Annotated in this window: 53 protein-coding genes and 3 tRNA genes (2 of these 56 running past the window's edge); 28 read left to right on the top strand and 28 right to left on the bottom strand. The window is 70.1% G+C overall.

What is annotated here, in order from left to right:
* The 4 genes from gyrA to FLP10_RS08835 form a co-directional block, all read left to right on the top strand.
* Window positions 1–1298 carry the 3' end of a DNA gyrase subunit A gene (gene gyrA, locus FLP10_RS08850; protein WP_149160532.1) on the top strand. Its footprint begins 1330 nt before the window's first position, so only the last 1298 of its 2628 coding nucleotides appear in the window; its start codon lies off the left edge, out of view; the stop codon is at window positions 1296–1298.
* Between the two features lie 5 nt (window positions 1299–1303).
* Window positions 1304–1708, top strand: coding sequence for a DUF3566 domain-containing protein (locus FLP10_RS08845; protein ID WP_149160531.1), 405 nt, complete (start codon window positions 1304–1306; stop codon window positions 1706–1708).
* 78 nt (window positions 1709–1786) lie between these two features.
* Window positions 1787–1863 (top strand) — tRNA-Ile (locus FLP10_RS08840).
* Between the two features lie 33 nt (window positions 1864–1896).
* Window positions 1897–1969 (top strand) — tRNA-Ala (locus tag FLP10_RS08835).
* 59 nt (window positions 1970–2028) lie between these two features.
* Here the strand turns inward: FLP10_RS08835 and FLP10_RS08830 are convergent.
* From FLP10_RS08830 to FLP10_RS08815, 4 genes are all read right to left on the bottom strand, one after another.
* A complete protein-coding gene (locus FLP10_RS08830; protein WP_149160530.1) occupies window positions 2029–3144 on the bottom strand; it encodes a fatty acid desaturase family protein in 1116 nt (371 codons plus the stop codon).
* Window positions 3145–3311: 167 nt separating this feature from the next.
* Window positions 3312–4175 (bottom strand): SDR family oxidoreductase, encoded by an 864-nt coding sequence (locus FLP10_RS08825; RefSeq protein ID WP_149160529.1) that lies wholly within the window; start codon window positions 4173–4175, stop codon window positions 3312–3314.
* Window positions 4175–4627, bottom strand: a complete 453-nt coding sequence (locus FLP10_RS08820; RefSeq protein ID WP_149160528.1) for a MarR family winged helix-turn-helix transcriptional regulator — start codon at window positions 4625–4627, stop codon at window positions 4175–4177. Before FLP10_RS08820 ends, FLP10_RS08825 begins: the two co-directional genes overlap by 1 nt.
* A complete protein-coding gene (locus FLP10_RS08815) occupies window positions 4624–5256 on the bottom strand; it encodes an NAD(P)-dependent oxidoreductase (RefSeq protein WP_149160527.1) in 633 nt (210 codons plus the stop codon). The genes FLP10_RS08820 and FLP10_RS08815 overlap by 4 nt, the downstream gene beginning before the upstream one ends.
* Window positions 5257–5370: 114 nt before the next feature.
* Here FLP10_RS08815 and FLP10_RS08810 point away from each other — a divergent pair, with 114 nt between their 5' ends.
* Window positions 5371–5814: an NUDIX hydrolase gene (locus tag FLP10_RS08810; RefSeq protein ID WP_149160526.1), complete on the top strand. Its 444-nt coding sequence runs from the start codon at window positions 5371–5373 to the stop codon at window positions 5812–5814.
* A gap of 79 nt (window positions 5815–5893) precedes the next feature.
* Here the strand turns inward: FLP10_RS08810 and FLP10_RS08805 are convergent, their stop codons facing one another.
* The gene (locus tag FLP10_RS08805) at window positions 5894–6136 is read right to left on the bottom strand and encodes a hypothetical protein (protein ID WP_149160525.1); all 243 of its coding nucleotides are present in this window, start codon (window positions 6134–6136) and stop codon (window positions 5894–5896) included.
* Window positions 6137–6691: 555 nt separating this feature from the next.
* A complete protein-coding gene (locus tag FLP10_RS08800) occupies window positions 6692–7222 on the bottom strand; it encodes a hypothetical protein (RefSeq protein WP_149160524.1) in 531 nt (176 codons plus the stop codon).
* 120 nt (window positions 7223–7342) lie between these two features.
* On the opposite strand from FLP10_RS08800, the gene FLP10_RS08795 reads away from it, so the two are divergent.
* Window positions 7343–7888, top strand: coding sequence for a peptidylprolyl isomerase (locus FLP10_RS08795; RefSeq protein WP_149160523.1), 546 nt, complete (start codon window positions 7343–7345; stop codon window positions 7886–7888).
* 10 nt (window positions 7889–7898) lie between these two features.
* The gene (locus FLP10_RS08790) at window positions 7899–8759 is read left to right on the top strand and encodes a rhomboid family intramembrane serine protease (protein ID WP_149160522.1); all 861 of its coding nucleotides are present in this window, start codon (window positions 7899–7901) and stop codon (window positions 8757–8759) included.
* 208 nt (window positions 8760–8967) lie between these two features.
* On the opposite strand, the gene FLP10_RS08785 is transcribed toward FLP10_RS08790, so the two are convergent.
* Window positions 8968–9207 (bottom strand): cell division protein CrgA, encoded by a 240-nt coding sequence (locus FLP10_RS08785; RefSeq protein WP_149160521.1) that lies wholly within the window; start codon window positions 9205–9207, stop codon window positions 8968–8970.
* A 72-nt stretch (window positions 9208–9279) separates the two neighbouring features.
* Between FLP10_RS08785 and FLP10_RS08780 the strand changes: the two genes are divergently transcribed.
* The 3 genes from FLP10_RS08780 to FLP10_RS08775 are packed head-to-tail and all read left to right on the top strand — an operon-like array spanning window position 9280 to window position 10877.
* A complete protein-coding gene (locus tag FLP10_RS08780) occupies window positions 9280–10077 on the top strand; it encodes a class E sortase (RefSeq protein WP_149160520.1) in 798 nt (265 codons plus the stop codon).
* A 3-nt stretch (window positions 10078–10080) separates the two neighbouring features.
* Complete coding sequence (locus FLP10_RS17400; RefSeq protein WP_168209143.1) at window positions 10081–10239, top strand: hypothetical protein; 159 nt, start codon at window positions 10081–10083, stop codon at window positions 10237–10239.
* A complete protein-coding gene (locus FLP10_RS08775) occupies window positions 10236–10877 on the top strand; it encodes an anthranilate synthase component II (RefSeq protein WP_149160519.1) in 642 nt (213 codons plus the stop codon). Before FLP10_RS17400 ends, FLP10_RS08775 begins: the two co-directional genes overlap by 4 nt.
* 58 nt (window positions 10878–10935) lie before the next feature.
* On the opposite strand, the gene pknB is transcribed toward FLP10_RS08775, so the two are convergent.
* The 9 genes from pknB to FLP10_RS08730 all read right to left on the bottom strand — a co-directional run bounded on the left by pknB (window position 10936) and on the right by FLP10_RS08730 (window position 23281).
* Window positions 10936–12693: a Stk1 family PASTA domain-containing Ser/Thr kinase gene (pknB, locus tag FLP10_RS08770; protein WP_246150366.1), complete on the bottom strand. Its 1758-nt coding sequence runs from the start codon at window positions 12691–12693 to the stop codon at window positions 10936–10938.
* A gap of 125 nt (window positions 12694–12818) precedes the next feature.
* Window positions 12819–14543 (bottom strand): protein kinase domain-containing protein, encoded by a 1725-nt coding sequence (locus tag FLP10_RS08765; RefSeq protein ID WP_149160517.1) that lies wholly within the window; start codon window positions 14541–14543, stop codon window positions 12819–12821.
* Window positions 14540–15994, bottom strand: a complete 1455-nt coding sequence (locus FLP10_RS08760) for a peptidoglycan D,D-transpeptidase FtsI family protein (protein ID WP_149160516.1) — start codon at window positions 15992–15994, stop codon at window positions 14540–14542. Before FLP10_RS08760 ends, FLP10_RS08765 begins: the two co-directional genes overlap by 4 nt.
* A complete protein-coding gene (locus tag FLP10_RS08755) occupies window positions 15991–17340 on the bottom strand; it encodes an FtsW/RodA/SpoVE family cell cycle protein (protein ID WP_149162175.1) in 1350 nt (449 codons plus the stop codon). Before FLP10_RS08755 ends, FLP10_RS08760 begins: the two co-directional genes overlap by 4 nt.
* 67 nt (window positions 17341–17407) lie before the next feature.
* A complete protein-coding gene (locus FLP10_RS08750; protein ID WP_149160515.1) occupies window positions 17408–18640 on the bottom strand; it encodes a Stp1/IreP family PP2C-type Ser/Thr phosphatase in 1233 nt (410 codons plus the stop codon).
* A 3-nt stretch (window positions 18641–18643) separates the two neighbouring features.
* Window positions 18644–19201 carry an FHA domain-containing protein FhaB/FipA gene (locus tag FLP10_RS08745; RefSeq protein WP_149160514.1) on the bottom strand — a complete coding sequence of 186 codons (558 nt, stop codon included), beginning with the start codon at window positions 19199–19201 and terminating at the stop codon, window positions 18644–18646.
* The gene (locus FLP10_RS08740; RefSeq protein WP_149160513.1) at window positions 19198–19932 is read right to left on the bottom strand and encodes an FHA domain-containing protein; all 735 of its coding nucleotides are present in this window, start codon (window positions 19930–19932) and stop codon (window positions 19198–19200) included. Before FLP10_RS08740 ends, FLP10_RS08745 begins: the two co-directional genes overlap by 4 nt.
* Before the next feature lie 65 nt (window positions 19933–19997).
* On the bottom strand, window positions 19998–22508 hold the full coding sequence (locus tag FLP10_RS08735; protein WP_149160512.1) for a glycoside hydrolase family 65 protein: 2511 nt from the start codon (window positions 22506–22508) through the stop codon (window positions 19998–20000).
* Window positions 22505–23281, bottom strand: a complete 777-nt coding sequence (locus tag FLP10_RS08730) for an HAD family hydrolase (RefSeq protein WP_281286408.1) — start codon at window positions 23279–23281, stop codon at window positions 22505–22507. The genes FLP10_RS08735 and FLP10_RS08730 overlap by 4 nt, the downstream gene beginning before the upstream one ends.
* Window positions 23282–23652: 371 nt before the next feature.
* Between FLP10_RS08730 and FLP10_RS08725 the strand changes: the two genes are divergently transcribed.
* Window positions 23653–23736: transfer RNA gene (locus FLP10_RS08725), tRNA-Leu, on the top strand.
* Between the two features lie 94 nt (window positions 23737–23830).
* Here FLP10_RS08725 and FLP10_RS08720 read toward each other — a convergent pair.
* From FLP10_RS08720 to FLP10_RS08705, 4 genes are all read right to left on the bottom strand, one after another.
* Window positions 23831–24358: a GNAT family N-acetyltransferase gene (locus FLP10_RS08720; RefSeq protein WP_149160511.1), complete on the bottom strand. Its 528-nt coding sequence runs from the start codon at window positions 24356–24358 to the stop codon at window positions 23831–23833.
* Between the two features lie 30 nt (window positions 24359–24388).
* Window positions 24389–25903, bottom strand: a complete 1515-nt coding sequence (locus FLP10_RS08715; protein ID WP_149160510.1) for an NAD(P)/FAD-dependent oxidoreductase — start codon at window positions 25901–25903, stop codon at window positions 24389–24391.
* A 202-nt stretch (window positions 25904–26105) separates the two neighbouring features.
* On the bottom strand, window positions 26106–28025 hold the full coding sequence (locus FLP10_RS08710) for a CHAT domain-containing protein (RefSeq protein ID WP_149160509.1): 1920 nt from the start codon (window positions 28023–28025) through the stop codon (window positions 26106–26108).
* Window positions 28026–28041: 16 nt separating this feature from the next.
* The gene (locus FLP10_RS08705; RefSeq protein ID WP_149160508.1) at window positions 28042–28419 is read right to left on the bottom strand and encodes a CU044_2847 family protein; all 378 of its coding nucleotides are present in this window, start codon (window positions 28417–28419) and stop codon (window positions 28042–28044) included.
* Window positions 28420–28546: 127 nt separating this feature from the next.
* Here FLP10_RS08705 and FLP10_RS08700 point away from each other — a divergent pair, with 127 nt between their 5' ends.
* The 5 genes from FLP10_RS08700 (at window position 28547) to paaZ (ending at window position 35563) form a co-directional block, all read left to right on the top strand.
* A complete protein-coding gene (locus FLP10_RS08700) occupies window positions 28547–30109 on the top strand; it encodes an MFS transporter (RefSeq protein ID WP_246149963.1) in 1563 nt (520 codons plus the stop codon).
* A gap of 284 nt (window positions 30110–30393) precedes the next feature.
* Complete coding sequence (locus FLP10_RS08695; RefSeq protein ID WP_149160507.1) at window positions 30394–31602, top strand: acetyl-CoA C-acyltransferase; 1209 nt, start codon at window positions 30394–30396, stop codon at window positions 31600–31602.
* On the top strand, window positions 31599–32387 hold the full coding sequence (locus tag FLP10_RS08690; RefSeq protein ID WP_425457638.1) for an enoyl-CoA hydratase/isomerase family protein: 789 nt from the start codon (window positions 31599–31601) through the stop codon (window positions 32385–32387). Before FLP10_RS08695 ends, FLP10_RS08690 begins: the two co-directional genes overlap by 4 nt.
* On the top strand, window positions 32384–33301 hold the full coding sequence (locus FLP10_RS08685; RefSeq protein WP_149160506.1) for a 3-hydroxyacyl-CoA dehydrogenase family protein: 918 nt from the start codon (window positions 32384–32386) through the stop codon (window positions 33299–33301). The genes FLP10_RS08690 and FLP10_RS08685 overlap by 4 nt, the downstream gene beginning before the upstream one ends.
* A 177-nt stretch (window positions 33302–33478) precedes the next feature.
* On the top strand, window positions 33479–35563 hold the full coding sequence (gene paaZ / locus FLP10_RS08680; protein WP_149160505.1) for a phenylacetic acid degradation bifunctional protein PaaZ: 2085 nt from the start codon (window positions 33479–33481) through the stop codon (window positions 35561–35563).
* A gap of 32 nt (window positions 35564–35595) precedes the next feature.
* Here the strand turns inward: paaZ and FLP10_RS08675 are convergent, their stop codons facing one another.
* From FLP10_RS08675 to FLP10_RS08660, 4 genes are all read right to left on the bottom strand, one after another.
* Window positions 35596–36072 (bottom strand): hypothetical protein, encoded by a 477-nt coding sequence (locus FLP10_RS08675; protein WP_149160504.1) that lies wholly within the window; start codon window positions 36070–36072, stop codon window positions 35596–35598.
* Between the two features lie 49 nt (window positions 36073–36121).
* Window positions 36122–36490 (bottom strand): hypothetical protein, encoded by a 369-nt coding sequence (locus FLP10_RS08670; protein ID WP_149160503.1) that lies wholly within the window; start codon window positions 36488–36490, stop codon window positions 36122–36124.
* Window positions 36491–36589: 99 nt separating this feature from the next.
* Window positions 36590–38683, bottom strand: a complete 2094-nt coding sequence (locus FLP10_RS08665) for a RecQ family ATP-dependent DNA helicase (RefSeq protein ID WP_149160502.1) — start codon at window positions 38681–38683, stop codon at window positions 36590–36592.
* A gap of 139 nt (window positions 38684–38822) precedes the next feature.
* A complete protein-coding gene (locus FLP10_RS08660; protein WP_149160501.1) occupies window positions 38823–39452 on the bottom strand; it encodes a TetR/AcrR family transcriptional regulator in 630 nt (209 codons plus the stop codon).
* A gap of 223 nt (window positions 39453–39675) precedes the next feature.
* Between FLP10_RS08660 and FLP10_RS08655 the strand changes: the two genes are divergently transcribed.
* From FLP10_RS08655 to FLP10_RS08645, 3 genes are all read left to right on the top strand, one after another.
* Entirely contained in the window at window positions 39676–40350 is a 675-nt protein-coding gene (locus FLP10_RS08655; RefSeq protein ID WP_149160500.1) for a YdeI/OmpD-associated family protein, read from the top strand.
* A gap of 75 nt (window positions 40351–40425) precedes the next feature.
* Complete coding sequence (locus FLP10_RS08650; protein WP_149160499.1) at window positions 40426–41013, top strand: PadR family transcriptional regulator; 588 nt, start codon at window positions 40426–40428, stop codon at window positions 41011–41013.
* A gap of 43 nt (window positions 41014–41056) precedes the next feature.
* Entirely contained in the window at window positions 41057–42772 is a 1716-nt protein-coding gene (locus FLP10_RS08645; protein ID WP_149160498.1) for an ABC1 kinase family protein, read from the top strand.
* A gap of 155 nt (window positions 42773–42927) precedes the next feature.
* Here FLP10_RS08645 and paaK read toward each other — a convergent pair whose 3' ends face one another.
* The gene (gene paaK / locus FLP10_RS08640) at window positions 42928–44262 is read right to left on the bottom strand and encodes a phenylacetate--CoA ligase PaaK (protein WP_149162171.1); all 1335 of its coding nucleotides are present in this window, start codon (window positions 44260–44262) and stop codon (window positions 42928–42930) included.
* 79 nt (window positions 44263–44341) lie between these two features.
* Window positions 44342–44770, bottom strand: coding sequence for a hydroxyphenylacetyl-CoA thioesterase PaaI (gene paaI / locus FLP10_RS08635; protein WP_149160497.1), 429 nt, complete (start codon window positions 44768–44770; stop codon window positions 44342–44344).
* A gap of 118 nt (window positions 44771–44888) precedes the next feature.
* On the opposite strand from paaI, the gene paaA reads away from it, so the two are divergent.
* The 5 genes from paaA to paaE are packed head-to-tail and all read left to right on the top strand — an operon-like array spanning window position 44889 to window position 48583.
* A complete protein-coding gene (paaA, locus tag FLP10_RS08630; RefSeq protein WP_149160496.1) occupies window positions 44889–45833 on the top strand; it encodes a 1,2-phenylacetyl-CoA epoxidase subunit PaaA in 945 nt (314 codons plus the stop codon).
* Window positions 45830–46132, top strand: coding sequence for a 1,2-phenylacetyl-CoA epoxidase subunit PaaB (gene paaB, locus FLP10_RS08625; RefSeq protein ID WP_149160495.1), 303 nt, complete (start codon window positions 45830–45832; stop codon window positions 46130–46132). Before paaA ends, paaB begins: the two co-directional genes overlap by 4 nt.
* On the top strand, window positions 46129–46956 hold the full coding sequence (gene paaC, locus FLP10_RS17565; RefSeq protein WP_342780562.1) for a 1,2-phenylacetyl-CoA epoxidase subunit PaaC: 828 nt from the start codon (window positions 46129–46131) through the stop codon (window positions 46954–46956). The genes paaB and paaC overlap by 4 nt, the downstream gene beginning before the upstream one ends.
* Window positions 46953–47444: a 1,2-phenylacetyl-CoA epoxidase subunit PaaD gene (paaD, locus tag FLP10_RS08615; RefSeq protein ID WP_246150312.1), complete on the top strand. Its 492-nt coding sequence runs from the start codon at window positions 46953–46955 to the stop codon at window positions 47442–47444. Before paaC ends, paaD begins: the two co-directional genes overlap by 4 nt.
* A complete protein-coding gene (gene paaE / locus FLP10_RS08610; RefSeq protein ID WP_149160494.1) occupies window positions 47444–48583 on the top strand; it encodes a 1,2-phenylacetyl-CoA epoxidase subunit PaaE in 1140 nt (379 codons plus the stop codon). Before paaD ends, paaE begins: the two co-directional genes overlap by 1 nt.
* Window positions 48584–48616: 33 nt before the next feature.
* Here paaE and FLP10_RS08605 read toward each other — a convergent pair whose 3' ends face one another.
* Together FLP10_RS08605 and FLP10_RS08600 are read right to left on the bottom strand one after the other, a co-directional pair.
* Window positions 48617–49837: a mannitol dehydrogenase family protein gene (locus tag FLP10_RS08605; protein WP_149160493.1), complete on the bottom strand. Its 1221-nt coding sequence runs from the start codon at window positions 49835–49837 to the stop codon at window positions 48617–48619.
* Window positions 49834–50847: an acetylxylan esterase gene (locus FLP10_RS08600; protein ID WP_149160492.1), complete on the bottom strand. Its 1014-nt coding sequence runs from the start codon at window positions 50845–50847 to the stop codon at window positions 49834–49836. Before FLP10_RS08600 ends, FLP10_RS08605 begins: the two co-directional genes overlap by 4 nt.
* Before the next feature lie 174 nt (window positions 50848–51021).
* Between FLP10_RS08600 and FLP10_RS08595 the strand changes: the two genes are divergently transcribed.
* The 4 genes from FLP10_RS08595 to FLP10_RS08580 form a co-directional block, all read left to right on the top strand.
* Window positions 51022–52047: an ABC transporter permease gene (locus tag FLP10_RS08595; RefSeq protein WP_149160491.1), complete on the top strand. Its 1026-nt coding sequence runs from the start codon at window positions 51022–51024 to the stop codon at window positions 52045–52047.
* 98 nt (window positions 52048–52145) lie between these two features.
* The gene (locus tag FLP10_RS08590; RefSeq protein ID WP_149162168.1) at window positions 52146–53003 is read left to right on the top strand and encodes a carbohydrate ABC transporter permease; all 858 of its coding nucleotides are present in this window, start codon (window positions 52146–52148) and stop codon (window positions 53001–53003) included.
* Between the two features lie 104 nt (window positions 53004–53107).
* On the top strand, window positions 53108–54820 hold the full coding sequence (locus tag FLP10_RS08585; protein WP_246150310.1) for an ABC transporter substrate-binding protein: 1713 nt from the start codon (window positions 53108–53110) through the stop codon (window positions 54818–54820).
* Between the two features lie 97 nt (window positions 54821–54917).
* Window positions 54918–55286: the 5' portion of a DUF624 domain-containing protein gene (locus FLP10_RS08580; protein ID WP_149160490.1), read on the top strand. The gene runs 321 nt beyond the window's last position; the window shows 369 of its 690 coding nt (coding positions 1–369); it begins with the start codon at window positions 54918–54920; its stop codon lies off the right edge, out of view.

The raw sequence follows: 55286 nt of genomic DNA, 5'->3' as shown, positions 1-55286 counted from the left end.
TGCGCCGGCTCGCCGCCCTCGAGCGCCAGAAGATCCACGAAGAGGCCGACCGCCTCGAGCTCGAGATCGCCGACTACCGCGACATCCTCGCGACCCCGCTGCGCCAGCGCAGCATCATCGCCGACGAGTTGCGCGAGATCGTCGACAAGTTCGGCGACGAGCGCCGCACCCACATCGTTCCCGGCTTCGACGGGGACATGAGCGTCGAAGACCTCATCCCCGAAGAGGAGATGGTCGTCACCGTCACTCGCGGCGGATACGTCAAGCGCACCCGAAGCGACAACTACCGCTCGCAGCACCGCGGCGGCAAGGGCGTGAAGGGCGCGCAGCTGCGCGCCGACGACGTCGTCGAGCACTTCTTCGTCACCACCACGCACCACTGGCTGCTGTTCTTCACCGACAAGGGCCGGGTGTACCGGGCGAAGACGTACGAGCTTCAAGAGGGCGGTCGCGACGCGAAGGGCCAGCATCTCGCGAACCTGCTCGAGCTGCAGCCCGACGAGCAGATCGCCGAGATCCTCGATATCCGCGACTACGAGGTGGCCGACCACCTCGTGCTCGCCACGCGCGCCGGCCTGGTGAAGAAGACACCGCTGAAGGCCTACGACACCAACCGTTCGCGCGGAGTCATCGCGATCAACCTCAATGAGGGCGATGAGCTCGTCTCGGCGATGCTCGTCAGCGAGCACGACGAGATCCTGCTCGTCTCGCGCAAGGGCATGTCGCTGCGATTCGAGGCGACCGACGAGGCGCTGCGGCCGATGGGCCGGGCGACCGCCGGTGTGAAGGGCATGTCGTTCCGTGCGGGCGACGCGCTGCTCGAGGCATCCGTCGTGCCCTCGTCGGAGGCCGCCGCAAGCGAGGCGTACCGCGACGACGCGACCGGCGAGCTCGTGAGCCCGACCGACGCGTACACGTTCGTGGTCACCGAGGGCGGCTACGCCAAGCGCACCGCGATCGAGGAGTACCGCAAGCAGCAGCGCGGCGGCCTCGGCATCAAGGTGGCCAAGCTGAGCGACGAGCGCGGCGATCTCGCGGGCTCGCTCATCGTCTCGCGCGACGACGAGGTTCTCGTGGTTCTTGCCAGCGGCAAGGTGGTACGCTCTGACGTCGCCGAGGTGCCGGCCAAGGGACGCGACACCATGGGCGTCGTGTTCGCGAAGTTCGCGGCCGACGACCGGATCATCGCCGTCGCGAAGAACTCCGAGCGTAACCTCGATGCAGAACCGGCCGACTCCGAACCGGCCGACGCTGAGGTGACAGAGTCTGAAGCGGCCCGACCCGCGGAACAGGAGTAATCCCCATGAGTAGCGTCGCCGACAAGCTCGCGCGCAAGTCGACCCGCAAGCCTCCGGCCAAGCAGGTGCGCCTGCGCCTCGTGTACATCGACTTCTGGTCGGCCGTGAAGCTGTCGTTCCTGGTGGCGGTGTGCCTCGCGGTCATCAACATCGTGGCGACCTTCCTCGTCTACACGGTGCTGAACTCGACGCAGATCTTCGACCAGGTCAACTCGATCGTGAAGGACGTCGCCGGGTCCGGCACCGACCTCACCGCGATCTTCTCGATGGGCAACGTGATGGGTTTCGCGATCGTCACCTCGCTCATCAACCTGGTCGTGACCACGGCCGTCGGCGCGATCGTGGCGGTGCTCTACAACCTCAGTGTGAAGATCACCGGCGGACTGCTGGTCGGGTTCACGAACAACTGACGGGCTCGGCTCTGGGGCGGTCGGCCTCGATTCGGACTTTCGCTCCGGGTCAGGTAGGCTTTCCTTCGGCCGAAATCCGGGGATATAGCTCAGGCGGTTAGAGCGCTTCGCTGATAACGAAGAGGTCCGAGGTTCAAGTCCTCGTATCCCCACCACATAACTCCAGACCCGGATGCATCGCATCCCACGGGGCCTTAGCTCAGTTGGTAGAGCGCCTGCTTTGCAAGCAGGATGTCAGGAGTTCGATTCTCCTAGGCTCCACCCGACAAGCCCGGTCAGACGCCGCGTCCGACCGGGCTTTCGCGTTGCCCGAACCCGACCTACCCGCCGCCGATGCTCGACCTCGCGCCGGTCTTCACGGCTCCGGTGCTCGCGACGCCGGTCGCCATGACGATTCCCGTCGCGCGCTGCTCGAGCAGCGGGCAGGCGAACGGGTCGCGGTCGCCGAGACCGGCGCGGTTGATGGTGCGCAGCACGATCGCGTACGAGTTCCAGAGCGTCGTGCGCGTGTAGGGCACGCCCACTTCGGCGCAGTACCGCTCGATCATGGGGGAGGCCTCTCGCAGATGGGGCCTCGGCATCGACGGGAACAGGTGGTGCTCGATCTGGTAGTTGAGCCCGCCCATGAACGTGTCGAGTGCGCGCCCGCCGGCGATGTTCCGGCTCATCAGCACCTGCCGGCTCAGGAAGTCGAGCTTGAGCTCGTGCGGCACGATCGGCATGCCCTTGTGGTTCGGTGCGAACGACAGGCCCATGTACAGTCCGAACACGCCGAGCTGGATCGCGAGGAACACCGCGGCCTTCTCAGGCGCGAGGATCAGCACGACGAGGGTCACGAACCCGATGAGCCGGACGCCGAGGAATGTGAGCTCAACGGGACGCCGTGCGACGTGTTCACGGGCGAGCAGCCGGTGCACGCTCGCCACGTGCAGCGAGATTCCCTCGAACAGCAGCAGCGGGAAGAAGAACACGCCCTGGTGCGAGATGATCCACCGGGGGATGGGCGCGTGCGGCCTGGCTGCCTGCTCGGGTGTGACCGCGATGACGGGCAGGTCGATGTCCGGGTCGCGCCCGATCTGGTTCGGGTTCGCGTGATGCCGGGTGTGCTTGTGCTGCCACCAGCCGTAGCTCATGCCGATGAAGAGGTCGCCGAGGATCAGGCTGATCCAGTCGTTCCAGCGGCCCGACCGGAAGATCTGCCGGTGCGCGGCGTCGTGGCCGAGGAACGCGGTCTGCGTGAACAGCACCCCGAATGCGGCCGCGGTGAACATCTGCCACCAGGTGTCGCCGATGAGGATGAACGCGAGTATCGCGGCCGCGAAGGCCAGGGGAACGCCGATGAGCCTCGTCCAGTAGTAGCCGTATCGGCGGCGCATGAGCCCGGCATCTCGGACGCGGCTCGCGAGTTCGGTGAAGGGATTCGTCGGCGAGGTCATGGTGTCCGCCAGGTGTTCTGGGCGCCGTCTTCGCTTCGTCGCGATGCTCACGCACGAACATGCTGAATGCTCGTGTTATGGACGGTACGCCGTGCACCTGTGAGCGCGCACAGGTTGGGGCAGCGGGGCGCGATGCGCGACGGCGGCCCCGTGCCGCCAGTGGCCCGCTACTCCCAGGCCGCGCGCGCGTCCTGTACGAACTGCCGGAACGTCGTTGCGGGCTCGCCCGTGAGTTTTCGCACCGCCCGGTTCGGGAACGCCGACACGTTCATGCGCACGACCCGGTAGATCATCTTCTGCACGGCGATGTAGTCGGCGGGCCATCCGTCGGCTTCGAGTTTCGCGAGGTACTCGCGTTCGCTCGGCCGCGCGTAGGTGATCTCGCGACCGAGTTCCTCGGTCATGATGCGCGCGACCTGCGCGTACGTGAGGCTCTGCTCGCCCGACAGCGTGTACGCCTTCTCGGTATGCCCCGGCGCGGTGAAGACCGCGGCGGCCACCCGCCCGATGTCGCGCGCGTCGATGAACGCGGTGTGCGAGCGACCGGCGGGCACGACGATGCGGCCCCGCTCGCGGATCTCGGCCGAGTAGGTCGTCGACAGGTTCTGCATGAAGAAGTTCGGCCGCAGGAACGTGTACGGCGCCCGCGTCTCGCGCAGGTACTGCTCGACGGCGTGATGCGGGGTGCGACGGTTGGCCTGCACGCCCTGCAGCGAGAGGAACACGATCTGCCGGATGCCTCGCTCGCGCGCCGCATCGATGACGGGGAAGAGGGCGGTGCGCACGTCTTCGATCGCAGGCGGCCGCATGAGGAACAGCCGGTCGGCGCCCTCGAGCGCGGCGTGCAGTTCGGCGGGTGGTGCGCCGAACTCGAACGGTCGCGCTTCGGCGGCGGCGGGCAGGGTGGATGCCTCGCCCGACCTGCGGCCCGGTCGCACTGCGGCGATCACCCGCTCGCCGCGCGCGAGCAGGTGATCGACGACGGCCGAGCCGACGATGCCGGTGGCTCCGGTGACGAAGACGGCGGACATCAGTCCTCCTGGATCTTGGCGAGCAGCCGCCCGAGGCGGTCGAGTTCAGTGTCGCTGAGTCGATCGAATCGCGGCGCCAGCCGCGCGGTGACTGCGGCTTCGAACGCGGCGACACGGGCCCGGGCGGGGTCGGTGAGCCGCAGCAGTCGGGAGCGGGCGTCGGCCGGGTTCGCGGTCTGCTCGACGAGCCCCTGCTCGCGCAGTCCGTCGACGAGCTGAGTCACGGCGCCGGCGGTCACGCCGAGCGAAGCGGCGAGCGAACTCGGGGTGAGGCCTGCGGCGGAGCGGGTGAGGATGAACAGCGCGTCGAGCTGACTGCGACTGAGGCGCACGCCGCCGAACGGCGTGTCGCGGGTCGCGCTCAGTTCACGACCGATCACGGCGACGGCATCGAGCACGACACTGATGCGGCGCATCCGCTCGTCGTCGTGCTCGGCCGCATCGGTGCTCATGCGCTGACGAACGGCAATCGCCGCACGTAGGTGCGATCGTCGACCTGGGTGAGGATGAAGTCGGCGAGGTCGTCGCGACTGATCTGCATGCCGGTGTCGACGCCGACCCGGCCGACCCGGTACGCGCCGGTGCCGGGCGTTTCGAGCAGGCGCGGGCCACGCACCACGGTCCAGTCGAGGTCGGAAGCCTCGAGCACGGCGAGGTGGCCCTCGGCGTCGGCGAGCACGTGGCCGGCGAGCAGCTTCAGCAGCCCGCGCATGATGCGGTCGGGTGCTTTCGGCCGGTCGCCGTCGGCGTGCAGGCCGCCGCCCGAGAGCGTGACGAGCCGGCGCACGCCGTGGCGCTGCATCGCCGCGACGATGACGCGCGTGCCGTCGGTCTGCAGCGTTCTGGGCGAGCCCTTCACCTGGCCGAACAGGCTCAGCACCGCGTCACTGCCGGCGATGGTGCGCTCGACCGCGTCGGTGTCGGTGACGTCGCCCTGGATGACGGTCAGTCGGTCGTTCGTCACGTCGAGCTTCGCAGGGGTGCGCACGAGGGCGCGCACGTCGTAGCCCGCGGCGAGAGCGCGGTCGAGCACGCGGCGGCCGGTCTTGCCGGTCGCGCCGAACAGGGCGATGGTCGTCATGCGAGATAGTTTAGCAACTAAAGTGAGCTGGGATCCGGATCGCACGGTGCGGGCCGGCTCGCGTCGGCCGATCCATGGCCGACGTCGGGGCGGTGCCCGCGTTACGCTGACCGAATGGACATCCGCATCGCCGCGTACGCCGTGATCATCCGCGACGACGAAATCCTGCTGTCGCACTGGAACGAGCACGGGCGATCGGGCTGGACACTGCCCGGCGGCGGCATCGAGGGCGCGGAGCATCCGATCGAAGCGGTGCGACGCGAGGTGCGGGAAGAGACCGGCTACGAGTCATCCGTCGACCGTCAGCTCGGCATCGATACCATGGTGATCCCGGCCGCCCGGCGCAACACCGGAACCGTGCCTTTGTACGCGATGCGCGTGATCTATCGGTCGCACGTGGTGAGTGGCGAACTGCGCAACGAGGTCGACGGTTCGAGCGACGAGGCGCGCTGGGTGCCGCTTGCCGAGGTGCCGCGGCTGAAGCGCGTGAGCCTCGTCGATATCGCGCTGCGGCTGAACGCGGCCGAACCCGCCGACGGCGTGCCGCCGGCCGCCTGAGTCCGGGCCGAACGCGGAACGGCCCCGCCCGGAACCGGACGGGGCCGCTCGATCGGCGTTGCGTGGGCGGACATGGCGATCAGGCCGCCTTGGATCGCAGTGCGAGGTCGGCATAGGTGCCGTTGCGCAGCTGCGCGGCCTCGAGCTCGACCCGGCGGCGCAGGGCCACCTCATCGTGCGTCGGGGCGGTGTCGGTGGGCCGGCTCCAGGAGAGGAGTGCGAGCCCGACACGGGCGGCGAGCCGCTCGTGCAGGCGCCGGGCGCGGTAGCGCATGGCACCGTGGTTCGAGGTCGAACCGAGTGCGGTCGTGAGCGTATTCACGGTGATTCCTTCTTCATCGAGGGGTGCGCGCACCGGAATGGTGGGCGCGGAAGGCGCGCACGAAGGTGCGCGCGCCGTGCGGTGCGTTGCGGTGAACGGATGCCTCGTGCCGAAGCCGAGCCGGCGGCGGAGGCCGCGCGTGAGCCGGTGCGTGCGCTGGCTGAGGCGGGGCGACGCCGCCGGAAGCGGCAGGTCGCGGTGGGCCCGGGAACGGGCGGCGGGCACCGGGGCGCGCGTGACGTTCGCGGTCAGGCGTTCGTCGGGGCGCAGGCCCCGGCCTGGCGCTCCGCTAGCAGGCGGTGGCGCCGAACGGGGCGAAGCCCGGCATCGTGATGTTGAAGTGCATCGTGCTCATGGGTCTTCACTCCCTTCAGAGACTCGGCGTTCGCAGTGACGGTTCGAAGCGAACCGAGTGACGACGTTAGCGCAGCTTCGCGCGGGTGCGCAAGCGTTTCATTCGGATGAATCGGAATCCAGTGCTGGCACTGACCGTGACATCCGTTCACGCACGAAGGCCCCCGCCGGCGCACCGGCGAGGGCCTTCGAACGGAAGACTCAGATCGAGGGATCGGTGTCGGTGGTGGCACCACCGGGCTCGTCCTCGGCGACCCAGAGCTCGTCGTCGGCGCGGAACGTCTGCCACACCGCGTACGCGACGCCGGCGGCTACGACCACGGCGGCGCCGATCGCGAGCGCACCGCCAATGCCGAGGCCGCCGCGCTTCTTCTCGACCACCGCGGCCGCGCGCGGCGAGACCCGCGCCACGGCGCGGCGAACTCGCACGTCGTTGGCGAGGTCGCCGATCGACAGCACCGAGCCCAGCGCCGTACCGAGCGTGCGCTCGGCGGTGTCACCGGCCTGGCGTGCGAAGCCCTTCGCCTGTTCGACGCCGGGGCGGACATAGCTCTCGTACCCGGTGCGCACGCGCGGAACGACCTCTTCGCGGGTGAGGTGGCCGAGCTGCCGGCTCGCCTCCTGTGCGACCGAGTTGGCGTGCGCGAGCACGACCTGCTGGTTCCCCCAGAGTTCTTCCGCACTACTGCGCAGCCGCTTGAGTTCCTTCTTGCGCTTGCGTGACAGGCTCATTCCGACCTCCATCATCGGTGCAGCGAACTCCTCCATCTTGCCACCGTGCAGGCTGAAAGCGGGGTGCGAGTCCGAACTGGTCGTGCGGGTTGACGAATCGGGGCGTGACAGAATAGGCGAATGCCGACTCCTACCGCGATCGCCACGCTCAACACCACGCTCGGACCCATCAAGGTCGAGCTCTACGGGCACCACGCGCCCAAGACGGTCAAGAACTTCGTCGGCCTCGCCTCCGGCGACATCGAGTGGACCCACCCGGCCACCGGCCAGAAGACGACCGCTCCCCTCTACGACGGCGTGATCTTCCACCGCATCATCCCCGGCTTCATGATCCAGGGCGGCGATCCGCTCGGTCAGGGCATCGGCGGCCCGGGCTACCAGTTCGACGACGAGATCCACCCCGAGCTCGACTTCACCGAGCCGTACGTGCTCGCCATGGCGAACGCCGGCCGCGACCGCATCACGGGCGGCGGCACCAACGGGTCGCAGTTCTTCATCACGGTCGCGCCGACCACGTGGCTGCAGGGCAAGCACACCATTTTCGGCAAGGTCACGGATGCCTCGAGCCAGGCGATCATCGACAAGCTGGCCACCGTTCCGACCGACGGTCGCGACAAGCCGCTCGAGGACGTCGTGATCGAGAGCGTCTCCGTCGAGCAGCTCTGAACCTCCGCGCGTGAGCGACCCCGGCGCCGACCCGGCGAACTTCTGCTATCGGCACCCCGATCGGCAGAGTTTCGTGCTGTGCCAACGCTGCGGTCGCACGATCTGCGGTGAGTGCCAGACCCCGGCACCAGTCGGGGTCATCTGCCCCGAGTGCATGCGCGAGCAGCGAGCCTCGGCGCCGAAGACGAAACCCGCGGTGCTCACACGCATGCGATCGGCGAGCGGTCGCGGGGCCCCGGTCGTCACGTACTCGCTCATCGGCGTGACGCTGTTCGTCTTCGTGCTGCAGCTGATTCCGGGGCTGGGCGTCACGAACCTGCTGTTCTTCTCGCCCATCGCGGTGAGCGACGTCGCGATGCAGCCGTGGCGGCTCATCACGACCGTGTTCGTGCACTCGACGGCGCTCATCTTCCATGTGCTGCTCAACATGTACACGCTGTGGATCTTCGGGCAGCTGCTCGAAGGTCTACTCGGGCGCTGGCGGTTCCTCGCGCTCTATCTCATCGCCGGGCTCGGCGGGTCGGTGGGCGTGGTGTGGCTCGCCGAGCCGTCGACGCAGGTGGTCGGGGCATCCGGCGCGATCTTCGGCCTGATGGGCGCGTTCCTGGTCATCCAGCGCCGGCTCGGTGGCAACACGACCCAGCTGTTCGTGCTGCTCGGCATCAACCTGGTCATCGGGTTCGTGCCCGGCTGGAACATCGCCTGGCAGGCGCACCTCGGCGGCCTCGTCGTGGGCGCAATCGTCGGGCTGATCTACTTCGAGACCCGTAAGCGCCACCAGATCGGCCTGCAGGTCGGCCTGCTGGCGGGGCTGACGCTGGTGCTCATCATCGCGAGCCTGCGCTACGTGTTCTTCCCGCTCCTCGGCTGAGTCGCCGCCCGGCGTTTCCGAGTTCTCCACACCCCTGTCCACAGGTGGGGAGAATCACATCGGTGTCATTCGCTTCTCGCCCGCAATTCCGCGGATCGAGCCCCGTCCACAGGCATCCGCAGTTTTCCACAGGGCTGTGCACAACTGGGGAGAAACGACGAGGGGCGGATGCCGCAGCATCCGCCCCTCGTGCTCTGGTTGTGTGCGCTCAGCGCCACCTGGTCGTCATCAGGAAGCCGACGAAGGCGATGCCGAAGCCGATGAGGATGTTCCACGAGCCGAGGTCACCGATCGGAAGCGTGCCCTGGCTGACATAGAAGACGATGATCCAGGCGAGTCCGAGCAGCATGAAGCCGAACATGACGGGCTTGAACCAGACCGGGTTCGGGGCATCCTCGCCCGCTGTCGGCTCGGCCCGCTCGGGCTTCGATGATTTCGTACGTGCCATGCGGGAGATTCTAGCCGAAGCCCGGTGTGCACTCACAGCCGGGTATCCGCCGCCGCGGATAGAATCGCCGGTATGCCCGCCACGACCGACGCGCCCGACCACGCGGTCGAACGCCCGCGCCACCGCGTCTCGGTCGTCGGCGTGTTCGGCGAACTGCTGCTCACCGCCGGCGTGCTCATTCTGCTGTTCCTCGGCTGGCAGCTGTGGTGGAACGACGCGATCATGGCCGGGCAGCAATCGGATTCGGCCTCGTCGCAGGTGAAGGCCTGGGCCGAACAGGATCGCGCGGGGCGCGGCACGGCCGTGCCGGTGCCGACCACCGACCCGGGTGAACCCGTCGTCGACAGCACCGAGTACGGCAACGCCGAACCGTTCGCGGTGGTCTACATCCCACGGTTCAACACCCCCGACACCTTCGACTCGGTGCGCACCGTGGCACAGGGCATCGGGCTCGACGTGCTGAACAGCTTCAGCCTGGGCGTCGGGCACTACCCGCAGTCGCAGATGCCCGGCGAGATCGGCAACTTCGCCATCGCCGCGCACCGCAGCGCCTACGGCGGCGGCATGCACGAGATCGAGCAGCTGCAGCTCGGCGACGCCATCTACGTGCAGACGAAGGACGGCTGGTACACCTACCGGTTCCGCGACTTCGAGTACGTCACGCCCGAGACGATCGACGTGCTCGCGCCAGTTCCGCACCATCCCGACCTGCAGCCGACCGACCGCATCATCACGCTCACGAGCTGCAACCCGCTCTACTCGACGGCCGAGCGCATCATCGCGTACGGCGTGCTCGAGTCGTGGCAGCCGGGTGCCGCCAACCCGCCCGCCGAGATCGCCGACGCCGTCGCCAGCTGGGAGAACGACTGACCTATGTACGGAGCCCTCTGGCGCGTGCTGCCCGGCCCCTGGTGGGTGCGGCTGCTGCTGCTGCTCATCCTGGCCGCCGGTGCGGTGTACGCGCTGTTCACCTGGGTCTTCCCGTGGGTCGACGGCATCCTCAACCCGATCGACGTCACGGTGGACCAATGACCCGAATCCTCGTCATCGACAACTACGACAGCTTCGTCTACACCCTGAACGGATACCTGCAGGAGCTGGGCGCCGAGACCGAGGTCGTGCGCAACGACGACTTCGAGGCATCCGACACCGAAGTCCGCCTCGCGGACTACGACGGCGTGCTGGTCTCGCCCGGGCCGGGCAAGCCCTCGGACGCGGGCGTGTCGATCCCGGTCGTGCGCACCGCGCTCGAGACCGGGCAGCCGCTGCTCGGCGTCTGCCTCGGCCACCAGGCCATCGCCGAGGCGTTCGGCGCGATCGTGACGAACGCCGAGGAGCTCATGCACGGCAAGACGTCGCGCATCGAGCACGACGGCAGCGACTTCTACTCGGGCGTGCCGCAGCCGTTCACCGCGACGCGGTACCACTCGCTCGCGGTCGTCGACGGCACTGTCCCCGACGACCTCGTGGTCACGAGCCGTACGCAGGGCGGGGTCATCATGGGCCTTCGTCATGCGTCGGCCCCGATCTTCGGGGTGCAGTTCCACCCCGAGTCGGTGCTGACTGAGGGCGGATACCGCATGCTCGGCAACTGGCTCGAGGTCGCGGGGCTCGCGGGTGCCCGCGAGCGCGCGACAGGCCTCGACCCCTTGGTTCGCGCGACGGCCTGAGGCCGGCGAACGCACCGGCGCACGCACCGGCCGGCGAGATCGGCGAACGGGTCGACCGTCAGCGATTGCCGTCGGCGATGGGCAGGCCGTTGTCGCTGAGGCCCAGACCCTCGTTGCCACCGGTGCCGTTGTTGCCGCCGTTGCCGCCGTTGTTGCCGCCGTTGGTGTTGCCCCCGTTGTTCGGCGCGACGCCCGCGCAGTACGTCAGCGTGACATCCGACTTCTGGGGGACCTCGCCGGGCCCGAGCGACTGATGAGTCACCGGTGAACCCTCCTCGGCCGGGCACGAGCCATCGGGTTGCGGGATCGGGTTCAGGCCGAGGTGCGCGGCGCGCAGCAGATCGGATGCCGCGGTCAGCGTCAGCCCGAGAAGATCGGGCACGGTCACGTTGCCGCTGGAGATCTCGAGGTTCACGGCGGTGCCGGCCTGCACCGTCGCACCGGCCGCGGGCGCGGTCGAGATCACGACGTCGGCGGGAACGTTCGGCGAGTTCACCCGGTTCTCGGTTCCGGCCGTGAGACCGGCCTGGTCGAGTGCGGCCTTCGCCTGGTCGAGCGTCATGTTGGTGGTGTCGGGCACGGCGACCGGTTTGCTGCCCGTGGAGACGACGACCTGGATCGTCGTCGTCACGTCGACGATCTCGCCCGCGGGCGGGTCGGTTCGCACGACGCTGCCCGCCGCGACGGTGTCACTCGACTCCTCGACCTTCGCCGGAACCAGCCCGAGCTCCTCGAGTTCGGCCGACGCCGCCTCCCACGTCTGCCCGGCGAGTGCGGGCACCTCTCGGGCGTTCGACGGGATCTCGGCCTGAGGCTGCAGGGTGAACGCCCAGTACATGACGGCGATCACGATGACGACCACCCCGATGATGCCCGCCCAGATCCACAGCACCGGCGGGCGCCGCTGCGTGCGGGCGACGGTGTCGTCTTCGGTGAGTTGGCGCAGCGCCAGCTCGGGGGCGGTGAGCGAGCCGGTCGGAGCGCCGAACAGCGCGGTCGCCGCGTCGGCCTCTTTGCGGATCGGAACCCGCCCGCTCGCGGCGACCTCGAGGTCGGCGCGGAACTCGACGGCGGTCTGGTAGCGCTGCTCGCGATCTTTCGTGAGCGCGCGCATCACGACGGTGTCGAGTGCGGGCGAGACCTTCGGGTTGATGACGCTCGGCTTGACCGGCCGCTCGCTGACGTGCTGGTACGCGACCGCCACCGGAGTGTCGCCGCGGAACGGTGGCCGCCCGGTGAGCATCTCGAAGAGCACCACACCCGTGGAGTAGAGGTCGGTGCGGGCGTCGACCGTCTCGCCCTTCGCCTGTTCGGGCGAGAAGTACGATGCGGTGCCGAGGATCGCGGTGGTCTGCGCGACCGTCGTCGACGAGTCCGACACGGCGCGCGCGATGCCGAAGTCCATGACCTTCACCTGACCCGAGGTGGTGATCATGATGTTGCCGGGCTTGATGTCGCGGTGCACCACGCCCGCGCGGTGCGAGTACTCGAGCGCCGTCAGCACACCGTCGAGCACCCGCACGGCGGCCGCGGGATCGAGCGGACCGTCGTGGATGATGTCCTTGAGCAGCCGCCCCTCGACGTACTCCATGACGATGAACGGCAGCTGCACCTCGTGACCCGAGGCGTCGAGCACCGTCTCTTCGCCGGCGTCGAAGACGCGCACGATGGTGGGGTGCGCCATGCGCGCCGCCGACTGCGCCTCTTGACGGAAGCGCATCCGGAACGCGGGGTCGGTGGCGAGCTGCGGCTTCAGCAGCTTCACCGCCACCTGACGGCCGAGCCGAGTATCGGTGCCGACGTGCACGTCGGACATGCCCCCCCGCCCGATCAGGGCGCCCACGCGGTAGCGACCCGCGAGCAGGCGTCCTTCATCGCTCACGATGGGCGGCTCCTCTCAGGCGAGACGGTGGGGTCGTGCAGGTGGTGCGGTGGGTGGGGTCAGTTCTCGGGCTTGCTCGCGCTGCCGCCGCCACCGCCGTCAGCGGGAGCCGCCTCGACGGTGACGGTCGTCGAGCCCGACTTCGGCGACTGCAGTTGGCCGCAGAAGTACGAGAAGGCGACGTCGAACGTGCCGGCGGCGTCGGGCGCGGTCACCGGGGTACTGGTCGAGCCGGCGGGAACCACCGACGAGGGCGGGTTCGCGCCGTTCGAGGCGGTGATCTCGTAGCCGCTCAGCGTCTGACCCGCGGGGCAGGTCTGCGCGGGCCAGGAGACCGTGACGGTGCCCCCGGGTTCCACCGTCTCGGAGGAGACCGTGGGGTTTCCGGTCGGGGCCGCGGGCTCTTCAGGCGCCTCGAGGAACGTGAGCACGATCGTCGTGCCGGGCTGCACCGGGCCGCTCGGGTTCACGTCGGTCACCGTGTTCGTCTGCCCGGGGTCGGTCGCCCGACCGCCGGACTGACGGCTCGTCGGAAGGCCGAGCGCCTCGATCGCCGCGGCCGCGTCGTCGACGTTCATGCCGAGATACGCGTTGCGGTCGACCTGGACGGTCGACGGCGTGGTGGGTGTCTCGGCTGTCGGGGGCGCTGTCGTCGGTTCCGTCGGCGGTGCCGTTGCCGTCTTCGTCGTCGGTGTCGCGGGGCCGCTGCCGCCCGAGTTCACCGCGAGCGCGACGATCGTGCCGATCAGCACGATGGCGAGGATCACGATGAGTACGATGAGCGGCCAGGTCCACGGGCTGCGCTTCTTCGGAGCCTGCTCGTCACCGGGCGCGTCGCCGGCGGGAGTCGCCGGCAGCACGGTGGTGGCCGTGGTCGCGCCCTGCTGCGGCATGAGCATCGTCGCAGCAGTCGCGGCACCCATCGTGCCGAGCACGGCAGGCACTGCGGCAGCAGCGCCCTGCACGTCGCCCCGCCGCAGTGCCGATGCGGCACGCGAGAGGTGCGCGGCCGACGGCGGCCGATCGGCGGGGTTCTTGGCGATGCACGCGTAGACCAGATTGCGCACCGGCTCGGAGACGGTCAGGGGCAGGTCGGGCGGCGTCTCGTTGATCTGCGCCATCGCGATCGCCACCTGCGACTCGCCCGTGAACGGGCGACGGCCGGCGAGGCACTCGTACGCGACGATGCCCAGCGAATAGATGTCGGTCGTCGGCGACGCCGGGTGGCCCGACGCCTGCTCGGGCGACAGGTACTGCACCGTGCCCATGACCTGGCCGGTGGCGGTGAGCGGCACCTGGTCGGCGATGCGGGCGATGCCGAAGTCGGTGATCTTCACCCGGCCGTCGGGGGTGATGAGCAGGTTGCCGGGCTTGATGTCACGGTGCACGAGCCCGGCCGCGTGGGCAGCCTGCAGCGCCGCGGCGGTCTGCGCGACGATGTCGAGCACCTTGTCGGTCGAGAGCACGTGCTCGCGCTCGAGGATCGTCGACAGGGCCTCGCCGGGGACGAGCTCCATCACGAGGTAGGCGCTGCCCTCCTCCTCGCCGTAGTCGAAGACGTTCGCGATGCCCTCGTGGTTCACGAGCGCGGCGTGGCGGGCCTCGGCGCGGAAACGCTCGAGGAAGCCCGGGTCGCCCAGGTACTCGTCTTTCAGGATCTTGATCGCGACCTGCCGGCCGATGACGAGATCGGTGGCCTGCCACACCTCGCCCATGCCGCCGATGGCTATGCGCGATTGCAGTTCGTAGCGCCCACCGAAGGTGAGCCCTGCGCTCGGTCTCATTTGTTCAGCACCGCCTCTAGTACCTGTTTCGCCACCGGTGCGGCAATCAGATTGCCGTACCCCTCCTGCCCAAGGCCCCCACCGTCTTCCACGAGGACCGTGATCGCATACTGAGGGTCGTCGGCGGGGGCAAAACCGGTGAACCAGAGGGTGTAGGGATCATCCTCGCCGTTCTCCGCTGTACCCGTCTTACCGGCCACGCTGACGCCGTCTATTCTTGCATTACTCGCGGCGCCGTTTTCGACGCCGTTGACCATCATCTGCACCATCGTCGCGGCCGTCTGCTCGCTGATCGCGCGGCCGAACTGCTTGGGCTCGAATCGCTGCAACGGAGCGAAGTCGGGGGCCGTGATGCCGTCGACGAGGTTGGGGTTCATCACGATGCCTCCGTTGGCGATCGCGGCCGAGACCATCGCCATCTGCAGGGGAGTCGCCCGCACATCGCCCTGGCCGAACGCGGTCAGGGCGGTCTGGGCATCGTCGAGCGCGCGGGGGTAGGTGCTCGCCTCGGTCTCGGTGGGAATCTCGAACGCCTCGCCGAACCCGAACTTCTCGGCCTGCGAGCGGATGGCGTTGTCGCCGAGCTCGATGCCGAGTTCGGCGAACGGGATGTTGCAGCTGAGTCGCAGGGCGTCGGCGAGGGTCACCTCGGCGCCGCCGCCGCAGGTGCCGCCGCCCGAATTCCGCACCACCGAGTCGGTTCCGGGCAGGGTGAACGAGCCGGGGTTCGGGAACTTCGAGTCGGGCGTGTACCGGCCCGACTCGAGTGCCGCTGCCGTGACGACGAGCTTGAACACCGAACCGGGAGGGTTCATGTCGCCGCCGGTGGCGCGGTTGTAGAGCGGGTCGGACGGATCGGCGACGAGCAGGTCGTAGGTCTGCTCGACCTGCTCGCCGTCGTGCACCGCCAGCGTGTTCGGGTCGAAGGTGGGCTTGGTGACCATCGCCAGGATGCGACCCGTCTTCGGCTCGGTCACGATCACGGCGCCGGTGTAGTCGCCGAGCGCGTCCCAGGCCGCCTGCTGCAGGGTCGGATCGATCGCCACCTCGACGGATGCCCCCATCGGGTCCTGTCCGGACACGAGGCGGTTGAGCTGGTCGAAGAACTGGCTCGAGCTCTGCCCGCTGAGGTACTGGTTGAGCGAGCGCTCGAGACCCGTCGCCTCGCCGTTCACCGGGATGAACCCCGTGACGGGCGCGTACAGCGGGCCGTTCGCATAGACCCGCTGGAACTTGTAGAAGTCGCCCGACGGCTGCGAGAACGCGACCGGCGCCCCGGCGACCAGGATCGGCCCGCGTTCGACCGAGAAGCTGTCGTAGAGCGTGCGGGAGTTGCGCGAGTCCTGAGCGAGTGCGTCGGCCTGCGCGTACTGGATGATCGTCGCGGCGACGAAGAGGGTGAGGAACATCAGCAACGACACGATCGTCACGCGCTTGAGTTCACGGTTCATCCGTCGATCACCAGCCTCGGATGATTGCGGATCGTGTCGCTGAGCCGCAGCAGCAGGGCCACGATGATCCAGTTCGCGACGAGCGACGAGCCGCCGGCGGCCAGGAACGGCGTCGTCAGGCCGGTTAGCGGGATGACCCGCATCACGCCGCCGACCACGATGAACACCTGCAGCGCGATCACGAACGACAGGCCGACGCCCAGCAGCTTGCCGAAGTCGTCCTGGCCGGCGAAGCCGATGCGGAAGCCGCGGGCGATGAACAGCACGTAGAGCGCGAGGATCGCGAAGACGCCGGCGAGGCCGAGCTCTTCACCGAGCGAGGCGATGATGTAGTCGCTCTGTGGCACGGGCGTGAGGTCGGGGCGGCCCTGACCCCAGCCGGTGCCGATGAGCCCGCCGTGCGCGAGACCGAACAGACCCTGCACGAGCTGGTAGCTGCCGCCGACCTCGGCGTCGAAGCGCTCGGGGTTGAACGGGTCGAGCCAGTTCGCGAACCGGTTGCCGACGTAGTCGAGCGTCTGGCTGGCGATGAGGGCACCCGCGACGAACATCGTGAGGCCGATCACGACCCAGCTCAGCCGGCTGGTCGCGACGTAGAGCATCACGAGGAACAGCCCGAAGTACAGCAGCGCCGTGCCGAGGTCGCGCTGGAAGACGATGACCGCCATCGACAGCGCCCACACGATCAGCAGCGGCCCGAGGTCGCGGGCGCGCGGGAAGCGCATGCCGAGGAACTTCGTGCCGACCATCGACAGCGAGTCGCGGTTGCGCACGAGGTATCCGGCGAAGAACACGGCCAGCGCGATCTTCGCGATCTCACCGGGCTGGAACGAGGCGAAGTCGCCGAAGCCGATCCAGACCCGGGCGCCGCTCTCTTCCTTGCCGATGCCCGGCACGAGCGGCAGCAGCAGCAGCACGATCGCGATGAGGCCCGCGAGGTAGGTGTACCGGAACAGCACCCGATGGTTGCGCAGCACGAGGATCGTCACGATCGCGCACACGATCGCGATCGCGCTCCAGGTGATCTGGCGCACCGATGCGCTCTCCCAGCCCTCGGCGTGGTCGGCGATGTCGATGCGGTAGATCATCGCGATGCCGAGCCCGTTGAAGACGGTGGCGATCGGCAGCAGGAACGGGTCGGCGTCGCGTGCGACGAATCGCATCGCGATGTGCAGGCCGATCACGAGCAGCGACAGACCGGCGCCGAGCAGCACGAGCTGGGTGTCGATGCGGCCGAGCGCGCCCAGCTGAACGAGCACGATCGCACCGGCGTTGATGATGCACGCCACGATGAGCAGGCCCAGTTCGAGGTTGCGCAGTCGCTGGGGGAGGCGGATGCGACGCACACCCGCGGGCGGAGTGTCGGATGAGACCGTCGGCGTGCCGCCCGGCGGGGTGTGCGTGCGGCGAGGATCACTCAAGGGATTCCTCCAGCCGGTCGACGATCTGCAGCGCCTCGTCGAGCGAGCCCGCACTGATGGTCTGCTGGACGCGCTGCTGATCGTACGTGCGCAGGTCGGCGATGTCGATATCGGTCTCGCGGTACAGCTCGTGGAGCGAGATCGGCCCGAGGTCTTGCTGCACGCCCTGGAACACCGCGACCCGGCCGTTCGACTCGCCGACGTAGAACCTGGTCTGGGTCCACTGGTACGACAGCGCCACGACGGCGACGATCAGGGCCACGAGCAGCACGATCCAGAAGCTCCAGACGAACCGTCGCCGTCGCCGGCGGCGGATGTCCTCCTCGATGATCTCGTCGAAGAAGTCTTCGGAGTCGGGCTCGAAGTGCGTCTCCTGCACCGGGTGCGGCCGGAAGGGCGTGAGGCGGATGCCACGGGGCCGCGCCGGCTCGATCGGCTGGCCGAAGGCCAGCGGCGCGGCGGCGGATCCCACGACCTGCGGCGGCGTCTCGGGAGCGGGCGGCTCGCCGATATCGACGACGACCACGGTCACGTTGTCGGGCGCGCCGCCGTCGAGCGAGGCCTTGACCAGGCGATCGGCGACCTGCTTCGCGCCGGCATCGGCGGCCATGATCTCTTGGATCTCGTCGAACGGCACGACACCCGACAGGCCGTCGGAGCACATCAGCCACCGGTCGCCGGGCCGCGTGTCGAGCACCATCGTGTCGACCTCGGGGCGGGTCTCGACGTCGCCCAGCACCCGCATGAGCACCGATCGACGCGGATGCACCATGGCCTCTTCGGCCGTGATGCGACCGGCGTCGACGAGCCGCTGCACGAAGGTGTGATCGGTCGTGATCTGGCTGAGCTCGTCGGAACGCAGGAGGTAGATGCGCGAGTCGCCGATGTGCGCGATCACGACCCGGTCGTCCTGCAGCAGCATCGCGCTGACCGTCGTGCCCATGCCGGTGAGTTCGGAGTGGTCGGCGACCGTCTCGGTGATGTTGCGGTTCGCCGCGAGCAGCGCCCCCTCGAGCGCCGCCGCCGCCTCAGGACCGCTCGGATAGACGGTGTCGGCGTCCGCGACGCGATGGGTGGCGATCGCGCTGGCCACGTCGCCGCCCGCGTGGCCGCCCATGCCGTCGGCGACGAAGAACAGGCGGTGGCCGGCGTATCCGGAGTCCTGGTTGTTCTGACGGATTCGGCCGACGTGCGAGACCGCCGCGCTCGCCTTGACGTGCGCCATGGGCTACCGCCGGAGCTCGAACGTCGTCGCTCCGACCTTGACGGTGGCTCCGACCGGTACCGGAACAGGCACGGTCACGCGGGAGCCGTCGAGGAAGGTGCCGTTGGTGGAATCGAGATCCTGGATCATCCACTGCCCGTTCCACAGCATCAGTCGGGCGTGGTGGGTCGAGGTGTAGTCGTCGCGGATGATGATCGCCGAGTCGCTCGACCGGCCGATCGTGATCTCGTCGCGGCCGAGCGGGAACTCGGCGCCCTGCTTGGTGCCGCTGGTGATGACCAGGCGGGTGGGTCCGTCGCCGCCGGGCGAGGCGGATGCCACGACCGGCGTGCCCCGCGCCGGGCTCACCGGCGAGCTCGGGAATGCCGACGGGGCGGGTGCCGGCACCGGGGCCGGTGCCGACGCGGCCGCCGCGACCGGTGCCGCGTTCGAGAGCTTGCGCACCCGCTGGCCGAACAGATCGCTGCGCAGCGCGTAGACGATCGCGAAGATGAAGGCCCACAGCAGCAGCAGGAATCCGAGCTGCAGGACGACGAGGGTGAGCTGGCTGGGATCGGTCATCGCGCCGGCCCCCAGAACCCGCCGAGGTCGTCGCGCTGCACGGCGGGCTGGGCGGCCGTGCCGGCCTCGGCCTCGGCGAGCACCCGGAAGACGATGCGGCTGCGGCCGATCGTGATCACCGCGTCGGGTTCGAGCACCGCGTCGGCGGTCTTCACGCCGTTCACCTGGGTGCCGTTCGTCGACCCGAGATCGCGAACGCGGGCCCTGGCGCCGTCCCACTGCACCTCGGCGTGCCGTCGGCTCGCTCCGGTGTCATCGAGGGTCACATCCGCCTCGGAGCCGCGCCCGATCACGGTGCGCCCCTTCAGGATCGGGTACCGCTTGCCGTCGACGTCGAGCACCGGGGTCCATGCGACCCGGCCCTTCACGTTCGACGAATCGATCTGCACCATGCCGACGGTGAGGCTGTCGTCGGGTTGCAGGTCGATCGAGATGCCGCCCGCGAACTGGAAGCGCTGGCTCGCCGCGTGCTTCTGCACCAGGTCGATCAGCTCGTCGACGAGTGCCGGCCCGAGTCGTGACATCCGCTCGTGGTCGTCAGGCGCCATGCGCACCGTGAACCGATTGGGGACGAGAACCCGGTCGCGCGAGACGACCGCGGCCTTCGTGTCGAGCTCTCGCTTCAGCGCCGCCGTGATCTCGACGGGTTGCAGCCCCGAGCGGAAGGTCTTCGCGAACGCACCGTTGACGGCGCGCTCGAGACCCTTCTCGAAGTTGTCCAGTAGGCCCACAGGTCTCCCGATCGGTATCCGTGACTTCGCGACATGCTAGCGCGCACCGCTGGAAACGACGTGGATCAGTCGATCGCCAGTGAGGGCTCCTGATCATCGGTGTCGAGCGAGATGGTCGGGATCGAGGCCGTCAGCAGCGAGCCGTCGGCGCGGCGGGCGCCCGTGACATCGCGCATCGCCGGCGCGCCGATGATGCGCGGCCCCTGACCGTCGAGCGGCACCGTGACCGGGGCATCCTGCGTCACCCGGACCTCCTGACCGCGCACCGAGAGGGATGCCTCGTCGCCGTCCTCGACCGTGAACGTGATCTCGTTCGTGACCAGGTCGACCCGCACGCGCGTGCCCTTCAACGTCACCCGGAACGTCAACCGCTCCCACCCGTCGGGCAGGCGCGGATCGAACGTGAACCGCCCGTTGTGGTCGCGGAATCCGCCGAACCCCGACACGAGGCATCCCCACACCCCGCCCGTGGACGCGACGTGCACGCCGTCGGCCGCGTTGTGGTGCAGGTCGGCGAGGTCGACGTAGAGCGCCGAGCGGAAATAGCGCAGCGCGAGCTCGTGATACCCCACCTCGGCTGCGATGATCGACTGCACCACCGCCGACAGCGTCGAGTCGCCCGTGGTCAGCGGGTCGTAGTACTCGAAGTCGGCGAGCTTCTGCTCGGTCGAGAACCGGTGGCCCTGCAGGTAGAGCGCGAGCACCACGTCGGCCTGCTTCAGCACCTGGAACCGGTAGATGACCAGGGGATGGTAGTGCAGCAGCAGCGGGCGCCGGTTCTCGGGCGTGTGCTCGAGATCCCAGAGCTCTTTCTCGAGGAAGGCGCTGTCTTGGGGGTGCACGCCCAGTCGCTCGTCGTACGGGATGTGCATGTGGGCCGCGGCGCGGCGCCAGCCTGCGACCTCGGCCGGCGTGACGCCGAGCCGCTCGATGAGCCGGCGGTGCTCGATCGGATGCTGCACCTGCAGGTGATCGACCGCGGCCGCCGCCTGCTCGAGGTTCGCCCGGGCCATCACGTTCGTGTAGAGGTTGTCGTTGACGACGGTCGTGTACTCGTCGGGGCCCGTGACCCCGTGGATGTGGAACACGTCGTCGGCGTTCGAGCGCCAGAACCCCAGGTCTTCCCACATTCGCGCGGTCTCGACGAGGATGTCGATCGCACCGCGCGCGAGGAACTCCTCGTCGCCCGTCGCCTGCACGTACTGCACCAGGGCATAGGAGATGTCGGCGTCGATGTGGTACTGCGCCGTGCCGGCCGCGTAGTACGCGCTCGACTCGAGGCCGTTGATCGTGCGCCACGGGAACAGCGCGCCGACCTGGTTCAGCTCCTGGGCGCGGGCGCGCGCCGCGTCGAGCATGCGCTGGCGGAACCGCAGCGCGTTGCGGGCCACCGTCGGCGCCGTGTACGTGAGGAACGGCAGCACGTAGATCTCGGAGTCCCAGAAGTAGTGGCCGCTGTAGCCCGAACCGCTGACCCCCTTCGCGGCGACTCCGCCGCCGTCGGTGCGAGCCGTCGCCTGGGCCAGCTGGAACAGGTTCCACCGGATCGCCTGCTGGATGTTCGGCTGACCCGGCAGCTCGATGTCGGAGCGGGCCCAGAAGTCGTCGAGCCAGTCGCGCTGATCGGCCAGGATCTGGTCGACGCCGAGTTGGGCCGCACGGTCGAGCGTGCGGTTGCAGCGGTCGGCGAGCTCGCGCGCCGGCACCTTGCGGGCGCTGTGGTAGCTCACCGCCTTGGTCACGCGGATCCGATTGCCGCGGCGCGCCTGCACGCGGTACACGTACTTGGCGAGGTCGTCGCCGATGGTGCCCGACTCGGAGAAATCGTCGACGGTCGAGATCGACAGCTCGGCTGCCACCGCGAGCGTCATGCCCGAATTCGTGGTCTGGTAGCCGAGCAGGTGCCGGCTGCCCTGGTGCTGCTGCACACGCGGCTGCAGCACCCGCTCGGTGAACGCCTCGGCCTTGCGCGGATCGAAGGCGCCCGGCAGCTCGGTCACCCCCGAGCGGTACTCGTCGCGACCGTCTTGACGATTCAGGATGTGGCTCGTGATCGTCACCGCGGCGTCGGCGTCGAGCAGCTCGACCTCGTAGTCCATGAGGGCGAGGTGGCGGTCGGTGAAGCTCGTGAGCCGACGGCTGGTGATGCGCACGTGCTTGCCCGACGGCGTGCGCCACACGAGCGACCGCCGCAGCAGCCCCTGGCGGAAATCGAGCCGCCGCTCGTAGTCGAGGATCTCGGCCTCGGTGATCACGAGCGGCTCGTCGTCGACGTAGAGCCGGATGATCTTCGCGTCGGGCGCGTTCACGATCGTCTGCCCGACGCGAGCGAACCCGAACGCCTCCTCGGCGTGACGGATCGTCCACGTCTCGTGGAAGCCGTTCACGAACGTGCCGTGCGAGTAGCCGTCGCGGCCCTCTTCGATGTTGCCGCGCAGGCCGAGGTAGCCGTTGCCCACGGCGAACAGCGTCTCGGTGCGGCCCTGGTCGTCCTGCCCGAACTCGGTCTCGACGAGCGCCCACTCGTCGATCGGGAACCGCGTGCGGTTCAGCGGGTCGATGTCGGCGAACCTCATGCGGTGCTCTCTCGGGTCGTGGTGAGGAGGGGGATCAGCTCGTCGAGCTCGTCGACGACGATGTCGGCGCCGAGCCGCTCGAGCGTGCCGCGGCCGACGCCGCGGTCGACGCCGACGACGTGCGCGAACCCGCCGGCGGCGCCCGCCCTGACACCCGACTCGGCGTCTTCGACGACGGCGCATTCGCCCGGTTCGAGGCCCAGTTGCTCGGCGGCACGCAGGAACGTGTCGGGAGCGGGCTTGCCCGGAAGGCCCTCGCGCGCGGCGACCGCGCCGTCGACGACGACCTCGAACCGATCGGCCAGGCCCGCGGCCGCGAGCACGGACGGCGCGTTCTTGGAGCTCGACACGACCGCCACGAGGCATCCGTGCTGCTGCACCGCATCGAGGAACGCGACGCTCGCCGGATACGCCGCGACGCCCTCCTCGGCGAGCGTCTCGTTGAACGCCGCGTTCTTGCGGTTGCCGAGGCCGCGCACCGTCTCGTCGCCCGACGGCTGGTTCGGCGCGTCGGTCACCTCGCCCTCGGGCAGGTGGATGTCGCGACTCTCGAGCAGCGACCTCACTCCGTCGTAGCGCGGCTTACCGTCGATGTACGCGAAGTAGTCGGCGTCGGTGTACGGGGCCGCGCCGTGCTGCTCGAGGTACGGCGTGAAGAGCCGCGCCCACGCGTGCATGTGCACGGTCGCGGTCGGCGTGAGCACGCCGTCGAGGTCGAACAGCCAGCCGCGGACGGCGGCGATCGTGGCGGAAGTGCTCGGGGTGTCGGGCACGAGCGATCCTTTCGTCGCGGTTGAGGGTGGGTTCGTGTGTCTCGCGTCGGCCACGGTGCTCGCTCGCGGGTCGTGCCCGCTTCTTCGATGCTAGGGCCCACGGCTGGATGCTGCGAGGGTGAGTGCTGGGTGCGGGCTGTGTCGGCACGGCGCCGGCGCCCGTGTGCGCCGCGTCGTAGGTTCGTCGTGTGCGCGGCGTAGGAGTTGCGCGCCGCCACGCCGGGCGGAAACGTGCGGCGGCGCCGTGTCGCTGTAGCACTCCTACGTTCGGCACGGATGCCCCGGGCCGCCGCCGCCGGCCCCGAATGGCGATCGGGTCGACGAGATGTTAGGCTCATCCGGCTGGTTCGCACTCCACTGCGGATCAGCATGCGCAAGTGGCGGAATAGGCAGACGCGCACGGTTCAGGTCCGTGTGCCCGTGAGGGCGTGGGGGTTCAACTCCCCCCTTGCGCACAGCACCACGTATGAACGGCCCGGTCCAATGGACCGGGCCGTTCGTCGTCGGCGCCTCCGCGACCGGCGCCCATGGCACCGGCCGAGCCCGGCCTCACGGGTGAGCGGGCGGCGGCGTGACCGACGGCAGACGCGCGGAGACATCCAGTGCCCAGGTATTGAACGCGAGCTCACCGCCGCGCCACGGCATGGTTCCCCCGCCGACGTGCTCGAAGCCGGCCGAGCGGCAGAGCGCGTTCGACGCCGGGTTGTCTACGCCGGGATAGGCGACGAGCCACCGGCGGTCGCCGACCTCGGCGACGCGGCGGACGACCTCTCGCAGCGCGGCGCGTGCGACGCCATGGCCCTGCCACTCGGGGAGGACGAACCATCCGGTCTCGTAGGCGGGCTCGCCATCGTGCTCGACCCGCCACCAGCCGATGCTGCCCGCAGGCACGCCGTCGGCGTCGACGCGGAACATGTGCGCCTCGCCCGTCTCGTTGAGCCGCAGGTAGCGCTCGTTGCGTTCGCTCAGCTGCTCGGATGTCTCGGGGCCGCCGATGAACCGGGTCATCTCGGGCGCGTTGGCCCGCACCAGCAGAGGAAGGTCGTCGGCACTCCACGGCACCAGGGTGAGTCGCATCCGATGACGCTACCGACACCCTCGGACGGTCTATCGCGCCGGTCGGGACTCGCCCGAGGCATCCTTCTCGGTCCGGTCGTCCTCGGTGCGGTCGTCGCGGTTCGACCGCGCCGGCGTGGCGATCGTGATGACCTCGTCGGCGCGGTCGGACTCGATCGCCTCGTCGGCCGCCCGTTGCTGCTCGGGCGTGAAGCGCAGCCGCTGCGCCTTGGACGGGCGGATCGCCGGCACATCGCCGACGATCGGCACCGGCTTGCGGTAGTGGAACCCGTAGCGCGCCCAGAGCCCCACCATCGTCGTGAGCCGGTTGCGGGCGCCGAGCAGGCTCTGGATGTGCACGAACAGCCACACCCACCACGCCGGGTACGCGGTCAGCGCGATCGTGCGGCGGAAACCCGGCACCTTCTGCAGGAACCGGATCGCGTGCAGACCCGGCAGGTTCGCGATGCCGGGCAACTCGCCGACCGCCGAGCGGCGGCCGATGATCGCGAGCTGACCCTTGTCGTAGTACTCGAACGGCTCGGTCGGCCGCCCGTCGAGCAGGTGCCGGATCTGACGGCCCACGTGCCGACCGCCCTGGATGGCGGGCTGGGCGAGCTGCGGCAGATCCTGCGGCGCGATCGCGATGTCGCCCGCCGCGAACACGCCCGGCAGGCCCTCGACCTGCAGGTCGGCGCCCACCTTGATGCGGTCGTACTCGTCGAGCGGAAGGCTCCAGTACCGCACCTCTTCATGCGGTGCGACCCCGGTCGCCCAGATGGTCATATCCGAGGGGATGGTGCGCCCGTCGGTGAGCGTGACGGAATCGGCGTGCACCTCCGAGACGCCGGCGCCGAAGCAGAGCTCGACATTGCGGTGGGTGAGCTGCTTCGCCGCGTACGTGCGCAACGACGGGACGAACGGCTTCAGCAACTCGGGGCTGCGCTGCACGATCGTGATGCGGAACGCGTCGCCGTCGAGCTCGGGATACGCCGGCCGGAGCCCCTGATCGCGCAGCTCGGCCAGGGCGCCGGCCATCTCGACGCCGGTCGGCCCGCCGCCGACGACCACGACGCGCAACCCGTCGGTGCGGTCGGGGGTCTGGGTCGCCTTCTCGAGGCGGGTGAACAGCGTGTCGCGGATGCGGATCGCCTGCGACCTCGAGTACACCGCGAACGCGTGCTCCTTCGCGCCGGGGGTGCCGAAATAGGTCGTCGTGACCCCGTTCGCCAGCACCAGGAAGTCGTAGTCGAGGGTCTGACCGTCGAGCAGACGAACCGTCTTCGCGTCGGGGTCGATCTCCATGAGGTGCTCGTGCACGACCTCGAGATTGCGCTGGCGCATCCGCAGGCTGCGCAGGAAGTGCGTCACGTCGCCCGGGTTCAGGCCGCCGGTGGCGACCTGGTAGAGCAGCGGCTGGAAGGTGTTGTACACCCGGCGGTCGATGAGCGTCACGCGTACCGGGGCATCGGCCAGGGCCTGCGCGGCGTTGACGCCGGCGAAGCCGCCGCCGACGATCACGACGCGCGGGAGGGTGCCGGTGGTCGCCGGCTGAGTTTCCGTCACGTGTATTCAGCGTACCCGCGTGCAGCGACCTTCGAGGCGCCCGCAGGGCGCTCGAGAAAACAGGATGAGCTGCGTGATGCGGGCTGTGCGGTGGGCATGACTCGGCTCGTCCTGTTTTCGCGGCAGGCGCGTCGCGATCGGAGTTCCGGATGCCTCGGGGCCGGGGCCGGGGCCGGGGCCGCGCCGGGTGCAGGGGCGGCCCCTACTCCACCGGCGGCAGGGGGCCGTGGTCGACATGGATGCCCCGCTGGTCGGCCCAGAACGCGACCACCCGGGCCACCTCCTTCGGCCAGGTCGGCATCCCCTGGCTCATGAGGAGCCGGCAGGCGCGCTCGGTGCCTCCGTCGAGCAGGGTGAGCGGCACGTTGTTCGAGAACGGATTGCTGATCGTCTGACCCCCGTCGATCTCGATGGTGCTGCTGAACGAGCCGACCTGGCAGACGATCTCGTGGGGCTCGTCGAGCGTGACACGGAGCACGGTTCGCCCGTTGCCGTCACCGAGCAGGGCGTACTCGGCGCTCGCCGTCCATTCGCTCGCGGGGAACAGGTCGTCGGTCACCGGGATGTCGACGCCGTCGACGCGGAACAACGTCACGTAGCGAGTCCATGCGCCGCCGATCGTGAACACCTTGGTGGCGAGCACGCAGTCCTTCGTGTCGAGGGCCTCCGACAGCTGGAAGCGATCGGGTGGCGAGAACGTGGACAGCGAGCGGCCGTCGACGGTCAGCACACCCGTGAAGGTGGTGTCCGCGATCGTGATGACGTGCGGCTGGCCGAGTTGCAGGTCGACTCGGATCACCCGCTGCTTGCCCTCGACGGTGCGGGTGATCGTGGCCCGCCAATCGACCGGCGCGACGGGTGCGACGTCCGCCGCGGTCGCGAGCTGGAGTTCGGCGGCGGGGTGGTCGGTCCGAGCGGGCGGGTCCACCATCTCGACGGGCTCGGCGGGCGTGGCATCCGCAACGGGCTCGGCGGACGCGACATCCTCTGGCGCTGCTCCCGGAACCGCGCGCGTCGCCGCGCGCGAGGAGGCGAGGATGTCGAAGAGCCGCGCCGCGCCGTTGCGCAGGAACAGCACCGGGGTTCCGAACTCCGCGTCGCGCACGGCCATGATGGCCCGCCGCGCGGGCGCGATCGCCGCGTCGATGGCCATGCCATGCGAGAGCCCCCGGTACAGCGTCTCGCTGAAGGCGATGGCGGCGTCATCGGTGATCTCGAACTGCATGCCGATGACGGCGGGAACGTCGAACTCGATCAGGCTCGTCGCCACCCCCGAGAACGGGTCGACGTGCGAGGTTCGCGCGCCCTCGCACGTGTTCAGCACCACCAGTCGCAGGCTGTGCTCGTCTTGCAGCATCGCGCCGAGCTGTTCGCCCGAGACGTCGTCGGGCCGCCCGTCGGCACGCTCGAGCACGAGGATGCCCGATTCGGTGTCTTCGTCGTACGCGCCGTGGCCGATGTAGTGGATGACATGGATGTCGTCGGGCTCGCTGATGCGCCGGGCCAGGTCGCGAAGGGTCGCGCGTTCGAGCCACTCGAGCTCGACGAGCCCGTCGCGCTGCAGCGGTTCGAGTGCGGCTTCGAGCTTGCGGCGCTCGTCGTCGACATCGAGGTCGACCTCGCCGGTCGCGCGGCTCACGATGCCGAGCACGCGCAGCGGCAGCTCGATCGGTTGCGTGCGGCGGGCGGCATCGACGTCGAGCGCGCGCACGATCGGCGTGCTCACCGACTGCGAGATGAACCTCGGGCGGCTGTAGAGGAACTCCCACGGCAGTCTGAGCAGCTCGGGTGCCCCCGAGAACTGGAGCGAGATGCGCAACCCCCGTTGGCTGTGATCGGCGGCCGCCTTCGCGGCGACGTACGCGTTGCCGGCCTGCTCGACGAACAGCGCGTCGAACAGCGAGCCGCCGAACGCCTTGATCGCCCGCGCCCGATCGACGCTCGCGCGTCGGCGCACCAGGCCGACGGTGCGCACGAAGTCGTCGAGCTGCTCATCGGAAACGGGACAGCGGAAGATACCGCGGGTCGTGCGCCCGTCAGGTGCCGTGATCAGGGTTCGGTACGCGCCATCCGCATCGCGCTCGAACCGTACGTGCAGGTCGTCGTACTCGTCAGGTTTCATGGCGTTGCCCCACGACTCACGCCGAGACCTCGGGTGCTGGCCGGCCGTCGCTCGCTCCCCGACCGAGCCAGCGCACCGAGACGCGGAAGTTCGCTTCGCCGCCGGCCCGCGCGATCACCAGGTTCGAGTCGGCCGAGATCTTGACCGCGAACTCGACGCCGATCTCGTCGGGGAAGTCGGCCGCCTCGCGCAACTGGGCGACCACGCTGCGGACCACCGGGCCGAGGCGGCCCATGATCTCGTCGAGGCTGCGACCCGCCTCCACGATCATGGGCTCGGATCGGCGGCCGCGCGTGACCATGCCCTCGTCGCCGCCGGCCGCGCCGGCGGACGACGTCTCGACGAGGATGACGCTGTCATCGTGCTCATCGCGGAAAGCCAGCAACTCTGCCATGGCGCTCCCACCTCCAGACCGGAACGACGCCCCTGAGCGAATTGTGCTCCTGTCTGCGGGCCGGCGCCATCAGTGCGCGCCCGGATGGATGCTGGCCCGCCGTGGCCGCCGGTGGTAGGAATGGCCCGTGGGGGACACGGGGATCGATTCCGATACCGGCGCGGCTGCGGCGACGGCGAAGCGATTCGCGCTCGGCGCACTCATCGCGACGTGCGTCTCGGCGCTCGTCGTGAACGCCAACACCTCGGCGGTGGCGATTCTGATCCCGGCGATCTCGGCCGACACGGGCACCTCGACCGACACGCTGCAGTGGGCGGTGACCGGATACAACCTGGTCGGCGCTGCCGTCATCGTGACGTCGGGCGCACTCGGCGACGTGTTCGGGCGGCGCAAGATCTTCCTCGGCGGCCTGCTGCTGTTCATCGCCTCGTGCGTGCTCATCGCGCTCTCGCAGGAGGGCATCGGGGTCATCCTCGGCCGGTGCATCCAGGGTGCGTCGGGCGCGACGATCCTCGCGTGCGGCATGAGCCTGCTGTCGGCGGCGAACACCGGCAAGGCGCAGTTGCGCGCGGTCACGCTCTGGGGCGCGGCATCCGCGGTCGGAGCGGCCGCCGGTCCGCTCGTCGGCGGGCTGCTCGCCTCGACGCTCGGGTGGCAGGGCCTGTTCTGGATCGACGCCGCCATCGCCGCGGCGTGCATTCCGGTGGCGCTGATCGCCGTCGCCGAGTCGAACGACCCGACCCGGCCGAAGTCGATCGACTGGTGGGGCACCGTGCTCATCGCCGCGATCCTCGCGCCGCTCATCTTCGCGCTCACCAACGGCAGCGCGTGGGGCTGGGCCTCGCTGCCGACCCTCGGATGCTTCGCCATCACGATCGGCGCGGCCATCGCGTTCGTGCTCGTCGAGCAGCGGGTGAAGGCGCCGCTGCTCGACCTCGCGCTGCTGCGAAACAAGATCCTGGTCGGCGCGACGCTGTCGATCCTGCTCGGGTCGGGCACCGTGAACGCGATCATGTTCGTCGTCAGCCTGTACTTCCAGGACCCTGCGGCGCTCGGCATGGACGCCTTCCAGGCGGGCCTCGCGACGCTGCCGGTCGCGGCGGCCGCGGTGGTGCTCTCGCCGCTCATTACGCCGATCGTGTCGCGCATCGGCGCCCGCACCACGATCGCGCTCGGCTTCGTCATCATGACGCTCGCGTTCGTCGCGCTCGCGTTCGTGCAGGCGTCGTGGTCGTACGCGCTGTTCGTGCTGCCCCTCATCGCCGTCGCGGTCGGCATGAGCCTGCAGAACGGCCCCTGCTCGTCGATCTCGACGTCGTGCGTCGAGCCGCGCGAGGTCGGCGCAGCATCGGGTATCTCGAACATGGCGCGGTACGTCGGCTCGGCCGTGATGACCGCGATCGTCGCGTCGGTGTACGGGTCGGTCACGGCGAACCGCCTCGCCGGGGGAGCCGACCAGGGCGAGGCGCTCGCCGCGGCGTTCTCGTGGTCGTCGATCGCGATGGGCATCTGGTGCGTGCTCGGCATCGCGCTCGCGCTCCTCGTCGCGCGCCACGTGACGCCGCGCAAGCCCGGGGAATTCGAGTACGCGGCGGCCGCGGCATCCACTTCGCATACGCTCACGCCGCCCGAGGACGTGCGCGGCGGCGCGGCGGCCGGTGGCGCGGCGGCCGGCGCCGCGCCGGCGTGATCGAACCGGGGCCGGCGGCGGGTGGGACCAGCCGTGCTCTGCTTGGCGCGTACCCCAAGGGGAAGGGGCCGCCTGAAACCCGGTGCTCCCGCTCTTACCTCACGACTGGGCCGTGCCCGCGGTTCAGGAACTTCGACCGGATGCCTCGTGCGCGTGTGACGGCGTCGACGAGCGTGCGGTGCGGCGCGGCTTGCAGCGGGGCATCCGAACGCCCATAATTACTTCCTGAACGGTCGGTCACTAATTCAGTGCACCGCACCACGACGACGGAGTCAGGAGAACGGATGCCCGAGGCCTATCTCGTGGGCGGCGTGCGCACGCCGGTCGGCCGCTACGGGGGAGCCCTGGCATCCGTGCGGCCCGACGACCTCGCCGCGCTCGTCGTCGGCGAAGCGGTCGCACGCGCCGGACTCGGCGCCGACGTGCTCGAAGCCGGCGCAATCGACGAAGTCATCCTCGGCGCCGCGAACCAGGCCGGCGAGGACAACCGCAACGTCGCCCGCATGTCCGTGCTGCTCGCCGGGCTGCCCGACACCGTGCCCGGCATCACCGTGAACCGGCTCTGCGCGTCGGGCATGTCGGCCATCATCATGGCGTCGCAGGCGATCCGCGCGGGCGACGCCGACCTCATCGTCGCCGGCGGCGTCGAATCGATGACCCGCGCGCCGTGGGTGCAGCAGAAGCCCGAGAAGCCGTGGGCGAAGCCCGGCGAGGCGTTCGACACCTCGATCGGCTGGCGGTTCACCAACCCGCGGCTCGCCGCGCGCGACAAGGCCACGTTCTCGATGCCCGAGACCGCCGAAGAGGTCGCCCGCATCGACGGCATCACCCGCGACGACGCCGACGCGTTCGCGCTGCGCTCGCAGCAGCGGGCCGTCGCCGCGATCGACGCCGGGCGGTTCGCGCCCGAGATCATCGGCGTGCCGACCGCCCGCGGCGGCGAGGTGCTCGTCGACGAAGGGCCGCGCCGCGACACGTCGGCCGAAGCGCTCGCCGGGCTGCGGCCCGTCGTCGCCGGCGGATCGGTCGTCACCGCCGGCAACTCGTCGTCGCTGAACGACGGCGCCTCGGCGATCGTCGTCGCCAGCGCCGCCGCCGTGGAGAAATACGGACTCACCCCGCGCGCCCGCATCGTGGTCGGGGCCGCCGCCGCGCTCGAACCGTCGATCATGGGCCTCGGGCCCGTGCCAGCGACGCGCAAGGCGCTGGAGCGCTCGGGCCTCTCGCTCGACCAGATCGGCGCCATCGAGCTCAATGAGGCGTTCGCGACCCAGTCGATCGCGTCGATGCGCCGGCTCGGCCTCGATGAGTCGATCGTGAATGCCGACGGCGGAGCGATCGCCCTGGGGCATCCGCTCGGATCCAGCGGGTCGCGCCTGGTCGTGACGCTGCTCGGCCGCATGGAGCGCGAAGGCGCGCGCTACGGGCTCGCGACCATGTGCGTCGGCGTCGGGCAGGGCACGGCGCTCATCGTCGAGGGGGTGGGCGCGTGAGCGGGTCGGATGCTTCGGTGTCGGATGCGTCACGGTCGGATGCTCCGGCCGCGCCGCTGCTCGTCGAGCGGCACGCCGATAGGGTCGTCGCGACCCTGAACCGCCCCGAGGTGCGCAACGCGATCGACCAGGCCACGATCGACGCGCTGCACACGCTCTGCGCCGAGCTCGAGGCCGAGCCGCGCACCCTCATCCTCACGGGCGCGGGGGGCGTCTTCGCATCGGGCGCCGACATCGCGCAACTGCGCGAACGTCGCGCCGCCGACGCGCTCGCCGGTATCAACGTCAACTGCTTCGTGCGGATCCACGAGCTGCCGATGCCGGTCATCGCCGCGATCGACGGGTACGCGCTCGGCGGGGGAGCCGAGCTGGCCTACGCCGCCGACCTGCGCATCGGCACGCCCGCGCTCAAGATGGGCAACCCCGAGACCGGCCTCGGCATCATCGCCGCGGCCGGGGCGAGCTGGCGGCTGCGCGAGATCGTCGGCGAGGCGCGGGCGGCCGAGCTGCTGCTCACGGGCCGCATCATCGGAGCCGATGAAGCGCTCGCGATCGGCCTCGTCACGGCGCTGCACGAGGCATCCGGTCTGATGGACGCCTCTCATGCGCTCGCCGACCGCATCGCCGCGAACGATCGCGCCGCGACCATCGCGATGAAGCGGGCGCTCGCCGCGCCGCGCGCCGCCCACCCGCGAATCGACCTCGAGCTGCAGGCCGAGCTCTTCGAGAGCCCGGAGAAGCAGCGGCGGATGACGGAGTTCCTGGAGAAGAGGTCGCGGCGATGAGTGTGCGCCCCGAGGATTCGAGTTCTCGGCCGGCGGGTGGTGCTCCGACTCGGTCGGGCGCGGCGCCGGCGGTAGTCGGCGTGCTCGGCGGCGGACGCATGGGGGCGGGCATCGCGCACGCGTTCCTGATCGCCGGCAGCCGGGTCACCGTCGTCGAACGCGACCCCGGCGCGGCCGCCGCGGCCGGCGACCGGGTGCGCGCCTCGCTCATGCAGTCGGTCGAGCGGGGCACCGCGGGCGACCGGTCGTTCGCCGAGTTGAGCGCGGCGCTGGCCACCGACACGGATGCCGCGGCCTTCGCCGACGCAGGCCTCGTCGTCGAGGCGGTGCCCGAAGATCTCGGCCTCAAGCTCGATGCGCTGCGACGCGTCGAGGCGGTGCTCGATGCGGACGCCGCGCTCGCGTCGAACACGTCGTCCATCTCGATCGACGCGCTCGCCGCGGCGCTCGAACGGCCGACACGATTCCTCGGCCTGCACTTCTTCAACCCGGTGCCGGCGTCGAAGCTCGTCGAGATCGTGGTCGGCGGCGCGACGGAGCCCGGGCTCGCCGAGGCCGCGCGCGACTGGGTCGCCGCGATCGGCAAGGCGGCCGTCTCCGTAACCGACTCACCGGGTTTCGCGAGCTCGCGGCTGGGGCTCGCGATCGGGCTCGAGGCGATCCGCATGCTCGAGGAGGGCGTCGCGACGGCGGCCGACATCGACGCGGCGATGACGCTCGGGTACAAGCATCCGGTCGGGCCGCTCGAGCTCACCGACCTCGTCGGCCTCGACGTGCGCCTCGGCATCGCCGAGTACCTGCACGCCGAGCTCGGCGAACGGTTCGCGCCGCCCGCGCTGCTGCGGCGGATGGTCGCCGAGGGCAAGCTCGGCCGCAAGAGCGGCGAGGGCTTCTACGTGTGGGGCGAATCGTGAGCACCGGCCCGCTGCTGCCCTGCTCGCTGCGCCACCCGCGCGTGCTCTGCGCCAGTCGGACTGGCACGGAGGCTGCCGACGTGGCGCACCGCGTGGGCGTGGGGTCGCCCGCCGTGCGTGCGCGTGGCCACCGGGTCGCGCAGCGGGCGCACGAGAAGAAGAACTGCGAGGACTGAGATGACCGAGATGCTGCCCAGCTACGTTCAGGGCGAGTGGTGGACGCCCGGCGCCGACGCGTCGACGGATGCCACGCAGCAGCCGCCGACCGCGGTGCGAGACGCGTCGACCGGGGAGATCGTGACCCACGTGTCGACCGCTGGCCTCGACCTGGCCGGCGCGCTGGAGTACGCCCGCACGGTCGGGCAGGCCTCGCTCCGCGAGCTGACGTTCCACCAGCGGGCCGTGCTGCTCAAGCAGTTCGCTCTCGCGCTGACCGAGCGCAAGGCCGAGCTCTACGAACTGTCGGCGCGTACCGGCGCGACGAAGCAGGACTCGTGGGTCGACATCGACGGCGGCATCGGGGTGCTCTTCTCCTACTCGTCGAAGGGCCGGCGCGAACTGCCCAACACGAAGGTCTACGTCGACGGGCCGATCGAGCAGCTCTCGAAGGACGGCTCATTCCTCGGGCGGCATATCTATACCAGCCTTCCGGGCGTGGCGGTGCAGATCAACGCGTTCAACTTCCCCGTGTGGGGGTCGCTCGAGAAGTTCGCACCGGCGTTCCTCGCGGGCGTGCCGTCGGTGGTGAAGCCCGCGACACCGACCGGGTACCTCGCCGAAGCGTTCGTGCGGATCCTCGTGGAGTCGGGCCTCCTGCCCGATGGATCGCTGCAACTCGTGTCGGGCAGCGTGCCCGACCTGTTCGACCACCTGCGCCTCGGCGACCTGGTCGCCTTCACCGGCAGTGCGTCGACCGCCGAACGCCTGCGCTCGCACGAGTCGGTGCAGACCGGCGGGGTGCGGTTCACGAGCGAGACCGACTCGATCAACGCCTCGGTGCTCGGACCCGACGCGGTCGCGGGCACGCCCGAGTTCGACGCCTACGTGCGCCAGCTCGTCGTCGAGATGACGACGAAGGCCGGGCAGAAGTGCACCGCGATCCGGCGCGCGGTCGTGCCTTCGGGCTCGATCGACGACGTGGTCGATGCGGTGCGCGAGCGCATCGCATCCCGCACGGTCGTGGGCGACCCGCGCGACGAAGCGACCACGATGGGTCCGCTCGCGAGCGTCGAGCAGCGCGACGAGGTGCTGCGCCAGGTCGGCCGGCTCGTCGACGCCGGCGGCCGGGTCGTCGTCGGATCGACGGATGCCCCTGGCGGCATGAACCCCGACGGCGCGTTCGTGGCGCCGGTGCTGCTGCGGTTCGACGACGCATCGACCGAGGCGGTGAACGAGGTCGAGGCGTTCGGCCCGGTGTCGAGCGTGATCGGGTACGAGTCGCTCGCGGATGCCGCGGCCATCGTCGCCCGCGGCGGCGGGTCGCTCGTGACCAGCATCGCGACCCATGACCCGGCGGTCGCCGCCGAGCTCACGACCCGCATCGCCGCGTACAACGGCCGGGTGCTGCTGCTCGACCGCGACGACGCGCGGTCGTCGACCGGGCACGGGTCGCCGCTGCCCCAGCTCGTGCACGGCGGGCCGGGCCGCGCCGGCGGCGGCGAGGAGCTCGGCGGCATCCGCGCGGTGCTGCACCATATGCAGCGCACGGCGGTGCAGGGGTCGCCCGAGATGCTCACGGCGTTGACGGGGATCTGGCACCCCGGGGCATCCGCTCGGCCGTATGCGACCACGGGCGATGAGCACCCGTTCCGCAAGAGCCTCGCCGAGCTCGCGATCGGCGACCAGGTGGTGTCGGACGCACGCACGGTGACCCTCGAGGACATCGAGACGTTCGCGGCGTTCACCGGCGACACGTTCTACGCCCACATGGACGAGGAGGCCGCAGCGGCGAACCCCTTCTTCCCCGGCCGGGTCGCGCACGGGTACCTGCTCGTGTCGTGGGCGGCGGGCCTGTTCGTCGACCCGGCGCCCGGGCCGGTGCTCGCGAACTCGGGGCTCGAGAACCTGCGGTTCATGACCCCGGTATCGCCCGGCGACGAGATCCGCGTCGAACTCACCGCGAAGCAGATCACGCCGCGCGAGACCGACGAGTACGGCGAGGTGCGGTGGGACGCCGTGCTGCGCAACCAGCGCGACGAGGTCGTGGCGCAGTACGACGTGCTGACGCTCGTGGCGAAGGAGCGGGTGCCGGCGGCGGTGTGACGCGGGTCAGCGGCTCAGCCCGTGGCATCCATTCAGCCGCCCTGGCCCGGAAGTGCGCCGATGCCCACGATCGAGCCGGCCGCGTCGCACGCGGCGTTCGCCGCGTCGATCGCGCGCGCGTACTCGACGTTGTCGTAGGTGAGGCCATCGGGTGCCGCCTGCTGCACCTCGCGGAGGGCGGGTGTGACGCCGCTCTTGCCGAGCGGCATATACGCCCACGCATCCTGCACGGCGGCGACGCGCGACGCGTACTCGGCGTCGTCGATGAGCCCCTCGGTGTGCTCCCACGCGCTGCGATAGAGGATGCCGCTCAGCGCACTGAGCTGACCGCACTCCCAGTCGGCGGGCGGGACGCGCATCGTCATGTCGTCTGGCACACTCGGTGACGGCGTCGCGGTGGGCACCGACGTCGCAGTCGCCCCCTCGGTTGAGACGGTGACGCACCCGCTGAGCAGGAGCGTCGCAGCGACGGCGACGGCGAGGACGGGCAGGGGCGGATGCTTCGGCATCGGAACTCTTCTCGCTCGGTAGGGTGGCGGCGTGATCTCGCGCACGCGGTCAGTTCGGTGCTGTTGCTCGACTGCTCGAACGCTGGGCAGCCCGGCGCCTGATGATGTCGAATGCCAGTATCGGCACCGAGACGACGCCGACGAGAAGCAACAGGGTGGGCCTGCCGAACACGATCGCGAGCACCACGGCGAAGATGGCGACTGAGAGGGCGATCAGTATCGCCCAGATCGAGCCGATCTCACGGTCCATGCGGGCAGCCCGGCGCCTGATGATGTCGAATGCCAGTATCGGCACCGAGACGACGCCGACGAGAAGCAACAGGGTGGGCCTGCCGAACACGATCGCGAGCACCACGGCGAAGATGGCGACTGAGAGGGCGATCAGTATCGCCCAGATCGAGCCGATCTCACGGTCCATGCGGGCAGCCTAGCCGGAGGTGTGGACGCGGATCGCCAACGAATCGCCTGCTGCACCGCGGGAAGACATCAGGCCGTCGCGCGGGTCATGGAGTACTCCTCACCCGCGCAGCGCCAGCGCGAACGGCAGCACGTCGGTCGCGCCCGCGATGCGGAGCTCGCGGGCGGCGACGGTGAGCGTCCACCGGCTGTCGGCGACGTCGTCGACGAGCAATACAGGCCCGGATGGCACGTCGAGTGCGTCGGCGTCGAACCGATTCCAGACGCCGGCGAGCCGGTAGGCGCTGTTGCCGCCGGGTTGGCCGGTCGGGCCGCCGTCGCGGAGCGCGAGCGCGCCGACGTACGGGAGCCGCCCGATCTCGGCGAGCCCGCAGGCGAGGGAGTCGACGAGCTGCGGGTGCGACGTCGACGGCATCGCGACGACCGCGACCGGTCGTTCGGCCCACCCCCAGTCGGCGAGCACCCGCACGCACGCGTCGAGCAGCCGGGGCGGCACCGGGGCGTCGGGCGTGCCGGCGGCGAACACCTCGCGCAGCGCGCCGCCCCAGCCGAGGTCGGTGAGCCGGGCGAGCGCCCGACCCTCGGCGGCCTGCTGGCCCGGCGCGATGCGCCCCTTCACCGGCACGCCGAGGCGGTCGGCGCCCGTGGGCCACATCTTGCGCGGCTCGATCGGCACGCCGACGCGATCGAGGGCCGACGCGGCAGCGCGGGTCGCGTCGTCGGCGATGCCGGTGGGATACCAGGTGCCGGCGCAGTTGTCGCAGCGCCCGCAGGGCGCCGCCGTCTCGTCGTCGAGGGAGCGCTGCAGGAACTCCATGCGGCACATCTCGGTGGTCTCGTAATCGAGCATGTGCTGCTGCTCGGCGAGGCGCTCGGCAGCGATGCGCCGGTAGCGCTCGGCGTCGTAGACCCACGGCTCGCCGGTCGAGACCCAGCCGCCCTGCACCCGACGCACGGCGCCGTCGACATCGAGCACCTTCAACAGCAACTCGAGCGGAGTGCGGCGAAGGTCGACCATCGCCTCGAGGGCGGCCGTCGAGGTGGGTTGGTCGGAGAGCGCGGCGAGCACGCGGCCGGCGCGGTCTTCGTCGGGCATCGACGCGGTGGCGAAGTAGTGCCAGATGTCGCGGTCTTCGACGCCCGGCAGCAGCAGCACGTCGGCGCTGTCGGTCGCCCGGCCGGCACGACCCACCTGCTGGTAGTACGCGACCGGCGAGGACGGCGCGCCGAGGTGCAGCACGAACCCGAGGTCGGGCTTGTCGAACCCCATGCCGAGCGCGCTCGTCGCCACGAGCGCCTTGACCTCGTTGCGCTTCAGCATGCCCTCGGACTCGGTGCGCTCGTCGGAGTCGGTCTGACCCGTGTAGGCGCGCACCTCGTGACCGCGCTCGCGCAGCACCCGCGCGGTGTCGATCGCCGCCGCGACCGTGAGCGTGTAGATGATGCCCGACCCGGGCAGGTCGTCGAGGTGGCTGATGAGCCACGCGAGCCGACTCGGCGAGTTCGGCAGCTGCAGCACCCCGAGCCGCAGCGACGCGCGGGCCAGCGGGCCGCGGATGGTGAGTACGTCGGCGCCGCCCAACTGCTCGGCGACATCGGTGACGACTCGGCTGTTCGCCGTCGCGGTGGTCGCGAGCACGGGCACGCCGGCCGGCAGTTGCGCGATGAGCTCGCGCAGCCGGCGGTAGTCGGGCCGGAAGTCGTGCCCCCAGTCGCTGATGCAGTGCGCCTCGTCGACGACGAGCAGCCCGATGCGGCGCACGAGCGCCGGTAGCTGCTGCTCGCGGAACGACGGATTGTTGAGCCGCTCGGGCGAGACGAGCAGCACATCGACTTCGTCGGCGTCGAGGCGGGCGAGCACGTCGGCCCACTCGTGCGGGTTGGTGGAGTTGATCGAGACGGCGCGCACGCCGGCCCGCTCGGCCGCGGCGACCTGGTCGCGCATCAGGGCGAGGAGCGGCGACACCAGCACCGTCGGGCCGGCACCCGCCCGGCGCAGCAGCAGCGTTGCCACGAAGTAGACCGCCGACTTGCCCCAGCCGGTGCGCTGCACGACGAGTGCCCGACGGTGCTCGTCGACGAGTGCCGAGATCGCCTCGAACTGACCGTCGTGGAACTCGGCGTCGTCGCGCCCGACGAGTGCGCGCAGCGCGGTGAGGGCGGCCGCACGGGTGTCGGTCGTGGCGTCGGTCATCGCCCCAGCCTCGCACTCGCCTGCGACATCCGTGTCCACTCGTCGTCCGCTCGTCTGCCGAGCGTTTCCGTTCGTGCACCCTGTGCCAGGTAGACCGGACACGCTCGGCGCGAACGGAAACGTTCGACGACGGGGGGCGTCAGCCGAGCAACTCCTCGACTCGGTTCGACGTGGGCATGCGCAGACCGTCGAGGGCGATCGCGATGACGTCGTCGGCGAGCCGGTCGGCGTCTTCGCGGCCCCCGGGCCGGTACCACTCGACGATCGAGTTGATCATGCCGAACGCGAGCCGCGACACCACGCTCGCGTCGATGTCGGTGCGCAGCGCCCGCTCGCTCTGCGCCTCGCTCACGAGGTCGGTCACACGCCGGTCGAACGCGCGGCGGCGCCCGAGGGCGCGCCGCTCGACCTCGGTGTTCCCGCGTACCCGAAGCAGCAGAGTGACATAGGGCAGCTTGTCGACGAGCACGCGGGTGGCACCGCGCAGCACCTGCTCGAGCCGGTCGATCGCACGGCCGCCCGAGGCATCCGCTTCATCGATGACGCCCTCGAGCTCGTCGAGCGCCTCGCCGAGCGCGCGATCGAGCATCTGCTCCTTCGAGGCGAAGTGGTGGTAGATCGCCGACTTCGAGATGCCGAGCCGGTCGGCGAGCACGCTGATGGAGGTTGCGTCGTAGCCGTGCTCGTTGAACGCGGCGACGGCGACGGCGAGCACGCCGGCCTGGTCGTAGCCGGGGCGGCCGCGGCGGGGTTCGGCGGGTGCGGGCATGCGTTCAGTCTTCCATGCGACCGACCGTTCGGTCGGCTCGGCGCGGCTTGCGCGGCTCGCGCGGCTCGCGCGGCTCGCCGAGTGTTTCCGTTTGCGCGAGGGGTTTCCGGAAGGGCGGAAACGGTCGGCGCGAACGGAAACATTCGGAAGGGACGGGAGAGGAGAGAGGGAGAGGGAGAGGGAGAGGGAGAGGGGTGTCGGAGGGCGGTGCCAGACTCGGGGCATGGCGACGATCGGCACCCCCGGCGGCACGCCCGAGCGGCCGGCGATCTTCTTCTCGGGGCCCGAGGAGTTCCGCGCGTGGCTCGAGGCGAACCACGACACGGCCACCGAGCTGTGGATGGGCATCTACAAGAAGCATGTGCCCCACCGCGCGCTGACGTGGGAGCAGGCGGTACCCGAGGCGCTGTGCTTCGGGTGGATCGACTCGGTCGCCCAGCGCATCGACGACGACGCGGTGCGCCAGCGGTGGACTCCACGCAAGCCCTCGAGCAACTGGTCGGCCGTCAACGTCGCGCTGGTCGAGCAGCTCGCCGCCGACGGGCGCATGCATCCCGCGGGGGTCGCCGCGTTCGAGCGGCGTCGCGCCGACCGCACCGGCGTGTACTCGCACGAGAATCCCGGCCAAGAGCTGCCACCCGAGTTCGCGGCACGGCTCGCGGCCGACCCCGCGGCGTCCGCGTTCCTCGAGGCCGCGACGCCGACCTACCGTCGCACCGTGACCCACTGGGTGATCACCGCGAAGCAGCAAGCGACACGCGAGAAGCGGCTGCAGCAGCTCATCGACGACAGCGCGGCGGGCCGGCTCGTGCCGTTCCAGCGTTACGGCGAGACGCCCAAGTGGGTCGAGCGTGCCGCCGAGGCGGCGCGGGCGGCGGGCTCCGAGACATCCGGATGATTCGGTGAAGCCGTTGCCGAACGATATATCGGTGACTATCGTCTGAGTATCGCTCAGCTACGCGAGGAGGCCGCCATGGACGGTTCGTTCACCGCAGGATTCGGCTCGAAACCCGGAGGGCAGGGAGCATCGGGCGGGCCCGGAGGGCCGGGCGGGTTCGGCGGGTTCCCGCTCTGGGAGACGCTCGATCAGTTCCGCGACGTGTTCGAGCAGCGCCTGTCTCCGCGGATGTCGCGGGGCGACGTGCGTGCGGCCGTGCTCGCACTTCTCGCCGAGCGCCCGATGCACGGGTACCAGATCATCCACGAGATCGAGGAGCGCAGCGGTGGGGCGTGGAAGCCGAGCCCCGGTTCGGTCTACCCGACGCTGCAACTGCTCGCCGACGAGGGGCTCATCACGGCCGAGGAGTCGAACGGCCGCAAGACCTACTCGCTCACCGACACCGGTCGGGCCGAGGCCGAGTCGGCGGCCGATCGCGCCGCGCCCTGGGAGTCGGGTACGAAGGAGTCGGCGCGCTCGACCGTGCTGCCGAAGGCCGGTATGAAGCTCGCGCAAGCGGTCGGGCAGGTCGCTCGCGGCGGCACGCCCGAACAGGTCGCGCAGGCGGTCGACGTGCTCGACGAGGCCAGGCGTAAGCTCTACTCGATCCTCGCCCAGGAGTGATCCGCGCCGCGTGGCGTCGGAGCATCGGCGTTCAGGAGGCTCGATGACCGACGCCCGCGCCTCGCGCGCCCGCTACCGGCGCATCCTGCGCTTCGCACTGCGATACATGGTGCAGGCGTGGTGGTTCGAACTCGTGCTGCCGCGGCTCGGGCTCTCCTCGCTCGCCGCGCGCCAGCGCGCCGCGAGGCTCCAGCGCATCGCCCGCAACTTCCACGAGCTGGCGGTCTCGCTCGGCGGGCTCATGATCAAGGTCGGGCAGTTCATGTCGTCGCGGCTCGACGTGCTGCCGCCCGAGATCACCGACGAGCTCGAGGGGCTGCAAGACGAGGTGCCGCCCGTCGACTTCGCCGCGATCCGCGCGCTCGCCGAGGCCGAGCTCGGCGTGCCGCTCGAGCGCGCGTACGCGTTCGTCGATCCCGAACCGGTCGCCGCGGCATCCCTCGGGCAGGTGCATCGCGCCCGGTTGGCGACCGACGACGCGGCGCAGGCCGGGTTCGCCGACGTCGTCGTGAAGGTGCAGCGGCCGGGCATCGACCAGGTCGTCGCGGTCGACCTCGCGGCGTTGCGCAAGGTCGCCGGCTGGCTCGACCGGGTGCGCATCGTGTCCGATCACGTCGACCTGCCCGTGCTCATCGAGGAGTTCGCGGCGACGAGTCGCGAAGAGATCGACTACCTGCACGAGGCCGCCAACGCCGAGCGGTTCGCCGAGGCTTTCGCGGGCGACGCGCGCGTCGAGTCGCCTGCGGTCGCGTGGGAGCGCACCACGCGTCGGGTGCTCACGCTGGCGGATGTCACGGCGATCAAGGTCAACGACGTCGATGCCCTGCGGGCGGCGGGTATCGATCCGTCGGCCGTGGCGACCGCGTTCGCCGACGTGATGTTCGACCAGCTGTTCGTGCACGGGTTCTTCCACGCCGACCCGCACCCGGGCAACATCTTCGTGACGCCCGGCGTGCGGGCACCGGGTGGGGGTGCGGCCGGTGACGCGACATCCGGTGCCGCACCCGACTGGCATTTCACCTTCGTCGACTTCGGCATGATGGGCGAGGTCTCGGAACACCTGCGCGAGGGCTTGCGCCGACTCGTCATCGCGGTCGCGGCGCGCAACGGGCGGCAGCTCGTCGAGAGCATCCAGCAGGTCGGGGTGCTGCTTCCCTCGGCCGACACCGCGGTGCTCGAGCACGCGATGACCGAGCTGTTCGCCCGCTTCGGCGGCATGGGCTTCGCCGAGCTGCGCGAGGTCGATCCGCGGGAGTTCCGCGACTTCGGCACGGAATTCGGCGATATCGTGCGGTCGCTGCCGTTCCAGCTGCCCGAGAACTTCCTGCTCATCATCCGGGCCGTCTCGCTCACGTCGGGCCTGTGCAGTGCGCTCGACCCGGCGTTCAACATCTGGGACGCCGTCGAACCGTACGCCGCCCGGCTGCTGCGCGACGAGAGCGGCAACGCGGTGCAGGCGTTCGCGAAGGAGGCCGTCGCGGTCGCCGGTATCACGGCGCGTCTGCCGCGACGCGTCGACGACATGATCACCCGGTTCGAGAACGGGCAGATCGCCGTCGACTCGCCGCGCCTCGAGCTGCGCATCCGCAGCCTCGAGCGCCTGGCCTACCGGCTCATCTCAGCGGTGATGTTCGCGGCGTTGCTGATCTCGGGTGCGGTGCTGCGCGCTCAAGACCTGATGTTCGGCACCGTGCTCATGATCGCGTCGATCCCGGCTCTGCTGCACAGCCTGTTCGCCGGCTTCACGACGCGGCGGTAGGGGGCTGGTCGAGCAGTGAGCGCCGGCGAGCGTCTCGAGACCTGGTGAGGTGCGTTGCGGGGTCTCGATACGCGCTTCGCGCTACTCGACCAGCCGGGGCCGGTCCGGCCGGGTCGCGCCCCCACGCGACCCGGCCTCCAGCCCCCGCTGGGGTCTCAGCGCAGGTCGTAGACCCGCTTGTATTTGCCCTCGCTGCGCGGCAGCGCGCCCGGCTCCTCGAGCTGCACCGCCACCGTCGTGCCGATCAGCACCTTGATGCGCTGCTGCAGCACGACCGTGGCCGCCTGGCACACCTCGACGGTGAGCTCGGGGTGGCGCTCGATGCGCACGGTCAGCGCGTCCATGCGGCCCGACTTCGAGAGCTCGAGGATGAAGTGCGGCGTCAGCGTCTCGATGCCCAGCACGATCTCCTCGATCTGGGTCGGGAAGAGGTTCACCCCGCGCAGGATGATCATGTCGTCGTTGCGCCCCGTGATCTTCTGCATGCGTCGCATACCGGGGCGCGCGGTGCCCGGCAGCAGCCGCGTGAGGTCGCGCGTGCGGTAGCGGATGACCGGGAACGCCTCTTTGGTGAGCGACGTGAACACCAGCTCACCGAGTTCGCCGTCGGCGAGGGGCGCGAGGTCGTCGCCGATGATCTCGGGCAGGAAGTGGTCTTCCCACAGGTGCGGGCCGTCCTTCGTCTCGACGCACTCGTTGCCGACGCCCGGCCCCATCACCTCGCTGAGCCCGTAGATGTCGACGGCGTGCAGGTCGAGGCGGCGCTCGAGCTCGGCACGCATCTCGTTCGTCCACGGCTCGGCGCCGAGCACGGCGACCTTGAGCGACGAAGCGCGCGGGTCGTAGCCGGCCTCCTCCATCGCGTCGGCGATCGTGAGCAGGTAGCTCGGCGTGCACAGGATGACCTCGGGCGCGAAGTCGTGGATGAGCTGCACCTGGCGCGCCGTCTGGCCGCCCGACATCGGGATGACGGTGGCGCCGAGCTTCTCGATGCCGGCATGCGCGCCGAGTCCGCCGGTGAACAGGCCGTAGCCGTACGCGTTGTGCACCTTCATGCCGGGGCGCACGCCGCTCGCGCGCAGCGACCGGGCCACGAGCGTGGCCCAGCGGTCGAGGTCGCCCTCGGTGTAGCCGACCACGGTCGGGCGGCCGGTGGTGCCGGATGACGCGTGGATGCGCCGCACGTCGCTCATCGGCACCGCGAACATGCCGAAGGGGTAGGTGGCGCGCAGGTCCTCCTTGGTGGTGAACGGCAGCTTCTGCACGTCGTCGAGCGACCGGATGTCACGGGGGTGCACGCCCGCATCGTCGAACTTCCTCGTGTAGAGGGGGACGTGCTCGTAGGCGTGCCGCACGGTCGACTGCAGGCGTTCGAGCTGCAGTGCCTCGACCTCGGCGCGGGTCATGCGCTCTTCGGGGTCGAGGGCGGCCGGGTCGGGGGCGGTGCCCAGGCGGACGGTGGTGGTGGGAGTGGTGGCCGTGGTCGTCATCGACATGGGGACTCCGGGGTGTTGGTGGTGGGGGTCGCGATAGGCGTTTCGCGCTACTCGACCGGCGGAACGAATCGGGTTACTCGACCACCGGTGGCAGCGAGCGGTTGGTGGTGAGGGAGCGGCCGCGGAACTCTGCGACGACGTCGCCCGTCTCGTCGGTCACGGTCACGTCGTAGAGGCCGTTGCGGCCGCTCACGACCCGACGTCGGGCGGTGGCGGTGAGCGTCTGGCCGGCGTGCGTGGCCTTCAGGAACGAGATGTCGGCGCCGGCGGCGACCGTGACCTGCTCGTCTTCGTTGCAGGCGATCGCGAACGCGGTATCGGCGAGGGCGAATACGAATCCGCCGTGCGTGATCTCGAAGCCGTTCGTGTGGTCGGCGGTGACGGCCATCGACACGACCGCGAGACCGGGTTCGTCGCGCTCGACGCGCAGGCCCAGCAGGGCCGAGGCGCGATCGCGCCGCATCATCGGTCGCAGGGGAGCGGCGGCCGTGGCATCCGTCATCGTTCACTCTCCTTCGAGTGGGCTGACCGGGCCGTGTTGCCGACCCTCGCATGACGAGCATATACTAACTGAACGATCGGTTAGTAATCCGATCACCGCAGACCCCTGGGAGTCGACGATGACCACCACACCCGAGCAGGCGCAGTTCGATGCGCTGATCGCCGCCGACGGCCGCATCGAGCCGCGCGACTGGATGCCCGAGGCCTACCGCAAGACGCTCGTGCGCCAGATCAGCCAGCACGCGCACTCCGAGATCATCGGCATGCAGCCCGAGGCGAACTGGATCAGCCGGGCGCCGAGCCTCAAGCGCAAGGCGATCCTGATGGCCAAGGTGCAGGACGAGGCCGGCCACGGGCTCTACCTCTACTCGGCCGCCCAGACCCTCGGCACCCCGCGCGACGAGATGACCGAGGCGCTGATCGCCGGCAAGGCCAAGTACTCGTCGATCTTCAACTACCCGACGCCCACCTGGGCCGACATGGGCGCGATCGGCTGGCTCGTCGACGGCGCCGCGATCTGCAACCAGGTGCCGCTGTGCCGTGCGTCGTACGGGCCATACGGCCGGGCGATGGTGCGCATCTGCAAAGAGGAGTCGTTCCACCAGCGGCAGGGCTTCGAGATCCTGCTGACGCTCATGCAGGGCACCGACGAGCAGCGGCGAATGGCGCAGGACGCCGTCGACCGCTGGTACTGGCCGGCACTGCAGATGTTCGGCCCGCCCGACGACCAGTCGCCGAACTCGGCGCAGTCGATGGCGTGGAACATCAAGCGGTTCACGAACGACGAACTGCGCCAGCGGTTCGTCGGCATGCTCGTGCCCCAGGCCGAGGTGCTCGGCGTCACCCTGCCCGACCCGAAGCTGCGCTGGAACGACGAGACGCAGCAGTACGACATGAGCGAGATCGACTGGACCGAGTTCTTCGAGGTGCTCGCCGGCCGCGGGCCGATGAACGCCGAGCGGCTGCGTCGTCGGCGCGAGGCGCACGAGGACGGCGCCTGGGTGCGCGAGGCCGCCGCCGAATACGCGCGCAAGCGGGCGCAGATCACGGAGCAGGCCGCATGAGCACCCCGGGAACCTCGAACGAGCCGTGGCCGCTCTGGGAGGTGTTCGTGCGCGCGAACCGCGGACTCTCGCACGTGCACGTCGGCTCGCTGCACGCGCCCGACGCCGAGATGGCGCTGCGCAACGCACGCGACCTGTACACCCGCCGCAACGAGGGCCAGTCGATCTGGGTCGTGCCCGCCGACGCGGTGACCACGAGCGACCCCGACGCGAAGGGTGCGTTCTTCGAGAGCCCCGCCGGCAAGAACTACCGGCACGCCGTGTACTACACGGCATCCGAGGGGGTGAAGCACCTGTGAATGCGTCCGACACCTCGCACGGCGACGTGCACGTCGACCGCGTCGCGCTCGCCGACGAGCTCGCGGGCGACACCGGCCAGATCGCGAGTCCGGATGCTGCGGAGTACGCGCTGTGGCTCGGCGACGACGCCCTCGTGCTCTCGCAGCAGCTGGGCTGGTGGATCAGCCGCGCGCCCGAGCTCGAGGAGGACATGGCGCTCGGCAACATCGCGCTCGATCTGCTCGGTCACGCCCGATCGCTGCTGCACTACGCCGGCACCGTCGACGGCCGCAGCGAAGACGACCTCGCGTACTGGCGCGATGAGCCCGAGTTCCGCAGCGCCTGGCTCTTCGAACAGGAGAACGGCGACTTCGCGAAGACGATCGCCCGGCAGCTCGTGGCATCCGTCTACCTGTTCGAACTGTACGAGCGCCTGCGCGCGTCGACCGACGCGACCCTCGCGGCCATCGCCGAGAAGGCCGTCAAGGAGGTCGACTACCACCGCGACCACGCCGTGCAGTGGACGCTGCGCCTGGCCGGGGGCACCGAGGAGTCGCGGCGCCGCATGATCCGCGCGCTCGACGACATCTGGCCGTACGTCGACGAGCTGTTCCGCGACGAGCCGCTCATCGACCGCCTCGACGGCGTCGCCGTGCGCCCGTCGACGCTGCGCGAGCCGTTCGACGCCGTGCTCGCCGACGTGTTCTCCGAGGCCGACCTCGCACCGAAGTCGGCGTTCATCGCGGCGGGCGGCGGGCGCGAGGGGCGGCACTTCCCGACCCTCGGATACCTGCTCGCCGAGTTGCAGGTGCTCGCCCGCACACACCCGGGGGCATCGTGGTGACCGCGGTGCGCTCGCGCGCATGGGACATCGCCGCGACGGTCTGCGATCCCGAGATCCCGGTGCTCACCATCGAAGACCTCGGCATCCTGCGCGACGTCGAGGACTCCGACGGGCGGGTCCGGGTGCACATCACGCCCACGTACAGCGGATGCCCCGCGATGGACGCGATCCGCGACGACCTGCTCACCGCGCTGCGCGCGGCGGGCTATGCGGATGTCTCGGTCGAACTCGTGCTCACGCCCGCGTGGACCACCGACTGGATGACCGACGACGGCCGGCAGAAGCTCGAGGCGTACGGCATCGCCCCGCCGTCGGGTCGCGCTCCGGTGCGGCCCGCCGGCCCGATGCGCGTGGCGCTCGCCGTGAAGTGCCCGCGCTGCGACTCGCTGCACACCCGCGAGATCTCGCGCTTCGGGTCGACGTCGTGCAAGGCGCTCTACGAGTGCCTCGATTGCCTCGAGCCGTTCGACTCGTTCAAGGTGCTGTGATGACGGCGGTGAACCTGGGGTCGACGGGCGTGCGCAAGCGCCGCGGGCGATTCCACGAGCTCGAGGTCGCCGAGGTGCGCCCGCTCACGTCCGACAGCGTCGAGGTCACGTTCACCGTGCCCGAGGAGCTGACCGGCGAGTACGACTACGTCGCCGGGCAGCACGTGGCGCTGCGCGCCGAGATCGACGGACACGAGGTGCGGCGCAGCTACTCGATCTGCCGCCCGCCCGTGCGGCCCGCAACCGGGCCCGGCTCGATCAGCGTCGCGATCAAACGCGACCTGGGCGGGCGGTTCTCGACGTGGGCGAATCGCGAGCTGCAGACCGGCCACCGCATCGATGTGATGAGCCCGCAGGGCACGTTCACCTCGAACCTCGCCGACCTCGACGGGCGGCACGTCGTCGCCATCGCCGCCGGCAGCGGCATCACGCCGATGATGGCGTTGGCGCACACGGTGCTCGAGGCATCCGACACCGCCCGCTTCACCCTCGTGTATACGAACCGGTCGACGCTCGACGTGATGTTCCTCGACGAGCTCGCCGACCTGAAGGACCGCTACCCGTCGCGCCTCGCGCTGCACCACGTGCTGAGCCGCGAGCAGCGCACCGCGCCGCTGCTGTCGGGTCGCATCGACCAGGCGAAGCTCGACACCATGCTCGACGCGCTGATCCCGCCGGCAACGGTCGACGAGTGGTTCCTGTGCGGCCCGTTCGAGCTCGTGCAGCTGTGCCGCGACACGCTCGAGGGTCGAGGCGTCGATGCGGCGCACGTGCGGTTCGAGCTGTTCACGACCGGAGAGCCCGGCGAGGTGAGGCCCGATGCCGGGAGGCCCGTGGTGGTGCAGGCCGGTGAGCCGGTCGTGCACCTCGACTTCACGCTCGACGGCCAGTCGTCGTCGGTCGACTCGCCGGTGAGCGCGAACGAATCGCTGCTGAACGCGGCGCTGCGGGTGCGGCCCGACGTGCCGTTCGCCTGTGCGGGCGGTGTGTGCGGAACGTGCCGCGCGAAGCTCGTCGAGGGGTCGGTGAACATGCGCGAGAACTACGCGCTCGAGCCCGACGAGCTCGAGCGCGGGTACGTGCTGACGTGCCAGTCGCACGCCACGAGCGAAACGGTGCTGCTCGACTACGACGGGTGAGGCGTCTCGCGGGGTCGCGATACGCGCTTCGCGCTACTCGACCAGCCCGGCCTCACGGCACCGGTGCCAGGCGTCGACGACGGCGGTCGCGCCGGGTGCATCGCGGCCGGCGGCCCGCTCGGCATCGATTACCGGCTGCACGCGCAGGCGCAGCTTCGTCGCGGTGTCGACGGCGATCTGGTCGAGCCGGTGCTCGATGCGGCCGTTCTCGAACCGCGTGACCAGCGCTCGGCGGTACTCGGCGGTGTCGACGCCGGGGTCGACCGCGCGGGCGGCCTCCGCCCAGAACGCATCGAGTGCCTGCCGGCACTCGGGGTCGGCGATCGCGGCGGCCACCGTCGTGCGCCCGCGCAGCAGCCCCTCGAACGCGAGCACGAGGTGCCCGCCGTTCAGCAGCAGCAGCTTGCGCTGCTCGAACGGCGCGATGTCGTCGACGAGGCGCGCGCCCGCCGTCTCCCACGCGGGGCGGCCGGCCGGGAACTCGCCCGACAGCGTCCAGTCGGCGAACGGCTCCGCGACGACCGCGGCCTCGTCGCGCCATCCGGTCGCGGCCTCGACGGCGTCGAGGTCGGCCGCAGTCGTGCGCGGCGTGATGCGGTCGACGCTCGTGGAGACGAACGACACGCCCTCGAGCGCCGGGCCGAGGCCCGAGGCATCCGCCAGTGAAGCCAGGGCCGAACCGGTCAGGCGCCCGTTGTCGGGCAGGTTGTCGCACGAGACGAGCGCGATGGGCGCGTCGGGCGAGCGGGCGGCGAGGCCCGCGAGGATGCGCCCGAGCGGTGTGCGGAGCCGGTCGGATGTCGCGCCCGCCCGCAGCACCGCGATGTCGCGAGTCGTGTCGGAATCGGTGAGGTCGAGCGCTCCGTCGGCGGTCAGCCGGTATCCGGCCTCGGTGATGGTGAGGGTGATCACGGCCACGCGTGAGTCGGCGACGAGCGGCACGAACCGTTCCATGCGATTGCCGGCATATGCCTCGACGATGCTGCCCACGTGGCCGAACCGATCGCCCCTCGGGCCGCGCTCGACGAGCGTGAACACGCCGCCCTGGGGGGCCAGCCTGCCGGCGATGTCGGGAGAGCGGCCGGTGAACGCGGCGATGCCCCACTCCGTCGCGTCGCTTGCGCGCGCCGTGAACCACGCCTGGTGGGCACGGTGGAACGCCCCGGCCCCGACGTGCACCATGCGCACCGGCGCCGCGGGCAGTGCGCGGCCCGCCACCGCGAGGCGCGCGCGGGTGAGGCGCGGGGCGGTCATGCGGATGCCTCGCCGGCGAGCCACTCGGCCTGCCGCACCCAGTGCGCGCCCTCGCCGCCCTCGTGTCCGTTCCACGGGTAGTCGACCACCTCGGCGCGTACGCCCCAACGGTTCGCGGCCGCATACACACCCGACGGGGGCGCGATGGTGTCGAGGTGCCCGGTGCCGAAGAACGCGGGCGCGGTCGCCCGCGTCGCGAGGATCGCGCCGTCGAAGTACGAGAGGGTCGCGAGCACGCGCTCCTCGGCGCCGCGGTGCACCGCGAGGTATCTCGCGATCTCGACGTGCGGGTCGGCGTCGGTCAGGCCCAGCACGCGCGGCACGTCGCAGAGGATCGGCGCGGTCGGCAGCGCGGCGACGAGCCCGTCGCTGAGTGCGGCCGCGGCGATCGCGATGAGGCCGCCCTGGCTGTTGCCCGTGACCGCGACGCGCGCGGGATCGACCTCGGCGAACGTGCGCACGGCGTCGACTGCGCGCACGGCGTCGGTGAATACGCGCCGGTAGTAGTAGGTCGAGGGGTGCTCGATGCCCCGGGTGAGGAAGCCGGGTGCGGCCGGACCCGAGCCGTGCGGGTCGGCGGTCTCGCCTCCGGTGCCCCACACGCTGCCCTGGCCGCGCGTGTCGACGATGAGCTGGGCGTAGCCGGCGGCGGGCCAGTGCAGCCGCTCGTGCGCGAGGCCGCGTCCGCGTCCGTACCCGACGAACTCCACGACGGCGGGCAGCGGCCGGTCGGCACCGTGCGGGGTGACCAGCCAGGCGTGCACCGGGTCGCCGGCGAAGCCGGGGAACGTCACGTCGTCGACGTCGAACGAGGTCATCGGCGTGGCGACCCGCCGGCGTGCGGTTCGGGCCGCGTCGGCCGCGTCGACCGCGTCGGCGCTCGCATCCGCACCCGCCGCGGCCCGCGACGCCGTGATCGTGTCGGCCCAGAAGGCATCGAAGTCGGTCGGCTCGGCGAGCTGCGGACGGTACGTGCGCAGGGCCTCGGGCGGCAGGTCGAAGCGGGCCATCGGGTTCCTCGTTCGGTCGGTCACGGCTGGGTCACGGTCTGCACACCCTAGCGTGAAAACGTTGACATTCCCCGGAGCGCGGGTTACGTTCATACCCGTTATCGCTTGAAACACCGAAAGTTTCGTGACTCACCGTCCCCCGGATGAGTCACACTGACAGCCGCAAGGGAGCGCATGTCGACCACCACCAACGTCGCGATCGTCGACGCGGCGACCCCGGCCGGCGGCGCCGGTCGTGCCGAGACGGGCTCCGCGGCATCCGGCCCCTCGAAGCCGAAGCGCCCGCCGCGCCCGGCGAAGCTCACCTGGCGCACCGCGCTGAAGCGCGACTGGCGGCTCTACTCGCTGCTCGTGCTGCCGCTCGTGTTCCTGCTCGTCTTCCGGTACCTGCCGATGGCGGGCAACATCATCGCGTTCCGCCGGTACCGGCCGGGCGGCAACATCTTCGGCGACGAGTGGGTCGGCTTCCACTACTTCGAGATGTTCATCAACGACCCGACGTTCTGGCGGGTCTTCACGAACACGATCATCCTCGGCGCGCTCTGCCTCGTGCTGATCTTCCCGTTGCCGATCATCCTCGCCCTCATGCTCAACGAGCTGCGCTCGGCGAAGTTCAAGCGCATCGCGCAGTCGATCAGCTACCTGCCGCACTTCATGTCGGTCGTGATCGTCGCGGGCATGGTGCTGCAACTCGTCTCGACCCGGGGCACGGTGAACCAGATCGTCGACGCGCTCGGCGGCACCCCGATCGACTTCATCCAGAAACCCGAGTGGTTCCGCCCTATCTTCGTCAGCAGCGAGGTCTGGCAGACCGTGGGCTGGGGCACGATCCTCTACCTCGCCGCACTCACCACGATCGACCCGCAGCTCTACGAGGCGGCCCGCATCGACGGCGCCGGGCGATGGAAGCAGACGTGGCACGTGACCCTGCCCGGCATCGCGCCCACCATCGTCGTGCTGCTCATCCTCAACATCGGCACGTTCCTGTCGGTGAGCTTCGAGAAGGTGCTGCTGCTCTACAACCCCCTCAACCTGTCGAGCGCCGACATCATCGCGACCTACCTGTATCGCGTCGGCATCGGCTCCGGGAGCTTCTCGTACGCCACCGCGGTGGGCCTGTTCGAGGCGCTGATCGGCCTCTTCCTGGTGTTGAGCGCGAACCTCATCTCGCGCCGAGTGACGGGAGCCAGCCTGTGGTGACCACGCCCGACCTGCAGACCGGCACGCTCACGACGAGCATCGGCCGGCCCGCCGACCGCACCGTCGCGAAGCTCTTCCGCCCGAGGAAGGTCGGCGGCATCCGCGACTCGCGCGGGTACACCGTGTTCCGCGTCGTCAACGCGGTGCTGATCCTCGCGATCTGCTTCGTGACGCTCTACCCGTTCCTGAACGTGGTCGCGGTCGCATTCAGCTCGCAGGGGTACATCAACGCCGGGCAGGTCAGCGTCATCCCGCTCGGGTTCAACGTCACGACCTTCGGCATCGTCATGGGCGACCCGATGTTCTGGCGCAACTACGGCAACACGATCCTGTACACGACCGTCGCCACCGCGATCTCGATGGTGCTCACCACGATCTTCGCCTACGCCCTGTCGAAGAAGCGGCTGAAGGGTCGGGCGTTCTTCGTCGGCATCGCCGTGTTCACCATGTTCTTCGCGGGCGGCATCATCCCGAACTACGTGCTCATCAACTCGCTCGGGTGGCGCAACACGATCTGGGCGATCGTGATCCCGAACGCGATCAGCATCTTCAACCTGCTGGTGATGAAGGCGTTCTTCGAGAACTTCCCCGAAGAGCTCGAAGAGGCCGCCGCCATCGACGGGCTCACCACCTACGGCATCCTCTGGCGCATCGTGCTGCCGCTCTCGAAGGCCGTCATCGCGACGATGGTGCTCTTCTACGCTGTCACGTTCTGGAATTCGTGGTTCTCGGCCGTGCTCTACATGAGCAAACCCGAGCTGTACCCCGTGACGGTCTACCTGCGGAACCTGTTGCTCTCGTCGGCGCAGCCGCAGGACAGCGCCGAAGGCCTGCAGATCGCGGCGAACGTCAAGGCCGTGACGATGCTGCTCACCGTGCTGCCGATCGTGTGCCTCTACCCGTTCCTGCAGAAGTACTTCGTCTCGGGCGTGATGCTCGGCTCGGTCAAGGCCTGAGCCCGAGACATCCGGCCCGAGACATCCGACCCGCCCTTCTCCACCCACAGATCCAGCGCACCGCACCACCCTCCGCACCACCGACCGAGAGAAAAGGAACCCAGATGACACAGCACGCAGGCGCACCGATGCGTCGGCGCCGCGGCATCACGGCGCTCGTCGCCGGCCTCGCCGTGGCCGGCCTCGCACTCACCGGCTGCTCCGCCGACGACGGCGGCGACGACGGCGACTTCGATTTCACCGGCAAGGACGTCGGCGCGATGGCCGACTTCGGCGTCGGCGACACCTTCGAGGCCACCGAGGATGTCACGTTCTCGATGTTCTACCGCGACCACGAGGCGTACCCGCTCAACGAGGACTGGCCGTTCTTCCAGGCCCTCGCCGAGAACCAGAAGGTGTCGTTCGACATCGAGAGCGCTCCGCGCACCGGCTACGAGGACGCCCGGTCGGCGGCGATCGCGAGCGGCAACGCCCCCGAGATCATCACCGTCACCTACCCCGGCCAGGAGACCCCGTTCGTCGCCGGCGGCGCGATCCTGCCGGTGAGCGACTTCGTGCAGTACATGCCGAACTTCACCGACAAGGTCGAGAAGTGGGGCCTGCAGGACGACATCGACGCGGTGCTGCGCAAGGACGACGGCAAGTACTACCTGCTGCCCGGCATCTCCGAGATCAACGTGCCGCAGTACTCGTACGTGGTGCGCAAGGACATCTGGGACCAGCTGGGTCTCAGCTACGCCCCCGAGACCTTCGACGACTTCGCCGACGACCTCAAGAAGGTGAAGGCGGCGTACCCCGACAAGTACGTGATCTCCGACCAGTACAACGACCCCGACCCGCTGGGCGGCGCGCTGAACTTCGCGGCGCCGAACTTCGGCATCACCGCGGGCTGGGGCCTGGCGGCCGGCTCGGGCGGCTGGTGGAACGGTGACGAGTTCGTCTACGCCGGCGCGACCGACGAGTACAAGAGCCTGCTCGAGTACTACCACGGTCTCGTCGAGGACGGCGTGCTCAACCCGGCGAGCGTCACCCAGACCGACGACGACGCCAAGGCGAGCTTCTTCAACGGCGATTCGTTCGTGATCGGCGGCAACGACCAGTTCCTGCCGCAGTCGCGCACCTCGTTCGCCGAGGTCGGCAACACCGAGGCCGACGTCGCACTCGTCCGCGTGCCCGCCGGTCCTGCCGGCGACCACCTCGCCTCGGGTGGCCGTGTCGACGGCCTGCCCGGCCTGATGATCTCGGCCAAGGCCGCCGAGCAGCCGCACTTCAAGGCGCTGCTGCAGTTCATCGACTGGCTGTACTACTCGGACGAGGGCCAGGAGTTCGCCAAGTGGGGCGTCGAGGGCCTGACCTTCGAGAAGAGCGGCGGCACCCGCACCCTCACCGCCGACTGGGACCGCGCGAAGGACCTGCTCAACCCCGGCGCCACCAAGCTGCTGAACGTCGACGGCGGATTCGCCAACGGCGCCTTCATGCCGGCCGAGGGCGGCACCGAAGAGCTGCGCCTGTCGATGATGCTCCCCGAGACGCGCGAGTTCGTCGACTCGATGCTGACCAAGGAGCAGCTGCCCACGGCCCCGGCCGCGCCGCTCACCGAGCTCGAGAACGAGCAGGCCGGCCTTTGGAAGACCGCGCTGCTCGACATCGTGCGACAGAACACGGCGGCCTTCATCAACGGCGACCGCCCGCTCAGCGAGTGGGACGCGTACGTCGACGAGCTGAAGTCGGCGAACCTGGATCAGTACGTCGACATGCTGAACGAGGCCCAGCAGCGCCAGGCGAAGGTGCTGTCGGAGGGCGGCAGCGCCGAGTAGGTCGCACCGCCTGACGCTGACGCCCCAGGGGCGGACCCGGTCGAACTGGACGCGGGTCCGCCCTTGGGGTCGTCGCAATGAATCGAGAGGATGCTCCATGGCACGGATGCCACGCACCGCGTTCGACCGCATCACCGGAACCGTGTACCGGATGCTCGTCGCTGAGCTCGCGTTCCTCGCGGCGGTCGCGCCGGGCATCCTGGGCATGCTGTTCCTGCAGCCGCACCCGAGCAACATCCCGCTCTACGCGCTGTGCCTCGTGCCGCTCGGGCCGGCGCTCGCCGCAGTGATCGGAACGTTCCGGGCGCTCGACGGCTCGCACGACCTCGTCGTGTGGCCGCGGTTCTGGCGGGCGTGGTGGCGTGACCTGCGCGACGTGCTGCTCGTGTGGGTGCCCGCGCTGGTGGTGCTCACCGTGCTCGCGATCAACGTGGCGTTCGCGGCGGCGGCCGGGGTCGACCCGATC

Source organism: Agromyces intestinalis, from assembly GCF_008365295.1.
GTDB classification, from domain to species: domain Bacteria; phylum Actinomycetota; class Actinomycetes; order Actinomycetales; family Microbacteriaceae; genus Agromyces; species Agromyces intestinalis.
The sequence above is the reverse complement of the archived record's forward strand: the minus strand, read 5'-3'. Positions and strand labels throughout refer to the sequence as shown.

What these genes read in the sequence shown, in the direction of transcription:
- FLP10_RS08845 (WP_149160531.1), top strand. Translation starts at nt 1,304, where the DNA reads ATGAGTAGCGTCGCCGACAAGCTCGCGCGCAAGTCGACCCGCAAGCCT.
- FLP10_RS08830 (WP_149160530.1), bottom strand. Translation starts at nt 3,144, where the DNA reads ATGACCTCGCCGACGAATCCCTTCACCGAACTCGCGAGCCGCGTCCGA.
- FLP10_RS08825 (WP_149160529.1), bottom strand. Translation starts at nt 4,175, where the DNA reads ATGTCCGCCGTCTTCGTCACCGGAGCCACCGGCATCGTCGGCTCGGCC.
- FLP10_RS08820 (WP_149160528.1), bottom strand. Translation starts at nt 4,627, where the DNA reads ATGAGCACCGATGCGGCCGAGCACGACGACGAGCGGATGCGCCGCATC.
- FLP10_RS08815 (WP_149160527.1), bottom strand. Translation starts at nt 5,256, where the DNA reads ATGACGACCATCGCCCTGTTCGGCGCGACCGGCAAGACCGGCCGCCGC.
- FLP10_RS08810 (WP_149160526.1), top strand. Translation starts at nt 5,371, where the DNA reads ATGGACATCCGCATCGCCGCGTACGCCGTGATCATCCGCGACGACGAA.
- FLP10_RS08800 (WP_149160524.1), bottom strand. Translation starts at nt 7,222, where the DNA reads ATGAGCCTGTCACGCAAGCGCAAGAAGGAACTCAAGCGGCTGCGCAGT.
- FLP10_RS08795 (WP_149160523.1), top strand. Translation starts at nt 7,343, where the DNA reads ATGCCGACTCCTACCGCGATCGCCACGCTCAACACCACGCTCGGACCC.
- FLP10_RS08785 (WP_149160521.1), bottom strand. Translation starts at nt 9,207, where the DNA reads ATGGCACGTACGAAATCATCGAAGCCCGAGCGGGCCGAGCCGACAGCG.
- FLP10_RS08780 (WP_149160520.1), top strand. Translation starts at nt 9,280, where the DNA reads ATGCCCGCCACGACCGACGCGCCCGACCACGCGGTCGAACGCCCGCGC.
- FLP10_RS17400 (WP_168209143.1), top strand. Translation starts at nt 10,081, where the DNA reads ATGTACGGAGCCCTCTGGCGCGTGCTGCCCGGCCCCTGGTGGGTGCGG.
- FLP10_RS08775 (WP_149160519.1), top strand. Translation starts at nt 10,236, where the DNA reads ATGACCCGAATCCTCGTCATCGACAACTACGACAGCTTCGTCTACACC.
- pknB (WP_246150366.1), bottom strand. Translation starts at nt 12,693, where the DNA reads ATGTCCGACGTGCACGTCGGCACCGATACTCGGCTCGGCCGTCAGGTG.
- FLP10_RS08765 (WP_149160517.1), bottom strand. Translation starts at nt 14,543, where the DNA reads ATGAGACCGAGCGCAGGGCTCACCTTCGGTGGGCGCTACGAACTGCAA.
- FLP10_RS08760 (WP_149160516.1), bottom strand. Translation starts at nt 15,994, where the DNA reads ATGAACCGTGAACTCAAGCGCGTGACGATCGTGTCGTTGCTGATGTTC.
- FLP10_RS08750 (WP_149160515.1), bottom strand. Translation starts at nt 18,640, where the DNA reads ATGGCGCACGTCAAGGCGAGCGCGGCGGTCTCGCACGTCGGCCGAATC.
- FLP10_RS08745 (WP_149160514.1), bottom strand. Translation starts at nt 19,201, where the DNA reads ATGACCGATCCCAGCCAGCTCACCCTCGTCGTCCTGCAGCTCGGATTC.
- FLP10_RS08735 (WP_149160512.1), bottom strand. Translation starts at nt 22,508, where the DNA reads ATGAGGTTCGCCGACATCGACCCGCTGAACCGCACGCGGTTCCCGATC.
- FLP10_RS08720 (WP_149160511.1), bottom strand. Translation starts at nt 24,358, where the DNA reads ATGCGACTCACCCTGGTGCCGTGGAGTGCCGACGACCTTCCTCTGCTG.
- FLP10_RS08710 (WP_149160509.1), bottom strand. Translation starts at nt 28,025, where the DNA reads ATGAAACCTGACGAGTACGACGACCTGCACGTACGGTTCGAGCGCGAT.
- FLP10_RS08705 (WP_149160508.1), bottom strand. Translation starts at nt 28,419, where the DNA reads ATGGCAGAGTTGCTGGCTTTCCGCGATGAGCACGATGACAGCGTCATC.
- FLP10_RS08695 (WP_149160507.1), top strand. Translation starts at nt 30,394, where the DNA reads ATGCCCGAGGCCTATCTCGTGGGCGGCGTGCGCACGCCGGTCGGCCGC.
- FLP10_RS08685 (WP_149160506.1), top strand. Translation starts at nt 32,384, where the DNA reads ATGAGTGTGCGCCCCGAGGATTCGAGTTCTCGGCCGGCGGGTGGTGCT.
- paaZ (WP_149160505.1), top strand. Translation starts at nt 33,479, where the DNA reads ATGACCGAGATGCTGCCCAGCTACGTTCAGGGCGAGTGGTGGACGCCC.
- FLP10_RS08675 (WP_149160504.1), bottom strand. Translation starts at nt 36,072, where the DNA reads ATGCCGAAGCATCCGCCCCTGCCCGTCCTCGCCGTCGCCGTCGCTGCG.
- FLP10_RS08670 (WP_149160503.1), bottom strand. Translation starts at nt 36,490, where the DNA reads ATGGACCGTGAGATCGGCTCGATCTGGGCGATACTGATCGCCCTCTCA.
- FLP10_RS08665 (WP_149160502.1), bottom strand. Translation starts at nt 38,683, where the DNA reads ATGACCGACGCCACGACCGACACCCGTGCGGCCGCCCTCACCGCGCTG.
- FLP10_RS08660 (WP_149160501.1), bottom strand. Translation starts at nt 39,452, where the DNA reads ATGCCCGCACCCGCCGAACCCCGCCGCGGCCGCCCCGGCTACGACCAG.
- FLP10_RS08655 (WP_149160500.1), top strand. Translation starts at nt 39,676, where the DNA reads ATGGCGACGATCGGCACCCCCGGCGGCACGCCCGAGCGGCCGGCGATC.
- FLP10_RS08650 (WP_149160499.1), top strand. Translation starts at nt 40,426, where the DNA reads ATGGACGGTTCGTTCACCGCAGGATTCGGCTCGAAACCCGGAGGGCAG.
- FLP10_RS08645 (WP_149160498.1), top strand. Translation starts at nt 41,057, where the DNA reads ATGACCGACGCCCGCGCCTCGCGCGCCCGCTACCGGCGCATCCTGCGC.
- paaK (WP_149162171.1), bottom strand. Translation starts at nt 44,262, where the DNA reads ATGACGACCACGGCCACCACTCCCACCACCACCGTCCGCCTGGGCACC.
- paaI (WP_149160497.1), bottom strand. Translation starts at nt 44,770, where the DNA reads ATGACGGATGCCACGGCCGCCGCTCCCCTGCGACCGATGATGCGGCGC.
- paaA (WP_149160496.1), top strand. Translation starts at nt 44,889, where the DNA reads ATGACCACCACACCCGAGCAGGCGCAGTTCGATGCGCTGATCGCCGCC.
- paaB (WP_149160495.1), top strand. Translation starts at nt 45,830, where the DNA reads ATGAGCACCCCGGGAACCTCGAACGAGCCGTGGCCGCTCTGGGAGGTG.
- paaE (WP_149160494.1), top strand. Translation starts at nt 47,444, where the DNA reads ATGACGGCGGTGAACCTGGGGTCGACGGGCGTGCGCAAGCGCCGCGGG.
- FLP10_RS08605 (WP_149160493.1), bottom strand. Translation starts at nt 49,837, where the DNA reads ATGACCGCCCCGCGCCTCACCCGCGCGCGCCTCGCGGTGGCGGGCCGC.
- FLP10_RS08600 (WP_149160492.1), bottom strand. Translation starts at nt 50,847, where the DNA reads ATGGCCCGCTTCGACCTGCCGCCCGAGGCCCTGCGCACGTACCGTCCG.
- FLP10_RS08595 (WP_149160491.1), top strand. Translation starts at nt 51,022, where the DNA reads ATGTCGACCACCACCAACGTCGCGATCGTCGACGCGGCGACCCCGGCC.
- FLP10_RS08585 (WP_246150310.1), top strand. Translation starts at nt 53,108, where the DNA reads ATGACACAGCACGCAGGCGCACCGATGCGTCGGCGCCGCGGCATCACG.